Raw genomic sequence first — 57,671 nt, forward strand, 5'->3', positions numbered from 1 at the left:
GCTACGGTGGCTCCTGCTTCCCGAAAGACGTCAAGGCCCTGGCGCGAACTGCCGACGATGCAGGGACTTCAGCGACACTGCTCCACGCTGTGGAAGAGGTCAACGAAGCCCAGAAATCACGCCTGTTCGACAAGCTCAAGCGCGCCATGCATGGCAATCTCAAGGGCCGCACCATCGCCATATGGGGACTGGCGTTCAAGCCCAACACGGATGACATGCGCGAAGCTCCCAGCCGCAGTCTGATGGAACGACTGTGGGCCGAGGGTGCTCGGGTTCAGGCCTATGATCCAGAGGCCACGGCGGAGTGCCATCGCATCTATGGAGAACGACCTGATCTATTCCTGTCTCGTCAGCGCGACGCCGCGCTGGAAGGTGCCGATGCGCTGGTCATCTGCACCGAGTGGAAGGCCTTCCGCAGCGTCGACTTCGATTACATTGCGCGAACCCTCAACCACCCTGTCATCATCGATGGTCGCAATCTCTACTCTCCGGAAGACGTAAAACGTGCCGGCCTCGATTACTACGCTATCGGCCGCGGCGACTCTCTGCTTCCGGTCGGGCTCTGAGGTCGCGCCATGTCGAATCTGCCGAAACATATCTCCGTGGCCAGCAAGGCCACGGAACTGACCGTACTACTTCTGATGCTGACCATACTGACGGTATTGATCAGTGAGCTGCCGCGGGAAGTCTTTTCGACGGAGTCGAAGAGTTTCTTCCTGGCTGTCGGCGTGGTCGGCAGTTGGCGCTACAGCTGGTGGTTCGTCCAGGCGCTACGCTCGGTGTGGTACAACCGACGCATCTTTCCACGTATGCGTGCAGAAGCCGATGCGCTCGGCGAGCAGGGCAAGCCTGCCGAGCTGTACGTGTTATGCACGTCATTTCGTATCGACCCACCGGTGTGCTACCGCGTCTATGACGCTCTGATCAGGGAAGTGGCGGCCTACGGTGTACCGAGTACGATCTTTGCCTCCGTCTCTGATCAGACCGATGTCGATATCATCGGCCATGTGCTGCAAGACCATGGCTGGCCGAGCAATATCGAGCTGCGTTACATGTTCCAGAAAGGTGATGGCAAGCGCTCAGCCATGGCCGAGGTGCTTCGCGCCATCTCCCGCCGCACCCCTGCACCAGGTGCTCTGTTGATCTCCATGGATGGCGATATTCTGCTCGAGCCCAACACTCTGGAGCGTTCGCTGTCATTTTTCGCGCTGCGCGATGACCTCGGTGCCCTGACGACCAACAACAGCGCCATCGTCACCGGCAGTGATGCGACCGCTGAATGGTATGACCTGCGCTATGCTCAGCGTCATCTGGTGATGAGCTCGATGTCGGTCTCCGAACGGTTGCTGGTACTGACCGGTCGTTACAGCGTGTTTCGTGCCGACCTGGCGACGCACCCGACCTTTATCGGCATGGTCGAGAGCGATCACGTCAATCACTGGCGCTTCGGCGACTTCAAGTTCCTTTCCGGCGACGACAAGTCAACCTGGTACTGGCTGCTGAAGAACGGTTGGAAGATGCTCTACATCCCCGACGTCTTTGTCACCGGGTTCGAGGAACTTCCCGACCGTAAGCGCTTCTTCGCCTCGACCACCGATCTGATGCGTCGCTGGTACGGCAACATGTTGCGCACCAGTGGCCGCGCCATCGCACTGGGTCCAAGACCCATGGGATTGTTCACCTGGTGGAGCCTGGTCGACCAACGCCTGTCGATGTGGACAACCCTGATCGGGCCTACAGTGGCGGTGTTGGTGACGCTGTTCATCCGGCCGTCCTTCATCTTCGTCTATGTACTGTGGATCCTGATGACCCGCAGCATTTCCACGCTGATTCTGGCCTGGCAGCGTGGGCGCTACAGCCTGCTGTGGATACCACTGATCTACTACAACCAGGTCTATGGCGCTCTGCTCAAGACCTGGGTGAGCTTCCGCTTCAATCGCCAGAAATGGTCACGTCAGGGTATTTCTGCCGGCGAACCCGACTCCCTTTCCGCTGCACGGCGCCAACGCCGTATGGGGCATCTTCTGCATGGTTTCCACGTCTGCCTGATGGTCTTCGTGCTGCTGCTGGCCACCGGAGTGCTCAGAGCCCCGGATCGCGTGTCACTGCAGATCCTCGACCTTGGCGGCCTGACACCTGCCAGCGCGCCAGCTCCCGAAAAGAGCTCCTGACCGGACACAAGGAATCAACCATGAGCGATTACTTTGCCAACGAGAACGGCCGTGCCAACGAGAACGACCATCCTCGTAACGACCATCCTCGTAACGACTATCCTCGCAACGAACTGCACAATGGTGCTGCCCAGGGCAGGGACCTCCAGAACAGTGCCCATGACCGCCAATCAGCGCAGTTACCGCCACACAACGGTGGTGGCCGGCGGGAGCCACGCCTGTCGGAGGAGCCCTACCTGCCGGAAGAGTCGCCCTCCGTGCACTCGAGAAGCCAACAGACAACCAGCGAGGCACGTGGATCAATGTCTCACGAGCGTCGTGATGAACGTCGCTTTATCCGCGTACATGCCCACTTCGAGGTGCGTTTCGAAGATGGTAACCACTTTCGCGGCGTCGACCTGTCCCAGGGGGGCTTTGCACTCAAGAGTTCACGCCCGATGCGCGAACAGGCCAGAGTGCGTGGAGAACTGGCGATCCAGACTTCCGGTACCGAGCTGTTGGTCCCGGTAACCGCCGAATGCCGTCATTGCCAGACATTGCCGGGTCGCAATAGCGGCCATATCGCCGGCTTCGAGATCCTCGACATCAGTCCTGCGCATCTCGAACTGCTGCGTCAGGTGGTACGCGCTCATCTGTCGGGTCGCCCGCTGGATGTGCAGAACCTGTTGCAGGGAGAGGATCCACAGACACCGCGTAAACGACGTGGAGCCGCAGACGCACCGCAGCCCATACAGCGCCCACCCAAGCCGTTGGGACGCTATGTGGCACTGTTCATGGCATTCGGCGTACTGGCGGTGGTCGCCGCTGCGACCGCCTACCGCAACTTCATGCTGATCGAACCCAGCTTTGCTGCAGTGACCGCTCCACGCATCGACATCCGAGCTCCCAGCCCCGGCATTCTCATGGCTCACGACCTACAGGCCGGCGACAGCGTGGGCCGTGATGAGCGACTGACCAATGTCAAGGATGTCGACCTGGAATCGGACCTGATCCTTGCCGAGGCTGCCCAACGCTACAACACCCAATTGATATCGAATCTCCAGGAGAGCATCGACAACGCCAATGGTCAGGATGTCAGCCTTGCCAATTCCGCAGAACCTGCCAACGGCGAGTCGCTGAGCTTCGAGAATGTTTCTCCGGATGTGGCACGGGCGCGCATCGAGCAATTCGAGACCGCACGCGACTTCCAGAGCTCTCGTTTGACGGCATTGCAGGCCCGACAGTCGCAGAACGAGATATACAGCCCTTGTGATTGCCTGGTCGCCTGGGCGCTGAGTAGCTCAGACGGCACCTACATCAATGAAAGCGAGAAGATCATGACCCTGATTCGCCCCGGTGAAGACGAGGTCATGGTCGAGGCTCTGGTGCATATGGATGACATCGCGCGCATCGAACCGGATCAACTGGCCTATATCTCACTGCCGAATACTGCCGGGCCAATCAGCGCCCGCGTGCGCAGCGTAGCACTGGATATCGAGCGCCAGCCGCGTGCGGGCTTCCCCAGCTGGGTCCGACAGCAGCAGAACGTGGCCAGCGTACTGCTGGTGCCTGAAGACCCCATTCCTGTCGAATCTGTCGGTACTCCTGTTGATGTGCGCTTCACCGAACAACCGATGCTTGGTGCCGCTGCCGAATGGATCTGGCAGGGCGGACGCGCCGTCTTTCAAGGCGCCAGCGAAATGCTCGGCATGACCGATGCCGAGGATCAGCAAGATCGCCAACAGGCGGCGCTCTGATCCCCATTCATACCGCGTGCGCTGGCAGGACGCCAACGCACGCCAATCGGGAAATTCTGCATGACTTCAAGATTCCTTCTGGTAAAGACAACCGCTTGCATGAGCCTGATGACCCTACCGCTAATGGCAGGTCTGTCGTTCTCTGTACAAGCGGATGATGAGCAGCCCCAGCTAAGTAGGCCCACCGTGGCGGCCTGCTCCGCCCGCCTTCCACTACTGGCCGCACCCTCTCCGCTGCCGGGCGGTGGCGATGCACATCAAGCCATCCGCGATGGCTTCTCCACCGACCGCACCTGGGGGACCGAGGAAAATGTTGACCTTGTTGACGACGGCACCGCTACCGCACTGCGTGTGACCTATCCCGAAGACACCTCCTCCCCAGGTGACACCGAGGTCGGTGGCGCAGGTTTCTACGCTGCGCCTCCCGCGCTTCAGGGACGCGATCACGTCTGCCTCACCTACCGGGTTCGCTTCGAGCCCGGCTTCGATTTCGTCAAGGGTGGCAAGCTGCCCGGTCTGTATGGTGGCGAGGCGCCCAGTGGTGGTGACGAAGTCACCGGTGAGAACGGTTTTTCCATGCGCTACATGTGGCGCGAGCATGGTGCCGGCGAATTGTATGAGTACGTTGTCAATCAGAGCGGCGAGGACGAGGACTACGGCGAGTCCGTAGGGCGTGGCCAGTGGCACTTCCCCAGCGGTCAGTGGGTGCAGTTGGAACAGGAAGTCATCCTCAACGACCCGGGCAGCAGTAACGGCGTGGTACGCGTGTGGGTGGATGGCCAGCCGGTACTGGAACAACAGGGTCTGGTCTATCGCACCAGCGACAGCGTGCACATCGACGGCCTGATGTTCTCGACCTTCTTCGGCGGGCATGGCGAGGACTGGCGCACGCCGCGTGACCAGTACGCCGATTTCGCCGATTTCCGCTTCCATGCTCCGGCCTCCTGAGCAAGTGAACTGTCGAGGAGACCGATTCATGCTCACCAGAGCCATCCACCTCGCAGCGCCGCCACACAGGGGGCGGCGCTGCCAACATCCACTACGCAAAGTGCTGAGTCTGGTTCTCACAACCCTGCTGGCCGGACCGGCCAGCGCCCTGACGCTGGAGGAGCGCGCCGAGCTGGATCTCAGCGACTATCGTGTCACGGCTCCGGATGCGTCCTATTTCGATGTCGAGGAACGCGTCAAGACGTTGCACGATAGCGAGAATTCCATCCTGCTTCAGGAACGCGACCAGTTGACCAATGGTCCCAGCTGTCAGCAACTGCTGTCGCTGGAGCCCATCACCACGCGTCTAAGGATTCCCGGTTACTACCCCAGCCCGGAAGCATGGGAGCTGGCATCCGAACCGCTGTTCCAGTTCGAGGACAGCGTATCGATGCTGGCAGGCTCCTATATCGCCAGCGGCGACCACTATTACGCGCAATGCCTGGTCAAGTTCCTCGATAAGTGGGCCGAGCAGGATGCGCTGATGAATTTCCACTATGACCCTATCGAGCCTCAAGCCTGGTTCGCCACCGAATCGATGATCTTCGCCGCCGGCATGGCCTATTCGCTGGTTCGTCCGCAGATCAAGGGATATGACAAGGAACGCGAGCACATCGAACAGTGGCTCAACGCCCTGGCACACCGCCACGTCAAGATTCCCGGGCAGGAAGGCAATAGCTGCTGCAATAACCACTTCTATCGTCGCGCGCTCTACGCCAGCGTGATCGGCGTGCTCACCGAAGACGATGAGCTGTTTCGCTTCGGCGTCAGCGCCATCTACTCGGCACTCAGCGACATGACCGAGGACGGCGCCTTCCCCCTCGAAGTCGCCCGTGGTCGGCGTGCCACCCACTATCAGAACTATGCACTGCTGTATCTGATCACCAACATGCAGGTGATCTCCCGACAGGGGTATCCAATCTTCGAGCTGGCGATCGATGGCAAGGATATCCATGATGCCGTGGATTTCGCCCTACGTATCTTCAAGGATCCAGCCGTCTTCGGCGACATGGCTCCGCTCGAGCAGTACACCGGATTCCTCAAGGACAACCAGTACTTCTCCTGGATGGAAATCTATCGGAGTCATTTCGAGGATTCCCGCATCGAGGAATTCCTTCATGAAGTGCGTCCCATCTACAACCGCAGCGCTGGCGGCTACATGACCCTGTATTTCATGGACGAAGATGCTCAGCAACACATCGTGGTCAACGAGGAAAAGCGCGAAACCCAGGCCTTCAAGGGGTTGGAAAGCTCTGTGGACGCTCCCGAACAGGACACCAGTGCATCCGATGAATCCAGTTGACAAGCGAGGCTGACGTGAACACCAGATTACGACCTTCAACAAGACACTTGATACTGCGCCACTGCCACCGTCCCCTGACTACCTCAGCGGCCGTGATACTGCTTCTCAGTGGCTGTGCAGCGCCGTCTTCCCAACTCGCCGGACCGGGGGTGGCACCATTGCCTCCCCAATACGAGGATTGGTTCGATTTCGAGCAACCACGCAATCCCGAGTGGACTCAAAAGAACGATATCGAGGAAGCGAAGCTACTGGTCGAACAGAACCAGACTCGCCAGGCCATTGCCAAGCTGGAAGGCGTCGCCAACCAGGGCATTCCTCAGGCGTACTACGAACTGGGCAAGATCTACGACCAGGGCAAGGGCATCGAACCCGACAAGCTCAAGGCCGAAGAGAATTATCGCCAGGCGCTACGCCTGCCCTCGTGGATTCATGGCCAGGCCGCACTGAACCTGGCTCGGCTGTATATCGAGGAGGACAGCGTACCCAACCAGCCACTGGTTGCCTGGTACCTGTTGCGCGACGCTCAGAAGAACGAGATCGGACGCAACGAGGAAGTCCTGATGGCCCAGCTCCTGTCGCATGGAGCAGAGGGCATTACCGCTGACCCGGAACGGGCCCGGGATCTCTATCAGAAGGCCGCCGAGGCCGGGAACACCGACGCCATGCAGGCATTGGCCGAGGCCTGGCATGAGGGAGACTGGTTGCCGAGCGACTCATCATTGTCACGCCAGTACGCTGAGCAATATGCTGGAGAGCTGCGCAAGCTGGCCGCGACCGGTGACGTCGGGGCGATGAAGAAGCTGGCTCGACTCTATGCGGCAGACGGCCTGATCGACGACCCTCAGCAGAACGTCCACTGGATGACTCAGGCCGCACAAGCTGGTGATACCTCAGCACTCTCCCAGGTTGGACGAGATATGCTTGAGGGACGCAGCCCGGAACGCGGTATCGAACTGCTGTCCAAAGCCGCTGAAAACGGTGATATCAACGCCATGGAACGTCTCGGCAAGGTACTGCTTGAAGGCGATGGTGTCGCCCCGCGTCCTCGGGAAGGCCAGCAGTGGCTTGAAGCAGCGATCAACGAAGGGTCCATCAACGCCACGACGACATTGGGCCGCGCGCTGCTCTCCGGCGAGCAGTTGCCTCCCCAGCCTCAACGCGGCATCAATCTACTGGAAAGTGCCGCCCGCGAGAACGACCCTCTGGCAATGACCGAGCTTGCCAAGGCATATCTCGAGGATGAGGTCGTCCCCAGTCAGCCGCTTATCGCTGCCGACTATCTGGAGCGGGCTCATGAGCTGGGACATCCCTACGCCACAGAGCTGCTGGGACAGATCACCCTCGAAGGGCGTGGTGTCGCCGCCAACCCTGGTCGCGGCGAAGCGTTGCTGCGCGAAGCCATCGCTGCCGGCCAGACCGGCGCGCTGCGCACCCTTGGCGAAGCCTATCTTCAGGAAAACGGCCCACTGCCATACCACCCCAGTGAAGCTGAAAAGCTGCTGACCGAAGCCGCCAATGCCGGAGACACGACTGCTCAAACCAGCCTCGGCGAAGCCATGCTCAGCGGGCAGTTCGGCACCGCACAGCCCGAACGCGGTCTACAAATGCTGGAAGACGCCGCCAACGCGGGTGACGCCTACGCCATGGTGGTACTGGGACGTGCCTATCGTGAAGGCACGGGCGTGCCTCGCAATCTCACAACGGCGACGGACTGGCTGCAACGCGCTGAACAGGCAGGCCATGAATCGGCTGCCGCCGAGCTGGCACGTACGCAGCAGGACCGCGGACAGGCCGGCGACATCAATGCCTTGATCGCCTCAGCACAGAGCGGTCACACGGGCTCGATGGCTGACCTCGGTCGCGCCTATCTCGATGGCCAGGGTGTACAACGCAATCCTGCCGAGGCAAGCCGCTGGCTCGAACGTGCAGCACGTCAGGGCCACCCTGGCGCCGCCGCCAGCCTGGGGCGTATGTACATCGATGGTGATGGTGTCAGTCGTGACACCGCCCGTGGCGCGGAATTCCTGCGTATTGCCGTGGCTGGTGGTCATGCCGGTGCTCGCGCCGACCTCGGCCAACTACTGTTGACCGGCAACGGTGTCGAGGCTGACCCTGAACGCGGCAAGCAGCTGCTCGAAGAAGCTGCCGCCAATGGTAACGAGTTCGCCGCTCAGCGACTCGGGGAAGCCTATCTCAAGGGCCAGGGAGTGCCAGCTGATCCTGAACAGGCACGGCGTTGGCTGCAACAAGCCAGCGACGCCGGTAGCCTGGCGGCGCAGGCACAACTGGGCACAGCCCTGATCCGTGGCGACGAAGGCCTCGCTCAGGACGTTGCCGAGGGCCAGCGCCTATTGACTGCCGCCGCAGATAAAGGGAATGCCGGGGCCCAGGCAGCTCTGGGTCGGGAGTATCTCCGTGGTGAGAACCTCGACCAGGATGTCCGCGAAGGCGCCGACTACCTGCTCGCAGCCGCTCGCCAGGGCCACTCTTCTGCACGTCTGGCACTGGCCAAGGCATGGTTGACTGCCAATGGCCTGGAGAATGCCAACCGCGAGCAGGCGCTACTGTGGCTGGACGATGTCATGGACGGCGGCTCACAGATGGCCTCGCAGACACTCCACGACCTGCTCTCCGATGAGGAGATCCTGTCAGCGATTCCGCAAGCCATGGAAGATAGCTGACGGCGTGACTGGAAAACCAGGACAAACTGGTCAACCAATGAGTGGCGAGCTTTGAGCTGTCGAGCTTTGAGCTGGATAGTGCCCCCATGGAGAGCAGACAAGACTCCCTGGGGGCACTCGAGTGAAATAGGCTCGTTGATCGTCACTGCACCTTCCCACAGACAAACAACCAGCAACTCACTAAACTGGCCTTTCCCGAGTTTCTTCCATCAAGGCCCACCATGTTTCCCACTATCAAAGGTATCGCGCTTCCGCTGGCATCCACTGTCGCTGGGCTCGCTCTGACCACAACCACCGCGCTTGCTGATGACGGTATTACCCCGGTACCCGTCAAGGTCTTCGTCGGTAGTATGTTCGAGATCGGTGACAATAGTGGCGACCGTGCGGGTGAATTTCAGCACTGGTACGAAAGCTACTGGCAGGATGCCGAGCCGGTCGAGGTGCATGGCGCCAGCCACGATCTCTACTGCAACGATGCAGGTGTGTGTGGCTCGGTGCTGGGTATGGGCAAGGTGGCGTCTTCATCCTCGATGCAGGCGATTCTGCTCGACCCTCGCTACGACTTCTCCGACACCTGGTTCATTCTCAGTGGCGTTGCCGGGACCCCGCCATCCCAGGGCACCATCGGCATGGTCAGTTGGGGTAGTTGGCTGGTCGACTATGACCTTGGCCATCGCTGGGCACCGCAAGAAGGCGAACCTGGTGAGCCGGTCTTCCAGCCTCGTAAGGGCTACGAGGATATTCGCGTCTATCAACTCAACCCACAGTTGGTCGAGCGCGCCATGGCTCTGAGCAAGGACACACCACTTGAGGACTCAGACTCCGCTCAGCAATACCGCCAACGCTATCCTGACGAGATGGCCCGCCGCGCCCCCTTTGTGCGCACCGGCACACATATGACCGGCGATACCTTCTTCCATGGCCCTGGCCTGTCTGCCGAAGCTCAATACATGACGGAGCTCTATGGTGCTGACGACTATGTCATCACCGAAATGGAAGCCGCGGCCATCACTCAAGTGATCGATCGCCTGCATGGCACCGACCGCATCATGAGCCTACGTGGGGCCGTCAACTTCGATCAGGGTAATCCCGACGAGACCACCCAGCAGCATCTGGATCCGGCCCCCGGCAATACCGCGGGAGGCTTCGCCGAGACCGTCGCCAATATCGAGCTGGTTGGCTCGCATGTCGTCGATGACATTGTCGAGCACTGGGATCAATGGCAGGACGGAGTTCCGACTCAAGAATAACGTCTACATCACTGATCGAGTGCGGTTCAGACCTCACCGCGCTCGATCAGCTGTATGAACATGTCCTCCATCGACTCCTGCAACGGACGATAATGAATCCCCAGCTCACGTTTTCCACGCGAGTTATCGGCATGCCATGGATGCCCAACATTACGCGAGAGATAACGCCGCGAGACGTTGGCCATCATCGGCCCAACCAGTAGCACTATCCAACGCGGCAGTGCGAAGGACGGCAATGTAAAACTCTCGCCAAAGCGCTCGCGTAGCGTCCGACTCAATTCGTAGAGATCTGTATCGTGACCACTGACGATATAGCGTCCCTGAACATCGGGCAGCATCGCCGCGGAAATATGCGCCAGCGCAGCGTCTCGAACATCGACCACGCCAAGGGCAAAGCGTGGAACCCCAAACCTCGCGGTTCTACCCACCAACTGGCGAACAATGGAAAAGCTCTCTGAGGTGGGGTTGGCATTCAGCGATGGTCCAATCACCAGTGACGGGTTGATAACGACCAACTGCCATCGAGACTGGCGGTCGGCAACTTTCCACGCTTCACGCTCGGCAAGTACCTTGGACCAGCAATAGGGCTGATACTCCAGTGATGCAGTAGTGTTCCAGATACTTTCATTGAGCCTACCATTCGGCGCTTCCCGACATTCGATGGCATCGGTATAGATGGCCGCACAGGAACTGGTCAGGACCACACGCTGAACCTCGGGCGTAAGTGTTGCTTGCTCAAGAACATTACGAGTGCCCAGCAACGCAGGGTCAACCAGTTCACGTTGTGGGTCCGCCACGCTGTTGATGAATGGTGATGCGGTATGGATCACAATCTCGCAACCCGCCATGGCTTCGGCATAGGCACCAGGATCCAGCAGGTCGGCCTGAAACAGCTTCAACTGGCCGGCACTGTTGGTGGCCATATCGAGGAGGTGCCCTACTCGGCGACTGTCTTGCGGGTCACGCACCGCAGCATGAACAGTACGACCAGCATCCAGCAACTCCTTGACGATCCAGCCAGCAACATAGCCGGTCGCCCCCGTTACCAATACCGGTCCCGTAACATCACCGCTGATTGACATCGCCATGACTCCATTGAGAAAAGTTTGAGCGCCAGGACCCTGTTCCGGCTGGGCAGCACCACTCAACGACTAGCCAATCAACAGGGCACTGGGCTCGACCATTTTCGAACAAGAGTAGTCCATCTTTCGAACTGAAATTTGACTCTCAGCCATGGCGCTGCATAAGCTCTCCTCCGCTTGCCTGTGGGGTGTTTTCCCGTATTCCAGAGGCATCATTCTTGAGTCATGCCTGCTTGTGATACACCACACAATAATCATGGCATTCCCTGTTTCGCTCTTTGGAGACCCCCTATGGTCATCACTTGCGTTGAAGACCTGCAGCGTCTGGCCCGTCGACGCGTGCCTCGCATGTTCTATGACTACGCCGACTCAGGCTCGTGGACAGAAAGCACCTACCGTGCCAACAGCCAGGATCTGGCCAGCATTGGCCTGCGCCAGCGTGTCATGGTGGATATGGATAATCGCAGTCTGGAATCGACCATGCTCGGCCAGAAGGTCAGCATGCCAGTGGCGCTGGCCCCCACCGGTCTGACCGGCATGCAACACGCCGATGGTGAGATTCTTGCCGCCCGTGCAGCGGCGAAGTTCGGCGTGCCCTTCACGCTCTCGACCATGAGCATCTGCTCGATTGAGGACATTGCCGAAAATAGCCCGGATCCTTTCTGGTTCCAGCTCTATGTGATGCGCGACCACGATTTCATCGAACGTCTGATTGACCGCGCCAAGGCAGCCGAATGCTCGGCACTGGTGTTGACCGCCGACCTACAGATCATCGGACAACGCCACAAGGATGTGATCAATGGTCTGACGGTCCCTCCCAACCCGAATGTACGCACGGTGCTGGACCTCGCGACCAAATGGCGCTGGTGCTACAACATGCTCAAGACCAGGCGCCGCACCTTCGGCAATATCGCTGGACACGTCAAGGGAGTCGATGACCTGACATCGCTTTCGAACTGGACCATGACACAGTTCGACCCACACCTGAGCTGGGATGACGTCAAATGGATCAAGGATCGCTGGGGCGGCAAGCTGGTGATCAAGGGCATCATGGAGCCCGAAGACGCAGAAAGCGCGGTCGATGCTGGTGCTGATGCGATTATTGTTTCCAACCATGGTGGTCGACAGTTGGATGGCGCCGCCTCGTCCATTCAGGCCTTGCCGGATATCGTCTCGGCGGTTGGCAGCCGTACTGAAGTGCACATGGATGGCGGCATTCGCTCCGGACAGGACGTGCTCAAGGCAGTGGCTCTCGGCGCTCAGGGCGTCTATATCGGTCGCGCCTTCCTGTATGGCCTGGGGGCGATGGGCGAAGAAGGTGTGACGGAGTGTCTGAACATCATCCAGAAGGAAATGGACACCACTCTGGCACTTTGTGGATTGCGCGATATCCAGCAGGTGGACAGCAATATCCTGCGCCCGGGCAGCTACCCAACGCCTTCACGCTGAGCATCAACTGCGGGCTATCGACGCCACCCTACGGGTGGCGTTATTCCTGGCGATGCCATCCCATGAGCATTAGTTCCATAAGTATTAGGGAAGCGCTGAATAAATCGGCGAGCATGCTCAAGCGCAAGGCGCCCGGAGCACAGGAACCGGAGCCTATAAGTGATAGGTGAGGATTCCGAGCACCACGTAACGCAACGATTGAGCCGCACAGACATTTAATCAGTGTTTCCTTAGGTCCGTGAGCCTATCGATGGGTCGGCATCGCCTGGCGCACCGCGCCAATGAAGGCCTTCAGCTTTCCGGACTCCCTAAGACGTGGCGGGTAGATCATATAGATGACGCGCCAGTCACTCTCCTCGTCCTGCAATAATCGCACGAGTCGACCATCGGCCAGCTCACGATCAACCAGGTATTCCGCTACCCGCACAATGCCACGCCCTTCCATCGCCAACTGCTTGAGCAGGCGATGATCATTGACCGCCATCCCGCCTGTCACCGCTACTTCTCCATTCTTGAATGACCATCGATCATGTCCGGCAAACAGCAGGCAATCATGCTCCGCCAGCTGCTGCAGTCCTGTCGGCTGCCCGTAGCTGGCGAGGTATTCCGGTGCGGCGCAGCATATGGCCGGATATTTCCAGAGTGACCGCGCCACCATGTTGTGTGGCGGCGCCTGTGTCGAGCGGAAGGCCAGGTCGAAACGATCACGCCCCAGGTCATGGCTGGTATAGCTGACATCGAGATGCACCCGGAGCTGTGGGTGCTCACGCTGAAATTCGTGGCACACATCAAGCAGAAAGCGTTCAGCAAACAGTACTGGTGCCGTGATCCGCAATTCTCCACTGAAGCCCTCCGGGGAATGCGCCAGCTCACGCTCGAGATCCACCAGACTACCTCGTACCTTCGACATATGCCGGTAGACGCTCAACCCTTCCTCGGAGAGCCGCACACTGCGCGTGGAGCGAATCAGCAGTGTCGCTCCCAGTTCCATTTCAAGACGCCGGATCTGCTCGGATAGATAGCCTCTAGATACGCCCAGCGCTTCCGCCGCACGCGAGAAACTCAGCGACTCAGCCACCTCGACAAAGAGCATCAGACGCTCGACCTTCTTGTGTTCACGCACCACGCCAGAACCACCGATTGTTGGGAGCAGGCAGCATTGTGAAGAAGATTGTTTTCTATACCAAACAGTCTTTTCGTTGGCAGCGGCTTCCTTCTTCCTGAGATCCCTTCTAGTGTGGAGTCATCCGAGCCGACATCCGCCCAGCGCATGACAATGCGTTGCGCCAGTCAGGCTCCGCCAGTATTCATTCCGCCCCTCAAGGAGATGCTCATGAGCTACCAGCCTGCCGCAGACCGTTACGAACATATGCGCTATCAACGCTGCGGGCACAGTGGCCTGAAGCTTCCTGCGCTATCGCTGGGCCTATGGCACAACTTCGGCCACAACGCGAACGAAGACACTGCCCGGGCCATCTGCCGCACGGCCCTCGACCACGGCATTACCCATTTCGACCTCGCCAACAACTATGGTCCTCCGCCCGGTTCCGCAGAGCAGATGTTCGGCCGCATCCTGCATAGTGACTTCGCCGCGCATCGCGACGAGTTGGTCATCTCGACCAAGGCCGGCTATCACATGTGGCCGGGGCCGTATGGCGAATGGGGCAGTCGCAAGTACCTGCAGTCGAGCCTCGACCAGAGCCTCAAGCGCATGAACATCGACTATGTGGATATCTTCTATTCGCATCGCTTCGACCCGGAAACTCCGCTGGAAGAAACCATGGGCGCACTCGATCATGCTGTGCGCTCAGGGAAGGCACTCTATGCAGGTATCTCGTCATACAGCGCCGAACGAACTCGAGAGGCAGCGCGTATCCTGCGTGAAATGGGGACTCCGTGCCTGATTCACCAGCCGAGTTACTCGATGATCAATCGCTGGATCGAGGATGACCACCTGCTCGATACCCTCGACGCAGAAGGCATGGGATCCATTGTCTTCTCACCGCTGGCCCAGGGTCTGTTGACCAACAAGTATCTGGGCGGTGTACCCGATGACAGCCGTCTGGCCAAGGGCGGCGCGATCCGCCCGGCCCATGTCAACGATGACAATCTCGCGCGCGTCAGGGCGCTCAATGACATCGCCGAACAGCGCGGCCAGAGTCTGGCGCAAATGGCTCTGGCCTGGGTGCTGCGCGGCGGACGTGTGACCTCAGCGCTGATTGGCGCCAGCCGCCCTGAACAGGTCGTTGACTGCGTCAAGGCGCTCGACAACCTGGATTTCACCAGTGACGAGCTCGATGCCATCAACCGTCATGCGACCGACGGCGGCGTCAATATCTGGGCACAGTCATCCACGTCCTGACCACCACCTGCCTGCTCTGAGAAGGCTTTTGCTCTACATGGCGCCAGCCTTCTGGACTGGCGTCATGTCGATGGTTCAGGCAGGAGATATAACACCATGTCAAAAAAACATTTCTCATCCATCTTCTAATCTGACACATTGATCCGCTTTTTCCGCCAGCTGATAGTGTTCAATGGTCAAGACGTATCTCTACAAGATGAAGGGCAATAGTCCCGCTCGCTCCCGCCCCTGCTGGCGTGACGCACTCTGGTCCTGGTTTGGCGCGTTCATCGGCATGACCGGTGTCGGTTGGCTGAGCAGCGCGTGGCTGAGCACCCATGCGCTGCTGATGATTGGCTCCTTCGGCGCGACTTCGGTGCTGTTGTATGCCGCTCCAGAGAGCCCACTGGCACAGCCACGCAATGTGCTGGGCGGCAATATGCTGTCGGCCATGGTCGGTGTACTCAGTTGGCATTGGTTGGGAGATACCTGGCTGGCGGCGGCAGTCGCGGTATCGACCGCCGTGCTGGTGATGCAGTTGACCCATACCCTGCACCCGCCCGGCGGTGCCACCGCCCTGATCGCGGTAATCGGCTCCGGTGAAGTACACGCACTCGGCTGGACCTACGCGCTGGTACCGGTCGGCGCAGGCTGCCTGCTGATGCTGGTCGTTGCCGTACTGGTGAACAACCTCGCCCGCCATCGCCGCTACCCGCTGCACTGGTGGTAGCCAGTGATGGCACTACAGACGAATCATGCCTTCCAGAACCATGACGCCAGGCATCCAACCGGTAAACACCGCACAGAATAAGGTGTATATCGCGACCAGACGCTTGATGTCGCGCCCCAGCGCCAGCAACAGAAAGAAGCCAAACCACAGCAGCGCCCATGCCAACCAGTTGAGACTGCTCCATAGCGACAGCGATGATTCGTTGAGTAGCGAGTTGATACCGACGACCGCTGCCGTGATGCTGACAAACAGGCTAAACCACCCCAGTCCCCGACCATCCGAGTCGAGAAACTGATTGGCCCCGACCCACAGGTAGGTAAAGGCAAACAGGAAAGAGAAGGCCCCTGCATTGATCGAACGCTCGTTGCCGGGGTCATGGAAGACCAGCCAGCTGGCGACAAGAAAGCTCAAGCTCCCCACCAGGATATTGATGACAGAGACCTCCCTGTCGCCAATCCTGCCCAACATCCAGACGCCATTCACGAAAAGCACTGCTCCCACATACAGCAACATCAGTCCCGATATCATCTCCGCATGCTCCTCCGTCATTATCGTTCTTCTTCTGCTCCTGGTCGGTAGCCACTGGATCAATATCTTCGTGAACAACGGCCAGGCCGGCACATGAATACAATTATTTCACTTTATCGTATACAAAAATATAGAACTGTATGCTGAAGTCGTCGCCGATCAGAGGATGGCTCGGGGCTATGGGATCCAAGGACTATCCACTCAGAAGAAATAATGTTTTGAAATCACCTTGATTGAAAACCCCAAGGAAACAAATAACACTCCTTGCCGAGCGTCCGTTTTTCGAACCAGGGGGTCAGGCCATGTTCCAGCATTTCACTTTCCACGACATCGACACCGCTGATGGCACGCGCATTCATGTTCGCGTCGGCGGCGACGGGCCTGCCCTACTGCTGCTCCACGGCCATCCTCAAAGTCATGTGATGTGGCATCGAGTCGCGGAGCAACTGGCGCCACACTTCCGCCTGGTGCTGGCGGATCTGCGCGGCTATGGCGATTCATCACGCCCACCAGCCACAGAGGACCTATCCAACTACTCAAAGCGACGGATGGCACAGGACATGGTCGAGGTGATGTCTTCGCTTGGCCATGAGCGCTTCCTTATCGGCGCCCATGATCGCGGCGCACGAGTCGCTCATCGTCTGGCACTGGACCACGCGGAACGAGTGGAGCGCATGCTGCTATTGGATATTGCCCCTACCCTGGCAATGTACGAGAACACTACCGACGCCTTTGCGCGCAGCTATTGGCACTGGTTTTTCCTGATCCAGCCAGCCCCGCTCCCCGAGCGACTGATCGAGGCCGACCCGGTCGCATATCTGCACAATGTATCCGGCCGACGCCATGCCGGATTAAGTGCCTTCAGTCCAGAGGCGCTGGCCGAATACGAGCGTTGCCTACATATCCCGGGCACCGCTGCCGGCATCTGCAATGACTATCGCGCAGCAGCAACTATCGATCTCGAGCACGACCGCGCCGACCTGGCAGCCGGTAAACGCCTCGCGGTTCCCTTGCATGTGCTGTGGGCCAAACATGGCGCCGTCGGTCGCCATTTCGATGTGCTGCGACTGTGGCAGGATGTCTCGCACAGTAGCGTCAGCGGTCATGCACTGGACTGCGGACATTACCTTGCCGAGGAGAAACCTAGCGACGTCGCTCGAGAGATGCTCGATTTTCTGATGCCCTGAACCCTCTTCACTACTGCCCTCCCTACAAGCCCCACCCTGACATCACATCGTCAGCGACTTCGTGCTTACCCACCGGGTAGCGAAGTCGCACGCCGTGGCACAACGCACTATGCTCATCCAAGGCTTCCAATATGCCTTGAGCGTGCTCTGCCATGTCTTGAACGTGCGCTGCTCGTTGCAGATCCTCAACGTCCAATATCTTCCAACGGCCACAAGGACGACATCATGCTCAAGTTTCTCAGATCGCTGCTGGGCAATCGTGCCGGTGATCACGCGCCAGAGGACGATGAGAACAGTCGGATGAATCACGAGGGCATTGCACGTGAGATCCACCTGCTGGTCTGGGGCGGCTTCGAGACACCGGCCAGTATTATCGAGATCATTACCGAGCAGTCTCTCACTCGCGATCAACTCACCGCGTCTGACCGTCGCTGGATCACTACCGAGATACAGCGCAGGCTGGCCGACAAGCGGATTCATCAGCAACACTGGCCGCGCAACACCGATTGGGATCGACTCGATTGTGCCTTTCACGACCTGGAGAACGACGGCATCATCGCCCTGCATTGTGCAGGTACCACACAGTCCGATGGACTATCGGACACCATGGAAGTCTTCGATGCTCGACAGCAGCGTGGTGAGGCTGCCAGAGGGTATGTGTTCTATCACGGTCAGGACATCAATACCGCGCTCGAATCGGGCAGAATTCATCTCGCCTTCGGCGCCTTCGACAACAGTGAAGAAACAGCCGCTGACGTTGCCCGGCAGATTGTTTCCACCATCAATCGCCAGGGCCTGCATGTCAGTTGGGAAGGCAGCCTTGATCAGCGTATCCTGATCCAACCAATCGAATGGAGAAAACGCAGTCCCGAATAACCGGACAGCCCACCACACATCGTTGCAGAGATCGCTCCTCTACTCGCTGCTCTCCTTGAGCAACGCTTCACGAAAATACTCACCAACCCGCTCGTAGGTACTTGCGTACCATTCGTCATCGAGGCTGACTGCCCGCTCTGCGTTGAGCGGATGAGTAGGAATATGCAGACGCATGTCCACACCATGCTCCGGTTGAGTACTGACTTGCAGAGTCGCCGAATGACGCGACGGGCCATAGGGAATCAGATTGGCCAAAGCCACCTGACGATCCGTCGCTGTTGCAAAGCGGATGAATTCCATCGCAGCATCAGGGTTCGGAGCATGACGAGGCACGGCCCAGACTTCATGTTGCTGAATCTGCCCGTCCCAGAGAATCTCGATAGGCAGGTTCTGATCGGTCATGGCACTGAAGAAGCGACCATTGTACCCGGAAGCCATCACCACCTCTTTCTCGGCCAACATACGCACAGGCGTTTCACCATCCTCCCACCAGTGCAGGTCGTCGATAGACCCGATGCGCTCCAGCGCCAAAGACAGCCCTCGCCGGGTACTGAGCAGGCGATAGAGCTCTTCTCGCGGCACCCCATAGGACAACAACGCCCACTCCATGTTGGCAGCGGGCCGACGTTGCAGGGCACGGGGTCCTGGAAAACGCTGTTGGTCAAAGAGATCGGCAATCTCGGTAGGACGGTGGCCGGGAAAGGCATCGCGGCGATACGCCACCACCGTGGCAAATATCGAGTGGGTGAACCAACAGCGACCCAGTGAGCCCGCTACGAAGTCGCGCTGGGCCGAGGTGCCATCCGGCGCGGGAGCCAGCAACTCCGGTGTCAGGGGTTCCAGCAGCGCGTCATCGCAGGCCGCCCTGGCCTGACTACGCGTCATATCGATCAGGTCCCAACCCACATCACCACTGGCCACCGCTTCGCGAAGTTCACTGATGCCGCCATCGTACTGCATGACGCTTACCGCGATCCCGGTTGCCTCAGTGAAAGGCGCAAACAGGGCACGCTGCTGAGCACGCTCATAGGCTCCTCCCCAACTCAGCACCACCAGTTCTTCAGGTTGCTGACCTACTGCCACCGGCGGCATGGCAAGCCACACCAGCAACCATGCCCCCACCTGCCACACACCACGTCCGAGAATCTCAGCCAACACCATGCTCCTCCCGGCGTAGTTCCTCGCTGTAGTTGAGATAGGCGCGCGCAATACTGGTTTCGTGAACCACCCCGAGAAAGATATCTCCGCGCTTTTCATCCACTACGGCCAACGCCTCTCCAGACACCTCCTGCATGTACTGCATGGCCGACCACACCGAACCATCAGGGCTGAGCACCGGACGCGGCGTGCGCGGACAACGCTCCAGTGGTTTGCTCCCCTTGCCACTACCACGCATGGCCTCCAGTTGAGCCAGGCTCACCATGCCATGGTAACGCTGCCGAGTATCTACCAGGTGGGCCTCACCATGGCCGCTACGACTCAGCGCCTCGACCGCCTCATCCACCCGCAGCCCCGGATCGAGAGTGACGCAGTCCTGACTGAGTAAAGGTTCGAGACGCGCACTCTTCATCACCGCTTCACTGCGCCCCGAGGAAAGGTCCAGGCCGCGCCCGGCCAGTTGAATATCGAAAAGAGAACGACCAAACAACTGCGCCGCAATCGGGCTGGCCAGGGTCACACTGGCCAATGCCGCAGTGGTCAGCACATAGCTGCCGGTCAGCTCGAAGATGATCAACAGAGTCGTCAAGGGGGCGCCGATCACCGGCGCAGTCACAGCGACCATGCCGCAGACGGCGTAGAAGATGAAGGTATCGTCAGCAACGCCGACACTACCTACCAGGGTTCCGCACAACGCACCGAATAGCGTTCCGATCACCAATGCCGGACTGAAGACGCCACCCCCGAAGCCCATTCCCAGACACAGCGCCGTGGCGGCGATTTTCAACACCATCACCACCAGCAGCTCCATACCACCAAAAGCGCCTGAGATGGTGGCAAAGCGCAGGGTTTCCCGGCCCATGCCGAGAATATCCGGCACCCACAGGGCCACCAGCCCGAGCCCCAGCCCCGCTACTGCAGGTCGCAGTGATTGCGTGAGCGGCAAACGCGCGGACCAGCGCCCTACCGCGAGAATCGCATGCATATAGGCTCCCGCCACCAGCGCTCCCAACCCACCGATGACGACAAAGATCACGAACTCCCAGGAATGTGGGATAGCCGGCTCAGCTATATGAAACAACGCTCCCTGAGCGAGCACATTGGTGGCAATGACATGCCCTACGATCGCTGCCGCCGCCACGGGGGCAAAGGCACGCAGCGCGTAGTGACGCAATACCACCTCATGGGCAAAGACGATACCCGCCAGCGGCGCATGAAAGGCTGTGGCAATGACGGCCGCAACACCGCAAGCAATGGTGACATTGTCATCCGAGCGGCCCAGGCGCAGCAGTCGAGCACCAAGAGAGCCAACGCTGGCCCCCATATGGACGAGAGGGCCGTACTGCCCGACAGACGCCCCGGCCCCCAGAGACACCAGGCCACTCAACGCCGACAGCACCCCAGCGCGAAATGGCAAGCGACCGCGACGAGTTTGCACTGCGGCTATGACATCGGCGGGACCATGAGGACGCCGCTCCCGAATGAGACGATGCAACTGACCGACGACCAATCCACCCACGGTCGGTACCAGCAACATTGCCAGCACCAACATCGAGGGGTCGGAAAACATCATTCGGCCACGAGGCGAGATCAACAATATATCGTTGAGCCACAGCACCAGCCCGACAAAACCAGCGGCCAATGACGCGGCCAGGCCACCGATGACGCCTCCCAACACCACCAGGCCGAGGAATCGCAGCATCGCTGGCACTCCACGGTGTGAGTCCTGAGTGGTATCACCTGAGTCCATGTATCCTCATCCAGCAGTGGTGGTTGTCAGCGTGCCCTCCTTCAGGTTTAGGAGCAATCGATGCGCGGGGCAAACTCGCGAGGGCCAAGGTAACCGCAATCCATCGCAGAAGCGGCACAGCGTCACTGAATCGCGCTCGCTATCACGCCAGAAACCTCCCAATCTGCCGCAATGGGCAATGGCTCCCTTCCGCCACTGCGGATAACCGGCAATACTGGTGGATCAGGAGTCGCCCGCGAGATGGCGGGCCACGTTACTGCTGAACTAGAGTTGCTGCTGAACTAGTGTTGCTGCTGATCCCTACTTCTACTGAACCCTGCTTCTACTGAGCCCTGCTTCTCTGGAACAGGGCTGCTCCCGAGCAAGCAAGCTCACGCACACAACCGACCGGTAATGGAATGCCTTCAATCTACCAACTCAAGCCCGCCTTCCAGGCTCGACTTCGCCCCCTCGTCAAGCGCATCGCCGACGCTGGAATCAGCGCCAACCAGATAACGCTGGCGGCCATGTTGTTGTCACTGGTAGCGGGACTGCTGCTGGTGATCTGGCCGAACGACCAGTGGCCGTTGTGGCTGGTGCCGGTGGTGCTGTTTGTGCGCATGGCGCTGAATGCCATCGACGGCATGCTGGCTCGCGAACATGATATGCAGAGCCGACTGGGCGCGATCCTCAATGAACTCGGCGATGTGTTCTCCGACGCGGCACTCTACCTACCCTTCGCACTGCTGGCTCCGCTGTCTCCCATGGCGGTAGTGCTGGTGGTACTGCTCGCCACCATCAGCGAGATGACCGGCGTGCTCAGTCAGGCGCTGGGTGGCACGCGCCGCTACGATGGCCCGATGGGCAAGAGCGATCGCGCGGTGCTGTTCGGCGCGCTGGCGTTGTGGGTAGCGCTGGGAGGGCAGCCAACCTGGTTGATGAATGCTGCACTGGCCGTTGCCTGCGTGCTGCTGGCATGGACGATCATCAACCGCGCCATAGGCGCGCTCAGGGAGGAAGCCGAATGAGGCCGCAGCAACAGCAACACTTCACTACCTTTGATGGCGTCGAGCTGTTCTACCGTTACTGGCCAGCGGTAACGGAAACTCCACGCGGTGCCGTGGTAATGTTCCATCGCGGCCATGAGCACTCGGAGCGAATGGCGCATCTGGTCGATGAGCTGGAGCTGACAGATTTCGCCTTCTTCGCCTGGGATGCGCGCGGACACGGCAACTCACCCGGTGAGCGAGGCTACAGCCCGGGGCTGGATGCCTCGGTACGCGATGTCGATGATTTCATCCGCCATATCCAGACCATCCACGGTATTGCCGTCACCGATATCGCCGTGCTCGCACAGAGTGTCGGTGCGGTATTGGTCAGCACCTGGCTGCATGACTACGCTCCTACCATTCGTTGTCAGGTGCTCGCCTCGCCCGCCTTCAAGGTCAAGCTGTATGTGCCCTTCGCCATTCCCGGCCTGAAGCTGCTGCAACGATTGCGTGGCCACTTCTACGTCAACAGCTACGTCAAGGCGAAGCTGCTGACCCACGACCCAGAGCGTGTCGCTTCCTTCGATAACGATCCGCTGGTCTCGCGCGCCATCTCGGTCAAGATCCTCATTCAGCTGTTCGAGGCAGGCAAGCGCGTGGTCACCGATGCCGGGGCGATCACCACACCGACTCAGCTGCTGATCTCCGGCAGTGACTGGGTAGTCCATCACCCACCCCAGCACCGCTTCTACGAGAATCTGTCCAGCCCAATCAAGGAGCGCCACGTACTGGATGGTTTCTTTCACGACACCTTGGGTGAACGGGACCGCGCTCAGGCAACCAGCAGAATCCGTGACTTCATCGAGCGCTGTTTCGCCGTTCCTCAGCAATCACCCAGCCTGCTGAATGCCGATCAGGTCGGATATACCCGTGCCGAAGTCGACCGCCTTGAAACACCTCTACCTGCGCTATCCCTGCGCCGCGCCTGGTGGTCCCTGACCCGTGCAGGTCTGCGTCTGGGTGGCAGGCTATCCGAAGGCGTTCGCCTCGGACACCAGACCGGCTTCGATTCCGGCACCACTCTCGATTACGTGTATCGCAACCAACCACAGGGCCGCGGTGCCATCGGCCGCTGGGTCGACCGCGGCTACCTCGAGTCGATCGGTTGGCAAGGCATCCGTCAGCGCAAGAAGCACATCGAAGAGCTGCTCAACCAGGCGATGACGCGACTCAATGAACAGCATGTGCCGATCCACCTGGTCGATATTGCTGCTGGTCATGGGCGGTATGTCATTGATGCGCTGCAAGCCGCCGAACCGCGACCTCAGTCGGCGCTACTGCGTGATTATGATGTCGAGAACGTCACCGCAGGTCAGGCCATGATTCAGGCCGCGGGACTCGACGATATCGCCCGCTTCGAACAGGGGGATGCCTTCGACCGCGATTCGCTGTCCAGCATCACTCCCGCGCCCAGCCTTGCCATCGTCTCGGGACTCTATGAGCTGTTCACCGACAATGCCTGCGTACGGCGATCTCTGGCGGGGCTTGGCGATGCCGTCGAACCCGGTGGCTATCTGGTCTACACCGGCCAACCCTGGCATCCGCAACTCGAATTCATTGCTCGGGCCCTGACCAGCCATCGCGGTGGCCAGGCATGGGTCATGCGACGCCGCAGCCAGGCGGAACTGGATCAACTGGTGGCTGAGGCCGGGTTCGAAAAGATCGAGCAACGTATCGATGAGTGGGGCATCTTCACGGTCAGCCTGGCACGCAAGGTAGGCCACTGATCATGACCGCTACACATCTCCGGCATGAGCCTCGTCCCTGGCGACGCGCGACGGCATGGCTGGTGGGGTTGGGCATCTTCTTCTATGCCTCCTACGGACTCGCCAACTGGCTGGCGACGCAACGCGCCGATGTGCCGAGTATCGTGTTCGGCTGGGAGCAGCATATTCCCTTTATCGCCTGGACGATTCTGCCCTACTGGTCAGTCAACCTGTTCTACTGCGCTTCACTGTTTGTCTGTGCAACACGCCATGAATTGGCTGTCCACGCCAGACGGTTGCTGACCGCTCAACTGATCGCAGTAAGCTTCTTTATCGTCATGCCGCTGGCATTCAGCTTTGGCCAGCCGCAAGCCTCCGGTTTACCGGGTGTGCTGTTCGATGCCTTGCGCAGCTTTGATCGTCCCTACAACCAGGCCCCATCACTGCATATCGCCTTGCTGGTGATTCTCTGGGCACTCTACAGTGAACACCTTGGCGGTATATGGCGCTGGCTTCTGCATGGCTGGTTTGTATTGGTCGGTCTCTCGGTGCTCACCACCTGGCAACACCATTTCTTCGATATCCCCACCGGCGCCCTACTCGGCCTGCTGTGTTTATGGCTGTGGCCCATGGAAGGCGTTGCTCCGCTCAGCTCATTGCGTATGACCAATGATCGTCGCCGGCTGACGCTATGCGCCTACTACGCGATCGGCGCACTGTTGCTGGTCGTCGTTGCCGGTATTGGCGGCGGAACCTGGCTATGGTTGCTGTATCCGGCATGTTCTCTGGGACTCGTTGCTGCCAACTACCTGGTAATTGGCGCCGTCGGCTTCCAGAAGTACCCTCACGGATATATGTCGGTGGCTGCCAGACTACTACTGTTGCCATACCTGGTGGGTGCCTGGATCAATTCGCGCCTGTGGACGCGCGGTCAGCCCGATGCCAGTGAGATCGTCGATGGCGTGTGGCTGGGACGTTTTCCGACGTCTGCCAGCCTCAACGGCCGCTTCACCCGAGTGATTGATGTGACCGCCGAGCTCCCTGCTCCCGAAACGACAGTCCGCTGGTTCTGCCAACCCATGCTGGACCTGGTCGATGCACCACCAGCGGATGTTGCCGCCGCCGCGGCACAGCTTGATGTGGATAGTCGAGAGGGCCCTGTGCTGGTGGCCTGCGCTCTGGGTTACTCGCGCAGCGCGGGGGTTATTGCGTTGTGGTTATTGCGCTCAGGACGGGCCACTGATATTGACGAAGCGATTGCCATGATCGCAACAAAGCGCCCAGGCATTCGTCTTCACGAACGTCATCGGCGACTCATCGCAGCCGCCATGCACGAAGGTTGCACGGAGGTCGCATGAACGAACTGCAACACACCCAGGCCGGGATCGCCGCGGACTTGCTGGGCCAGGGACGCCTGGTGCGCCATTGCTCTCTACTCGTCAGTGGTGTCGCGTTACTGGGATTGATCATCAGCCCCTTCACTACCGAGACACTGCCTTTCCTGCTGGTCGCCGTCACCATACTGGGTCTGATGCAACTCTATCTGGCCATACGCGTCGACTTCGACCGCGCGCTGTTTGAGCGCCTGGCGCGCGGCCTGCAACCGGAAACCATGGACAGTATCCTCGTTGCGCTGCATTTGATCCCCGGAACCACTGCGCCCCGCAGCCTGACCGGGCGCATTGCCGGCAGCCTGCGACTGTTGAAACTCCAGTGTGTGGTAACCGTGATCCAGTATCTACTGATCATCGTCGCCGTTAGTGTATAGATTCAGCTTCGGCGCGTAGCTCAGCATTACACCTTCTCGACTCTTACCGCGGTACCGGTCGCGACCAGAAACAGCATCGACTTGCCGCCACCGGAGATTTCGCTGTAATCCATATCCACAGCAATCACAGCATTGGCCCCCATCTCGCCCGCCTCACGGCGAAGTTCTTCAAGACAGGAAACCCGCGCATCGCGCAGCGCATTCTGCGATGACTTGTTACGGCCACCGAAGATGTCGCGAATCCCGGCAAACATGTCCTTGAGAATGTTCATACCGAATACGCACTCCGCCGAGACAATATCGATGTGCTCGACAACGCGATAGCCTTCAAGGTGCGACGAGGTGGTGAGAATAAGTGGTGCGGACATCGAGGTGCTCCCGAGTGAATGGCGTGGACACTATCCTTTACTCTGGAAACCCAGCACCATGCAAGCCTTCATGAGCGAGCCCCCATGAGCGAGCCCTGCTGAGCGCCCCCTAATGAATACCAGCCCCCTCGCAGGAGGGACCTTGCATCGCCGCATTCACTGCCCCTCGAATGCCTCTCTACGACACTTATCGCCACGAACCATCGCAAAGTCGTCACAAACCATGGCACACAATGCAAATCCCGGTTAGCATGCGCCCGCTGGAAAAGACGCAGGCTGCGCTAGCGTCTACCCTGAACTACCAGACACAGTGCCATCGGGACCAACTCCCGAGGCCTTTCAGGTCACCGGGATTGCGTATCCACGACTACCGGACTGAAACATCTTGACGGGCATCTCCTGCCCAAGCCAAGACACGGGGGGACTCTTCATGTCGAAAGTGATCATCATTGGTGCCGGCGGTGTCGGCGCGGTCGTAGCTCACAAGTGCGCACAACTGGAGTCGGTGTTTACCGATATTCTGCTGGCCAGCCGCACCGAGTCCAAATGCAAGGCCATCGCTGCCCAGCTGCCGCGGCCTGTTCGCACCGCCCAGGTAGATGCGGACAATGTCGCCGAATTGACCGCGCTGCTGGAGGCTGAACGCCCCGAGCTGGTGATCAACGTTGCCCTGCCGTACCAGGATCTGAGCATCATGGATGCTTGCCTGGCCGCCGGCGTGAACTACCTCGATACCGCCAACTACGAGCCGCTGGATACCGCCAAATTCGAGTACAAGTGGCAGTGGGCCTATCAGGACAGGTTCAAGGAAGCGGGTCTGACTGCGCTGCTGGGCAGTGGCTTCGATCCCGGCGCAACCAACATGTTCACCGCCTATCTCGCCAAGCACTATTTTGACGAGATCGATGAACTCGACATCATTGATGTCAATGGTGGCGATCATGGCTACCCCTTCGCCACCAACTTCAACCCGGAAATCAACATCCGCGAAGTGACGGCCGAGTGCCGCCACTGGGAAGGTGGCGAATTCGTCACTACACCGCCGATGTCGATGATGGCACGCTTCGAGTGCCCGGAAAATGTCGGTAGCTACAACATCTATCGCATGTATCACGAGGAACTGGAGTCGCTGTCCACGCACTTCCCGAGCCTCAAACGTGCGCAGTTCTGGATGAGCTTCGGCGACAGCTACCTCAAGCACCTCGAAGTGCTGGGCAACGTCGGCATGACCGGCATCGAGCCAGTGGAATACAACGGCCAGCAGATCGTGCCGATCCAATTCCTCGCCAAACTGCTACCTGATCCGTCGACCCTCGGCCCGCGCACCAAGGGCAAGACCTGCATCGGCAGCCTCGTTCGCGGCAAGAAGGACGGCAAGGAAAAGCTGATGTATCTGTACAACATCTGCGACCACGAGGCCTGCTACGCCGAGGTTCAGTCTCAGGCCATCTCCTACACCACCGGTGTCCCGGCGATGATCGGCGCCAAAATGATCCTCGAGGGTCACTGGAAGCGTCCAGGGGTGTGGAACATGGAGCAGTGCGACCCGGATCCGTTCATGGCCGACATGAACGAGTATGGACTGCCGTGGAAAGCCGTCGAGCTGGATCCGTCGTTCCGCCTGGATGTCCAGAAAGGCCAGGACCTCTAGGTCGTGGAAACCCATGCTGTAGAAACCCAAGCTGTGGGAACCCAAGCCGTGGAAATCCATCAGTTCAGTGACTTCTCGCGCCTGGATACCAGGCGCGTACCGTCACCCTGTTTCGTGGTCGACGAGGTCGCCGTGGAACGCAATCTGCGTATCCTCGCCGACGTCGCCGAGGCCAGTGGTGCCAAGGTGTTGTCGGCCCTCAAGGCCTTCAGCATGTGGCATTTCGCGCCGCTGGTGACACGTTACCTGAGTGGCACCTGCGCCAGCGGCCTGCACGAGGCGCTGCTGGGCCACCAGTACTATCGTCAAGACGAGCACGGCCAAGCAGGCGGAGAAGTGCACGTCTTCGGTGCCGCCTATAGCGAGGCGGATCTCGCCGAGATTCTGCGCATCGCCGATCATGTGGTGTTCAATAGCTGTGGCCAGTGGCAGCGTGCTCAGCCACTGGTGCGTGCAGCCTTGGCTGAACGTCCGGGATTACGCTTTGGTCTGCGCATCAACCCCGAGCACTCGGAAGGCGACGTGCCGATCTACGATCCCTGTGCGCCAGGCTCTCGGTTGGGCATTCCGCTATCGCAGCTCGATGAAGCCAGCCTCGAGGGCATCTCCGGGCTGCATTTCCATACCCTGTGCGAACAGGACTTCCCTCCCCTTCAGCGCACACTAGCCGCTGTGGAGAAGCGTTTCGGTCATCTGCTCGAGCGTATGGAATGGGTCAACTTCGGCGGTGGCCACCATATCACCCGTCCGGACTATCAGCGCGATGAGTTGGTGGCCTGCATCCGAGATTTCGCAGAGCGCCATCAAGTGCAGGTGTATCTGGAGCCCGGTGAGGCCGTGGCCATCGGCACCGGCGTGCTGGTCTCCTCAGTGCTGGATACCAGCTGGAATGCCATCGACCAGGCGATTCTCGACACCTCGGCGACCTGCCATATGCCGGATATTCTCGAGATGCCATATCGGCCGGGTATCCTCGGTGCCGGTGAGCCGGGGGAGCGGGCGTATACCTATCGCCTCGGCGGCTTGACCTGTCTAGCCGGTGATGTAATCGGCGACTACAGCTTCGATGCACCGCTGCTGTCGGGACAACGCCTGGTGTTTCAGGACATGAGCCACTACACCATGGTCAAGACCACCACCTTCAATGGCACTCGACTGCCCGCAATTGCAGTGTGGAACTCCGAGACAGATGAGTTGAAGGTCATCCGCGAGTTCGGCTACGAGGATTTCCGTCAGCGGCTGTCCTGACCTCAGTTCATCCTGCCCCAGACGGATTGCCCCCTCTTTCCTTTGCGCTCTCCCGGTGCTCACCGGGAGAGCGCGCTTTTTCCTCCTCTCCGTATCTACCATTATCTCCCCCCGCACCTGGGTGGCCTGGACTTTAGTCCAGCCTGCGAGTCATCACTTATTCCCCGTCACTGTCGTCATGCCCTGCCGTAGCGCGTCAGTTGCGCTGTTCCAGCATTGCGTCGCCCATCACGCCTTGTCGATACCGTTCGATGGTGGCTTCACAAAACACTTTGAAGATTGTATAAAATATAAAACTGCTCAAGCAACACCGAAACCCTCTACTGCTGACAACGACAAGATCAACACAGGTGCCTCATGAAACACGTGCATGTCATCGACTCCCATACAGCAGGTGAACCCACTCGAGTGGTCATGGACGGCTTCCCTTCCTTACCGGGGGCGACCATTGCGGAAAAGCGTGATGCACTTCGCGACCAGCACGATAAATGGCGTCGTGCCAGCATGCTGGAACCACGGGGGCACGATGTACTTGTCGGCGCCCTGTATTGCGAGCCGGAAACAGCAGATGCGACCTGTGGTGTCATCTTCTTCAACAACACCGGTTATCTCGGTATGTGTGGCCACGGCACCATCGGTCTCGTCGCGTCCCTGCATCACCTCGGCTTGATGGCGCCCGGCTTACACAAGATCGACACACCTGTAGGTCCTGTCGAAGCGACGCTCCTCGATGACGGTTCAGTCATCGTGCGCAACGTTCTCTCATGGCGTCACCGCAAACAGGTCCCCGTCGAAGTCCCCGGACACGGTGTGGTGTACGGAGACATCGCCTGGGGAGGCAACTGGTTCTTCCTCGTCAGTGAGCATGGTTACTCGCTTGAGCTGGACAACGTCGAAGCGCTGACCGCGTTCACCTGGGCCATTCGCCAGGCACTCGAAGCTCAGTCCATCACCGGCGCTGATGGAGGGCTGATCGACCATATCGAATTGTTTACCGATGACTCGGTGGTAGATAGCCGCAATTTCGTGCTCTGCCCCGGCAAGGCATATGACCGCTCACCGTGCGGCACAGGCACCAGTGCCAAGCTGGCCTGCCTCGCCGCTGATGGGAAGCTGGAGCCCGGCACGTCCTGGACACAGGCCAGCATCACCGGCAGCCAGTTCGAGGGTTACTACGAATGGGAAGGTGATCGCGTGCGCCCTTATATCAAGGGTCGAGCCTTCCTGAGCGCCGAAGCCACGCTGCTGATCGATGAACAGGATCCCTTTGCATGGGGGATCAGCGCATCGTGATACATACCCGGCCATAGCCGCTATGGCGGACAGGCTGAACGACAACGAAGCCACTGACCAACAACGAAACCATTGATCGAAAAGGACCAGATAGATGAACGACTCCATCTTTACAGGTTGTATTCCCGCACTCATGACTCCCTGCACCGCTGACCGCCAACCGGACTTTGACGCTCTGGTCGCCAAGGGGCAGGAGCTCATCGACATCGGCATGAGCGGAGTTGTCTATTGTGGCTCGATGGGAGACTGGCCGCTGCTGACTGAAGCGCAGCGTCAGCAGGGTGTCTCACGACTGGTTGAAGCAGGAATCCCCACCATTGTCGGTACCGGTGCCGTCAATTCCAGAGAAGCGGTATCGCACGCTGCACATGCCGCTGAGGTAGGTGCACATGGATTGATGGTCATTCCCCGCGTGCTGTCACGCGGTACCTCCGTTGCCGCACAGAGAGCTCACTTCTCTGCAATCCTCGATGCTGCCCCCCAGCTCCCTGCGGTGATCTACAACAGTCCCTATTATGGGTTTGCCACTCGTGCAGACCTGTTCTTTGAACTGCGTCGTCAGCATCCCAATCTGATCGGTTTCAAGGAGTTCGGAGGAGCCAGTGACCTGCGATATGCGGCAGAGAACATCACCTCACAGGATGATGACGTCACCTTGATGGTCGGTGTCGATACCACGGTCTTCCACGGCTTCGTCAACTGCGGAGCAACAGGCGCCATTACCGGCATCGGCAACGCTCTGCCGCGTGAAGTTCTGCAGCTGGTTGCCCTCTGCAAGCAAGCAGCACAGGGTAACGTCGAAGCGCGCCGCCTGGCCCTGGAGCTCGAATCTGCTCTGGGAGTACTGTCCTCCTTCGACGAAGGTGCGGACCTGGTTCTCTACTACAAGCACCTCATGGTGCTCAATGGTGATACCGAATACTCGCTGCACTTCAACGAGACTGATGCACTGAGTGACGCACAACGCCGGTACGCCGAAACGCAGTATGAGTTGTTCCGCAATTGGTATGCCCAGTGGTCAGCGGCTCTGAAATGACAACGCAGAATAATGACGGGTAGATCGGCCTGAAATGGTGGTCCATGGGGCCACCATTGACTTCCTCATGCCATTACCGAGACAGGCATGACAATGGAAGGCAAGCTGCGACGCAATCGGATTCTTCATCTCTCATGGTGTTCCCCGATGGAATGAGAGACATGCAAACCAGCAAAGTCAGCATTCCCTGGAGGCCCTGGAAACAAGGCGACATGGACTTTCATGGCAGTTTGTATACAATGTGCAAAAATACTTGCCTGAAGGAATCCGGGTCATGGCCACCTACAAGACACGGGCACAATTTGTCGCCGACGACTTGCGTAGACGTATTCTTGGCGGCGAGTTTCAGGGCGGCACGCAGCTTCGCCAGGATGCCCTGGCCAATGACTATGATGTCAGCCGGATCCCTGTTCGCGAAGCCCTACTGACCCTTGAGTCCGAAGGGCTGGTGGAATTTCACCCGCACCGCGGTGCGTTCACTACTGAACTTTCCGTGCTCAAGATTCGCGAGCTGTTCGAGCTACGTATTCTGCTCGAGACTCACATCCTCCGGCATTCCATCCCCCGCCTGACCGATACGGATCTGAAAAAGGCCGAAGACATTCTCAAGAAGTACGATGAAGCTCTGGACTCCGGAGGTGAAATCGACAACTGGAGTGAGTACAACTTCGCCTTTCATCATGCGCTCTATGCTCCTGCCGAGCTGCCCGAGACGCTTGCCATCATCAGTCAGTTGAACACCAAGTCCGACCGCTATATCCGTATGCAGCTGCTCTATACCCAGGAAATAGAGAAAGCGGAAAAGGAACACCACGGACTTCTCGAACTCGCTCGCAAAGGCGATGTCGACCAAGCCTGTGCATTGCTGAAGACTCACGTTCAGGAAGCCTGCGAAGGTATCGTTGCGGTTCTGGATGAACGCGCGACGATGACAGAGTAGCGCCCGCTGGAGCAAGGCTCTCCCCTTCTCCAGCCTCATCTCTTCGAGGCATGACCAGCCCATCTCGACAGCGGATCTCTTCGTTCTCCCCTCTTCCTTCTACCCTCGGTCTGTACCCCACCTACCTCCAACTTTGGTTGATTTCCATTTGGTTGATATTCATATTGATCCCATCATTGGTGTATCTTATATTTTATACAATCGACAAAACGACACCAAGGAATCAACATGCAAGTGCCTTCCTCGTCAGCCAGCGACGCTGGTACTGATGCCGATATCGCCATCATTGGCGCTGGTGTGGTGGGTGTTGCATGCGCCCTGATGCTCAGCCGACAGGGCTGGCGAGTGTTGGTTCTCGACCGCGAAGCTCCCGGCATGGGCGCGTCCTGGGGCAATGCCGGCCACATGGCGACGGAACAGGTCTTCCCGATTGCCGATGCGTCGATACTCAAGCGCCTTCCCGGGATGCTGATGGACCCAATGGGTCCTCTGCGCCTGGACTGGCGCTACTTTCCCAAGGCTCTCCCCTGGCTTTCACGCCTGCTCTGGAATCTGCGCAAGAACCCATGGCAGAACACCGTCGCAGGCATCCGCGCGCTCAATCAAGCAAGCCTGAGCGCCTGGCAGGAGCTTCTGGCATCCATAGGGCATTCTCATCTTCTCAAGAAGGAAGGTTCCCTGCTGGTCCACGAACGCTCCGATACCCGCCACGACCTTGATGTGCTCCGGGCACGAATGCTCGAGCAGCAGGTCAGTGTGGAACGGTGGCAAGGCGATGCCATTCGTCATACCGCTCCCCAGCTCTCTGAACGTATCAAGGGCGGGCTGTTCTTCCCGGAAACGGCACATGTGGTGAACCCCTGGCAAGTCGTCAACGCAATGGTCGACGCCGCCCGCCACAACGGAGTCCAGTTCACAACAAGTGAAGTGCTGACAGGACAGGTCGACGATCAGGGTGTTTGCCTTCAGACCTCTGAGTCAGGACAGATCCGAGCGCGGAAGGTGTTGGTAGCCTGTGGCGCCCACTCTGCACCTCTCACCACCGCATTGGCCGGTATTCGCGTTCCTCTGGACACGGAGCGCGGCTATCACCTGATGCTCCCGGGTGAACAGCACCGCTTGCCGATAGCCGTTACCTCTCTGGAACGGCGCTTCATCATGACGCCCATGGATGAAGGTCTGCGCCTGGCAGGGACCGTCGAGTTCGCAGGCCTAAAACAGCCTCCCAATATGCAACGCGCATGGCAGTTACATCGCCTCAGTCAGGGGCTGTTCAAGACAGATCTGGACGCCAGTTCAGCGACTGTCTGGATGGGCTTTCGTCCATCGCTGCCTGACTCGCTGCCGATCATCGATTCGGTCAAGAACGGCAAGGTACTGCTGGCATTCGGTCACCACCACCTTGGTCTGACACAGGCAGCGGTGACCGCCGAGATCATTACCCACCTGGCAACCTACGGAGATAGTCCAGCAGCTTCATCGCTCCCCGACCTGCAGCCCTACAAGGCAAGCCGCTTTTCCTGACCCCGAACCCTATTCGGACAACAATTCCAAAGGAGAGATCATGTCACCATCCACCGGTTCCCCAAGACTACCGACCATGGCAGAAGTTGTGGCGATAATGATTGGCTTCATCGCCATCATGTTTGTCAGCATCAATGTCCTTCAACTTCCCATCCAACTGGCACTCTTCGCCTCATGGTTCCTTGTGATGGCGCTAGGCCTGCGTCTGAAGATGTCCTACGAGAGCATGCAGAAAGGGCTGATCGATGGAATCCACAATGGCATGGAAGCGGTACTCGTCCTGACCACGGTCGGTGCGCTGATCGGAACCTGGATTGCCGGCGGGGTCGTTCCCAGCATCATCTACTATGGCCTGACGGTCATGAATCCACAGATATTCCTGTTTGCCGCCTTTGTGATCTGTGCCCTCACTTCTCTTTCAACAGGCACCTCCTTTGGTACTGCGGGAACCGCGGGGGTTGCCATGATGGGAATTGGTCATAGTTTCGGCATCCCACTCCCCCTTGTTGCAGGCGCAGTGATTTCCGGCGCCTATGTCGGCGACAAGATGTCTCCCCTGTCGGATACCACCGTGATGACCGCCTCGCTCTGCAAGGTCAATCTGGTAGACCATATACGTTCAATGATGTGGGTCAGTGCCCCGGCAATTCTCATCGCCTCGATTCTCTTTCTCGTGGCCGGCTTCTTCTACATCAGCGACAGTGTTGATACCTCCCGCACCGTTATCGCCATGGAGGCGCTGCAGAGTCACTTCACCATCACTCCGTGGCTGCTTCTCCCCGCGGTGGTTGTCATCTTCCTGCTGACTCGGCGTTACCCCGCGATACCGGTGATCACCTTTGGCGCCCTGCTGGGAAGTCTCTGTGCATGGTGGGTTCAGGGCGTTGATGCGATCGAATCCATCAATATTGCCTATGTCGGCAATGCCATGCAGTCCGATGTCGAGTTTCTCAATACGCTACTCAACCGTGGCGGCATCGAATCCATGCTGGGTGTAGTGGCCCTGATTCTCTTTGCTCTTGGCCTTGGCGGTTTGATGAAACAGGTGGGAATTCTGCAAGCGATCAGTAACGGCTTTCTGCGTTGGGCCAACAACCCCGGGCGTCTGACAGTGTCCACCATGCTGGGGGGCTTCTTCGGCAATTTCTTCGGTGGCGCCGCTTACGTTTCACTGATCACCGCCAGCACCATTACAGAAAAGAACTATGACGATCAGGGCGTCGACCGTCGAGTTCTGTCCCGCAACGCCGAAGCCGGAGGCACGATTACAACGCCCATGGTGCCGTGGACGGATGGCGGCGTGTTCATGGCCACGACTCTTGGTGTATCAACTCTCACCTACCTGCCCTTTCTCTGGTACCACATGCTGGTAATCGCCATATCCATCTTCTATGGATACGCCAATATCGCCATCTGGAGAGTGAAGTCGCAGGCAGATAACACTCAGAACACCTCAGTCCAGAGTCACGTTCAAGCCTCGTGATGGCCAACCTTGCGTACTGATGAACGATGCCCCGCCATATGCGGGGCATCGTTCATCCATCAGCGTCCAACCAACGACAGCTCTCCTTGCAACAACACCTATCCTTGCGACAAAAACCATCCTTGCAACAACACCTATCCTCCCAACACCGCCTCTCTTCAATACAGCTTGGCTTTTACCAGCGGCTTCAGTAGATAGCTGAGCAGAGTGCGCTTTCCTGTTTGAATATCCACCTGAGCCACCATACCCGGGCGAATATCCAGTCGGTTACCGTGTCTTTCCAGGTGCGCTTCTTCAGTGCGTATCAAGACTTCGTAGTATGACTTCTTGCCCTGCGGGGTTTCCTCTTCAATGGTATCGGCACTGATCTGTTCAACAGTGCCGGCCAAATCCCCATATATGGTGTAGTCATAGGCGGTGATCTTGACACTGGCCGGCATACCGGGAGCGATAAAAGCGACGTCTTCAGGACGAATCCGCGTCTCTATCAACAGTTGGTCCTCCAGCGGCGTGATTTCCATGATCGGCTCACCAGGCTGGATGACACCTCCCCTGGTATTGATCATCACCTCATTGACGCGTCCATTGACGGGAGAGTGAATCTCGGTGCGCTGTAGCTGATCGCTCCTCTGCAGCAACGTCTGCTCCAGAGTGGAAAGTTCAGCCTGTTTGGCAGCCAGCTCGGAGTAGGCATCCTGCACATAGGTATTGCGCATTTCCGCCAGCTTGCCGACCAGAGAGGCCACACTCTGCTGAAGCTTGAGCAGCTCCATCTCACTGACGGAGCGCCTCTGCACCAATGGCTCGAGAATATTGATCTGGCGTTGAGTGACCGCAATTTCATTCTGGATCGAATCCTCGGCCTCGAGCAGACGATTGCGGCGCGCTGCAAACAATGAGCGTCCAGAGCGTGCCAATTCCCCCTCAGGATCAACACTTTCCGGGAACTCGACCTTCTCCTTCTCGAGCACTTCCGCTTCCAGCCTCGCGATTGCTGCCCGCAATACCAGAATCTGGCTAAGCGTCTCACTCCAGGCACTGCGGAAACGCGTATCGTCGAGACGCAACAACGGCTGCCCGGCAATCACTTCCTCGCCGCGCTTTACCAACAGTTGCTGGAGAATCCCACCCTCGAGACTCTGAATGGTCTGCATGCGAGACAATGGCACGACTTTGCCATCCCCCCGTGTCACCTCATCAATCGTGGCCCAGGAAGACCATGCAATGAAGCCGAGAATAATGAGTACGCACAACCACAGCACCGGATGGGACAAGCGATGTGGCCGCGCTGTTGATCGCAACTGCTCAAGGGCCTGCTTTTCAGTTGCCAGGCGTTGCGGTATGGCCTGCATCGACATCGGAGACTCCTTCCTGCTGGTGATGTGCGGAATGACGATGATTCCTCGAACCGCTTGAAGCCGGAACTTCTACACGATTCCCACTGACAACGGAGTTCAATGGGCCATCCATGACACATTTTCCGTCCTGTAGCACAACGGCTCTTGTCACCAGCGACAACAACGATTTCTTGTGGGTGGATACCACCAGTGTGCGTCCCTTCAACCAGGACTCGAGAAAGCCAATGACATGCTGTTCATTGGTCTGATCGTAGGCAGACGTAGGTTCATCCATCAGTACGATACGCGGGTCCTGAAGGATGACTCGTGCAAGCCCTACCGCCTGACGCTGCCCTCCGGAGAGACTGCCGTTACCGGCAATCGGCATATCCAGTCCCAGCGGATGACGGCGCACAAACCTGGCAAGACCAACGCCTTTCAAGGCTTCGAGCAAAGCCTCATCATCATGCGCTCCACCATCCAGTGTGAGGTTGTCTCTCAACGTGCCGTGAAACAGCGCGATATCTTGAGGCAGGTAGCCGATAGCACGACGCCGGTCGACAGGATCTATCTGCCCCAGACGCACGTCATCGAGCATCAGGTCACCGGCATCAGGGTCCACCAGCCCCGCCATCAAGCGCAGCAACGATGACTTGCCTGAACCATTGCCCCCCAACAACGCAACCCGTTCGCCGGCTTCTACCTTCAGGTAGGCCAACGCCAGGGCAGCAGGAGCATCCTCCTGATAGGTCAGCGCGACATTCTCCAGCAGATAGTCGCCCTTGAGGCGTGACTTGCGGACAAACTGGCGACCCGGTGGCCGCTCCACCGGAGCCTCCATCATGCTGTCCAGCCCTTCCATCGCCACCTTGACGTGTTGCCAGCGAGCCAGCAGATTGGCCACCTGCGTCATCGGCGCAACGGTGCGCGAAGTGAGAATGGTACAGGCGATCAATGCCCCCACGGTCAACTCACCGGCAGAGATAAGGTAAACACCAACGATCACCACGCCGACATAGGCCAGTTGCTGTACTGCCGCTGCCGCAAAAGAGAGGCGCGCCGATAGACTGCGCTGCTTCATGCCAGCATCTGCCAGATCTCCGGATAGATCCTCCCAGAGCTTGAGATGACGGCCTTCGGCGTGAGTCGCCTTGACGGTTTCCAGATGCTCGATGGTTTCCAGCAGTACGCCCTGACGAACCGCGCCTTCACGCAGGTTCTGCCGAGATAATCGGGCCAGCCGACCCTGGGCCAACAGGCCCGGCACCACCATCAACACGATGGCGGCGATCGGAACCCAGACCATGGAGCCGCCAATCATGAAGATGACGCCGAGGAACAGCAGTACAAAGGGAATATCGCTGATCGCCCCCACAGTGGCAGACGTCAGGAACTCACGCACCGACTCGAACTCGCGAATCTGACTGCTGAAGGCCCCGGTCGAGCCTGGTTTTGCCGTCAACCGCAGTTGCATCAGCTGAGAGAACAGTCGCGATGACAGCTCGAGGTCAAGTGCCTTCCCCGTGGCGTCCAATAGGTGCGCTCGCAAACTACGCAACAGGAACTCCATCAGTACCGCCAGCGCCACACCACTGGCCAGAATCCACAACGTGGAAAAGGCCTCGTTGGGCACCACACGGTCATAGACCTGCATGGCAAATATTGCCGTGGTGATGGCCAGCATATTGGCCATCAATGCCGCCACCCCAACTTCCGCATAAACCCCGCGGCGCTCCTTGAGAGGTGTCTTGAGCCAGTGGCCCTTCACTTCCCGAGCAAAACTGCCGGCACGCTCATCGGGTTTGAATTGTGGTCGAGCGACGATTACCGCCCCGGTGTGCATCCGCTCGATGTCGGCCAGGGACCAGTTTTCACAGCCGCCAGCGCTTTCCGGCGTCAGTACTGTAAACTGGTCGTCCTCTCGCGAGGCAACAACGACCCAGCGATCATCATTGAACTCTATCAGCACCGGAAACAGTGCCTCGCTCAAGGTTGCCAGTCGACTATCGAGTACACGCGCCTTCATCCCGACGCGTGCCATCGCCCTTGAAGCATGCGACAGAGGCAGGCGCCCCTGCTCTAGCGGCAGGCCATCACCGAGCTCTGCCACGCTACTGCTGTGTTCCTGATGCTCACACAGCAGCACCAACCCCTCACGCAGAGGGTCCTTGTCCGCCATATCTGGCTTATCCATTGACGCCTCCTGCCACCATCCGTGTTATTCCCGGCATCACGGCATCAAGCATGCCCAGCTGCGAAGCAGCACGATATTGCAGTCGATACTGTTGAATCTTCAGATCCACCAACTGACGAGCCGCTTCGAAATGCTCACGTTCGATGCTGAGCAGATCAGCAATATCACGTAACCCAGCATTGAACTGCTCGTGGTAGGTAGAGATCACATTCTCGGCGCTCAGCACCTGTTGCCGCAGACCCTGCTGACGCATGGCTGTCACCTCGCGCTGGTCCAGTAAGCCCGACAAGCTGCGCTCGATATCCATCAAGGTTGCTCGATGCGAATACCGGGAAGCCTCCATGCGCTGTCCGGCAGCCTCGGTCCGACGCCAGTTGGAAAGCCCCTGAATAGGCTCCATGCTGATGCGCAGGGCAATGACCTGGTCATCTTCGACTCGTCCACCGATTTCGCGGCGCAACAACGAGCCTTCCAGATTCAACTGTGGCTTCAGCGCGGCACGTGATTCATCCAGGCGCGCCTGTGCTGCCTCTATACCCGCCTCGGTCTTGTCGAGTGCCGGCGCATCAGCAATGGCATCACTCATTGCCTGTGGGGATTCCAGTGTCGCCAGCAGGTCGCTTCCCGGAACGGGTTCCTGAGTCGTCAATAATTCCTGCTCCAACAACACCGACAACTGACGCTGCGCCTCACGCAAGCTGCCTCGCTCGACCGACAGTTGCTCCCGGGCCCGTGCCAGATCGAGGTTGGCCCGTTCGCTTTCACTACGATCGCTATACCCCCCCATATCTCGATCGCGGGTCATGGTGGCCAATTCATTCAGGCGTTGCAGGTAATCCTCAACCACTGCGACACGCTGTTGCGCAGCGATAACGTCCAGATACAGTTCGATGATATCGAGCGCAACTTCGTCACTGGTCACCTTGAGCGTGGCCAGGCTTTGTTGATGTTCGGCCGATGCGGTACTCACCTGAGAGGCAATACGCCCCCAGTCGTACAACACCTGGGTGGCGGTAACGTCATAACCGATTTCACCGAATATCTGGTTCTCGGGGCCTGCCGACATACTGACCGATGGCCAGTAGCTATCCTTGGCAATATCCACCTCGGTTTCCACGCTACGAGCGTCTGCCTCTGCCGCCATTATCTCGGGGTTGACGGCCAGCCCCTGGCTGACCGCCTCCAACAATGTCATGGCTTGCAAGCTACCGGGCAGCAGTCCCAGCGCGACCACCAATGCGCTGGTCAACCCGCGGGGCCTATTGCTCCTGTATAATTCAGAGTTCCGGAAGCGGAACGAGGGCACGCGTCCTTGCGTGCCCAGAAATCCCCACTTCCGGTTCCCCGGAATCAGGACACCTCCACGTTGACAGTGTCCTCGACCAGCAACGTCGTGCTGCCCAGGTCATATTCGGCGTAATTCGCGCCATCAATGTCCTGCGTGTTACCCGTCGCAGTCGCACCGGATACATTCAAGGTATCCGCCGAATCACCGGCGATCTGTAGGGTGTTGGCATCATCGGTCAGTTCGAGCACGGTCGACTCATCCAGTGTCAGGTTCGAGCCCGCATCGCCATCCACCAGCTCGATCCGCTCCAGATTCTCCAAACGGCCGTCAATCTGAGTCACATCCAGATCGATTCCACCGTCCAGCTCCAGGATGTCGAAGCCATCTCCACCGTCGACCATCACAAAGCTGTCATCGCTGACCTGCAACGTGTCATCGCCTTCACCGCCGCGCAGGATATCGTTGCCTCCTCCGCCGATCAGGGTGTCGTTGCCTGCATAGCCATACAGATAGTCGCTGTCATCTGTGCCCTGCAGGGTGTCAGCATCGCCAGTGCCTTCCGTGATAAAGCTGCTATCCGGGTTCAAAAGGCTAAGATCAGCCAGCTCCGTTGCACTATCCGTTCCCGTCTGCCCATCTGCAGCAGTACCCGTGATCGTAAAGCTTGGCAACACATTAAGGTCGGTTCCGAGCAGTCCTCCTCCCATACTTACCGTTGCCAGAAACTCGTTGATGGCCAGATTATCGATGGTGCCGCCATCCGCAGCAGTCACTGTCAGCGTCGCAGGGTTACCTATGCCCAACAGCATAAACATCTCTTCGAACTCGACGTTCAAACCCAGTTCGTTAGCCAACTCCTGCGAGTAGTTCAACGAGTCTTCACCAAGCCCCAGCAAGCCCAATATCTGAGTAATCGAAAGGGCGGTACTCATCTCGATCGTGACGGACTCGAGATTGTTATTCGGATCGTAGGCCGAAAACGCCTGGTTGCTGAGGTCGAGAAGCCCCAGGGCATCCACACCGACCAGTCCCAACAACCCGCTGCTGCTGACGTTGACAAACGGCGCTGTAGCATCGACGTCAAAGCTTACGGCGCCGGAAACAGCCGAGGCATTACCTGCTGCATCAGAAGCCCTCGCCGTGACGCTATAACTGCCGTTATCCAGCCAGACAGGGATGGTTACGCTGGAGACGCCATCTGCCACGTCATCTTCGGTCACGGTGTAATCGACAGTGGTGACGGAATTTCCTGTGTCGTCTTCCACTGTCAGGGTCAGTGTATCCCCTACCTCGGTATCCGCTCCCAGCGTCACCTCGGTCTGAATACCATCAGCCATCTCCCCTGTCTCGATTAGACCGTCATCCGCCTCGGCAATCGCCAGAGTTGGCTGTCCGGGTCCGGTCGCATCGACCACTATTGCGCCAAGTGAGGCAGCAGCACTGGTATTACCGGCCGTATTACTCTGGCGCACCTGGACAGCACCGTCAGCGTAGTCGCCTTCCGGCAACGCAAAGCTATCGCCAGAACCGTCCTCCCAGGTCAAGCCACCGTCGGTCGAGTATTCCCAGGAGCCATCGGCTACAAGGTCTGTGACGTTAACGGTGCCGTCGCTGGTAATGCCATCGTCATCGGCTACGCCTGTGTCGTTAGCCAAAGCGATGGTGGGAGCGCTGGGTCCCGTGGCATCCAGACTGGTGGTGTCGGTAATGGTGCCGCTGTTGCCGGCGGCGTCCGTAACCTCCGCCGTCACCGTGATCTCGCCATCGGCAAGGCCTGACAGGTCCTGACCGGCGACCGTCACGACGCCAGTGTCATCCACCGTGATATCGGCGGCCGCGACGGTGATCTCAGTAGTACCATCGCTGATGATCAGACTGGTGATGCTACTGCCCGCTTCCAGTTGACCGCTCAGCGTGACGCTGCCCACCTCATCGGCGCTCAGCAGCTCATCACCACCGTCGTCGAAGGCAATGCTGTTGCTGCCATCGCCATCGGACGGAACGGTGGTGTCCACGCTCACTGTCGCGTCCACGGCTGTTTCATTACCGGCCGCATCGGTGGCCGTCACGGTAATGGTGTTATCTCCTTCCGGCAGTGCCGCCAGGGTATCGTCGGCCAGACTCCAGCTGCCGTCACCGTTGTTGGTGGCGTCGTAGTCGGTGCCATCCACGGTCACCGTAATGGTGGCCGCGGGATCGTCCACCGTGCCGCTCAGGGCCGGCGTGGTATCGTTGGTGGTGAGCGGATCCAGTGCCACCGTCGGTGCCGTGGCATCCAGACTGGTGGTGTCGGTAATGGTGCCGCTGTTGCCGGCCGCATCGCTGACGGTCGCGGTGACGGTCAACTCGCCATCCGCCAGACTACTGAGATCCTGGCCAATAACACTGACCACACCGTCTGCATCGACACTGATATCCGCGGCATCCACCGTGATGGTGTCGGTGCCATCGCTGATCACCAGAGCGGTAATGCTGCTGCCCGCTTCCAGTTGACCGCTCAGCGTGACGCTGCCCACCTCATCGGCGCTCAGCAGCTCATCACCACCGTCGTCGAAGGCAATGCTGTTGCTGCCATCGCCATCGGACGGACCGGTGGTGTCCACGCTCACTGTCGCGTCCACTGCTGTTTCATTACCGGCCGCATCGGTGGCCGTCACGGTAATGGTGTTATCCCCTTCCGGCAGTGCCGCCAGGGTGTCGTCGGCCAGACTCCAGCTGCCGTCACCGTTGTTGATGGCGTCGTAGTCGGTGCCATCCACGGTCACTGTAATGGTGGCCGCGGGATCGTCCACCGTGCCGCTTAGTGCCGGCGTGGTATCGTTGGTGGTGAGCGGATCCAGTGCCACCGTCGGTGCCGTGGCATCCAGACTGGTGGTGTCGGTAATGGTGCCGCTGTTGCCGGCGGCATCGCTGACGGTCGCGGTGACGGTCAACTCGCCGTCCGCCAGGCTACTGAGATCCTGGCCAACAACACTGACCACACCGTCTGCATCGACACTGATATCCGCGGCATCCACCGTGATGGTGTCGGTGCCATCGCTGATCGCCAGAGCGGTAATGCTGCTGCCCGCCTCCAGTTGACCACTCAGCGTGACGCTGCCCACCTCATCGGCGCTCAGCAGCTCGTCGCCACCGTCGTCGAAGGCAATGCTGTTGAGACCATCGCCATCGGACGGACCGCTGGTGTCCACGCTCACTGTCGCGTCCACTGCTGTTTCATTACCGGCCGCATCGGTGGCCGTCACGGTAATGGTGTTATCCCCTTCCGGCAGTGCCGCCAGGGTATCGTCGGCCAGACTCCAGCTGCCGTCACCGTTGTTGGTGGCGTCGTAGTCGGTGCCATCCACGGTCACCGTAATGGTGGCCGCGGGATCGTCCACCGTGCCGCTCAGGGCCGGCGTGGTGTCGTTGGTGGTAAGCGGATCCAGCGCCACCGTCGGTGCCGTGGCATCCAGACTGGTGGTGTCGGTAATGGTGCCGCTGTTGCCGGCCGCATCGCTGACGGTCGCGGTGACGGTCAACTCGCCATCCGCCAGACTACTGAGATCCTGGCCAATAACACTGACCACACCGTCTGCATCGACACTGATATCCGCGGCATCCACCGTGATGGTGTCGGTGCCATCGCTGATCACCAGAGCGGTAATGCTGCTGCCCGCCTCCAGTTGACCGCTCAGCGTGACGCTGCCCACCTCATCGGCGCTCAGCAGCTCATCACCACCGTCGTCGAAGGCAATGCTGTTGCTGCCATCGCCATCGGACGGAACGGTGGTGTCCACGCTCACTGTCGCGTCCACGGCTGTTTCATTACCGGCCGCATCGGTGGCCGTCACGGTAATGGTGTTATCTCCTTCCGGCAGTGCCGCCAGGGTATCGTCGGCCAGACTCCAGCTACCGTCACCGTTGTTGGTGGCGTCGTAGTCGGTGCCATCCACGGTCACCGTAATGGTGGCCGCGGGATCGTCCACCGTGCCGCTCAGGGCCGGCGTGGTGTCGTTGGTGGTAAGCGGATCCAATGCCACCGTCGGTGCCGTGGCATCCAGACTGGTGGTGTCGGTAATGGTGCCGCTGTTGCCGGCGGCGTCCGTAACCTCCGCCGTCACCGTGATCTCGCCATCGGCAAGGCCTGACAGGTCCTGACCGGCGACCGTCACCGCACCCGCGCCATCCACCGTGATATCGGCGGCCGCGACGGTGATCTCAGTAGTACCATCGCTGATGATCAGGCTGGTAATGCTGCTGCCCGCCTCCAGTTGACCACTCAGCGTGACGCTGCCCACCTCATCGGCGCTCAGCAGCTCATCGCCACCGTCGTCGAAGGCAATGCTGTTGCTGCCATCGCCATCGGACGGACCGGTGGTGTCCACGCTCACTGTCGCGTCCACGGCTGTTTCATTACCGGCCGCATCGGTAGCCGTCACGGTAATGGTGTTATCCCCTTCCGGCAGTGCCGCCAGGGTATCGTCGGCCAGACTCCAGCTACCGTCACCGTTGTTGGTGGCGTCGTAGTCGGTGCCATCCACGGTCACCGTAATGGTGGCCGCGGGATCGTCCACCGTGCCGCTCAGGGCCGGCGTGGTGTCGTTGGTGGTAAGCGGATCCAATGCCACCGTCGGTGCCGTGGCATCCAGACTGGTGGTGTCGGTAATGGTGCCGCTGTTGCCGGCGGCGTCCGTAACCTCCGCCGTCACCGTGATCTCGCCATCGGCAAGGCCGGACAGGTCCTGACCGGCGACCGTCACCGCACCCGCGCCATCCACCGTGATATCGGCGGCCGCGACGGTGATCTCAGTCGTACCATCGCTGATGATCAGGCTGGTAATGCTGCTGCCCGCCTCCAGTTGACCACTCAGCGTGACGCTGCCCACCTCATCGGCGCTCAGCAGCTCGTCGCCACCGTCGTCGAAGGCAATGCTGTTGCTGCCATCGCCATCGGACGGACCGGTGGTGTCCACGCTCACTGTCGCGTCCACGGCTGTTTCATTACCGGCCGCATCGGTGGCCGTCACGGTAATGGTGTTATCCCCTTCCGACAGTGCCGCCAGGGTATCGTCGGCCAGACTCCAGCTGCCGTCACCGTTGTTGGTGGCGTCGTAGTCGGTGCCATCCACGGTCACTGTAATGGTGGCATCGGCATCATCCACCGTGCCGCTCAGGGCCGGCGTGGTGTCGTTGGTGGTAAGCGGATCCAGTGCCACCGTCGGTGCCGTGGCATCCAGGCTGGTGGTGTCGGTAATGGTGCCGCTGTTGCCGGCCGCATCGCTGACGGTCGCGGTGACGGTCAACTCGCCGTCCGCCAGGCTACTGAGATCCTGGCCAACAACACTGACCACACCGTCTGCATCGACACTGATATCCGCGGCATCCACCGTGATGGTGTCGGTGCCATCGCTGATCACCAGAGCGGTAATGCTGCTGCCCGCCTCCAGTTGACCGCTCAGCGTGACGCTGCCCACCTCATCGGCACTCAGCAGCTCATCGCCACCGTCGTCGAAGGCAATGCTGTTGCTGCCATCGCCATCGGACGGACCGGTGGTGTCCACGCTCACTGTCGCGTCCACGGCTGTTTCATTACCGGCCGCATCGGTGGCCGTCACGGTAATGGTGTTATCCCCTTCCGACAGTGCCGCCAGGGTATCGTCGGCCAGACTCCAGCTGCCGTCACCGTTGTTGGTGGCGTCGTAGTCGGTGCCATCCACGGTCACTGTAATGGTGGCCGCGGGATCGTCCACCGTGCCGCTCAGGGCCGGCGTGGTGTCGTTGGTGGTAAGCGGATCCAGTGCCACCGTCGGTGCCGTGGCATCCAGACTGGTGGTGTCGGTAATGGTGCCGCTGTTGCCGGCCGCATCGCTGACGGTCGCGGTGACGGTCAACTCGCCATCCGCCAGACTACTGAGATCCTGGCCAATAACACTGACCACACCGTCTGCATCGACACTGATATCCGCGGCATCCACCGTGATGGTGTCGGTGCCATCGCTGATCACCAGAGCGGTAATGCTGCTGCCCGCCTCCAGTTGACCACTCAGCGTGACGCTGCCCACCTCATCGGCGCTCAGCAGCTCGTCGCCACCGTCGTCGAAGGCAATGCTGTTGCTGCCATCGCCATCGGACGGACCGGTGGTGTCGACAGTGATCGCTTCCGTGACCACGGTCTCATTCCCCGCGGCATCGGTAGCGGTCACCGTGATCTCGGTATCGCCCTCCGGCAGTGCCGCCAGAGTGTCGTCGGCCAGACTCCAGCTGCCGTCACCGTTGTTGGTGGCGTCGTAGTCGATGCCATCCACGGTCACCGTAATGGTGGCCGCGGGGTCGTCCACCGTGCCGCTCAGGGCCGGCGTGGTGTCGTTGGTGGTGAGCGGATCCAGTGCCACCGTCGGTGCCGTGGCATCCAGACTGGTGGTGTCGGTAATGGTGCCGCTGTTGCCGGCCGCATCCGTAACCTCCGCCGTCACCGTGATCTCGCCATCGGCAAGGCCTGACAGGTCCTGACCGGCGACCGTTACGACGCCAGTGTCACTAACCGTGATATCCGCGGCATCCACCGTGATGGTGTCGGTGCCATCGCTGATCGCCAGAGCGGTAATGCTGCTGCCCGCCTCCAGTTGACCACTCAGCGTGACGCTGCCCACCTCATCGGCGCTCAGCAGCTCGTCGCCACCGTCGTCGAAGGCAATGCTGTTGCTGCCATCGCCATCGGACGGACCGGTGGTGTCCACGCTCACTGTCGCGTCCACGGCTGTTTCATTACCGGCCGCATCGGTGGCCGTCACGGTAATGGTGTTATCCCCTTCCGGCAGTGCCGCCAGGGTATCGTCGGCCAGACTCCAGCTGCCGTCACCGTTGTTGATGGCGTCGTAGTCGGTGCCATCCACGGTCACCGTGATGGTGGCCTCGGCATCATCCACCGTGCCGCTCAGGGCCGGCGTGGTGTCGTTGGTGGTGAGCGGATCCAGTGCCACCGTCGGTGCCGTGGCATCCAGACTGGTGGTATCGGTGAGGGTGCCGCTGTTGCCGGCGGCGTCCGTAACCTCCGCCGTCACCGTGATCTCGCCATCCGCCAGACTACTGAGATCCTGGCCAACAACACTGACCACACCGTCTGCATCGACACTGATATCCGCGGCATCCACCGTGATGGTGTCGGTGCCATCGCTGATCACCAGAGCGGTAATGCTGCTGCCCGCCTCCAGTTGACCACTCAGCGTGACGCTGCCCACCTCATCGGCACTCAGCAGCTCATCGCCACCGTCGTCGAAGGCAATGCTGTTGCTGCCATCGCCATCGGACGGACCGGTGGTGTCCACGCTCACTGTCGCGTCCACGGCTGTTTCATTACCGGCCGCATCGGTGGCCGTCACGGTAATGGTGTTATCCCCTTCCGGCAGTGCCGCCAGGGTATCGTCGGCCAGACTCCAGCTGCCGTCACCGTTGTTGGTGGCGTCGTAGTCGGTGCCATCCACGGTCACCGTAATGGTGGCCGCGGGGTCGTCCACCGTGCCGCTCAGGGCCGGCGTGGTATCGTTGGTGGTGAGCGGATCCAGTGCCACCGTCGGTGCCGTGGCATCCAGACTGGTGGTGTCGGTAATGGTGCCGCTGTTGCCGGCCGCATCGCTGACGGTCGCGGTGACGGTCAACTCGCCATCCGCCAGACTACTGAGATCCTGGCCAATAACACTGACCACACCGTCTGCATCGACACTGATATCCGCGGCATCCACCGTGATGGTGTCGGTGCCATCGCTGATCACCAGAGCGGTAATGCTGCTGCCCGCTTCCAGTTGACCGCTCAGCGTGACGCTGCCCACCTCATCGGCGCTCAGCAGCTCATCACCACCGTCGTCGAAGGCAATGCTGTTGCTGCCATCGCCATCGGACGGACCGGTGGTGTCCACGCTCACTGTCGCGTCCACGGCTGTTTCATTACCGGCCGCATCGGTGGCCGTCACGGTAATGGTGTTATCCCCTTCCGGCAGCGCCGCCAGGGTGTCGTCGGCCAGACTCCAGCTGCCGTCACCGTTGTTGGTGGCGTCGTAGTCGGTGCCATCCACGGTCACCGTGATGGTGGCCTCGGCATCATCCACCGTGCCGCTCAGGGCCGGCGTGGTGTCGTTGGTGGTAAGCGGATCCAGTGCCACCGTCGGTGCCGTGGCATCCAGGCTGGTGGTGTCGGTGAGGGTGCCGCTGTTGCCGGCGGCGTCCGTAACCTCCGCCGTCACCGTGATCTCGCCATCGGCAAGGCCGGACAGGTCCTGACCGGCGACCGTCACCGCACCCGCGCCATCCACCGTGATATCGGCGGCCGCGACGGTGATCTCAGTCGTACCATCGCTGATGATCAGGCTGGTAATGCTGCTGCCCGCCTCCAGTTGACCACTCAGCGTGACGCTGCCCACCTCATCGGCGCTCAGCAGCTCGTCGCCACCGTCGTCGAAGGCAATGCTGTTGCTGCCATCGCCATCGGACGGACCGGTGGTGTCGACAGTGATCGCTTCCGTGACCACGGTCTCATTCCCCGCGGCATCGGTAGCGGTCACCGTGATCTCGGTATCACCCTCCGGCAGTGCCGCCAGGGTGTCGTCGGCCAGACTCCAGCTACCGTCACCGTTGTTGGTGGCGTCGTAGTCGGTGCCACCCACGCTCACCGTGATGGTGGCCGCGGGGTCGTCCACCGTGCCGCTCAGGGCCGGCGTGGTGTCGTTGGTGGTGAGCGGATCCAGTGCCACCGTCGGTGCCGTGGCATCGAGGCTGGTGGTGTCGGTGATGGTGCCGCTGTTGCCGGCGGCGTCCGTAACCTCCGCCGTCACCGTGATCTCGCCATCGGCAAGGCCACTCAGGTCCTGACCGGCGACCGTCACCGCACCCGCGCCACCCACCGTGATATCGGCGGCCGCGACGGTGATCTCAGTCGTACCATCGCTGATGATCAGGCTGGTAATGCTGCTGCCCGCCTCCAGTTGACCGCTCAGCGTGACGCTGCCCACCTCATCGGCACTCAGCAGCTCGTCGCCACCGTCGTTGAAGGCAATGCTGTTGCTGCCATCGCCATCGGACGGACCGGTGGTGTCGACAGTGATCGCTTCCGTGACCACGGTCTCATTCCCCGCGGCATCGGTAGCGGTCACCGTGATCTCGGTATCACCCTCCGGCAGTGCCGCCAGGGTGTCGTCGGCCAGACTCCAGCTACCGTCACCGTTGTTGGTGGCGTCGTAGTCGGTGCCACCCACGCTCACCGTGATGGTGGCCTCGGCATCGTCCACCGTGCCGCTCAGGGCTGGCGTGGTGTCGTTGGTGGTGAGCGGATCCAGTGCCACCGTCGGTGCCGTGGCATCCAGGCTGGTGGTGTCGGTGATGGTGCCGCTGTTGCCGGCCGCATCGCTGACGGTCGCGGTGACGGTCAACTCGCCGTCCGCCAGGCTACTGAGATCCTGGCCAACAACACTGACCACACCGTCTGCATCGACACTGATATCTGCGGCATCCACCGTGATGGTGTCGGTGCCATCGCTGATCGCCAGAGCGGTAATGCTGCTGCCCGCCTCCAGTTGACCGCTCAGCGTGACGCTGCCCACCTCATCGGCGCTCAGCAGCTCGTCGCCACCGTCGTCGAAGGCAATGCTGTTGCTGCCATCGCCATCGGACGGACCGCTGGTGTCCACGCTCACTGTCGCGTCCACTGCTGTTTCATTACCGGCCGCATCGGTGGCCGTCACGGTAATGGTGTTATCCCCTTCCGACAGTGCCGCCAGGATATCGTCGGCCAGACTCCAGCTACCGTCACCGTTGTTGGTGGCGTCGTAGTCGGTGCCATCCACGGTCACCGTAATGGTGGCCGCGGGATCATCCACCGTGCCGCTCAGGGCCGGCGTGGTGTCGTTGGTGGTGAGCGGATCCAGTGCCACCGTCGGTGCCGTGGCATCCAGGCTGGTGGTGTCGGTGATGGTGCCGCTGTTGCCGGCGGCATCGCTGACGGTCGCGGTGACGGTCAACTCGCCGTCCGCCAGACTACTGAGATCCTGGCCAACAACACTGACCACACCGTCTGCATCGACACTGATATCCGCGGCATCCACCGTGATGGTGTCGGTGCCATCGCTGATCGCCAGAGCGGTAATGCTGCTGCCCGCCTCCAGTTGACCACTCAGCGTGACGCTGCCCACCTCATCGGCGCTCAGCAGCTCGTCGCCACCGTCGTCGAAGGCAATGCTGTTGCTGCCATCGCCATCGGACGGACCGGTGGTGTCCACGCTCACTGTCGCGTCCACGGCTGTTTCATTACCGGCCGCATCGGTGGCCGTCACGGTAATGGTGTTATCCCCTTCCGACAGTGCCGCCAGGGTATCGTCGGCCAGACTCCAGCTGCCGTCACCGTTGTTGGTGGCGTCGTAGTCGGTGCCATCCACGGTCACTGTAATGGTGGCCGCGGGATCGTCCACCGTGCCGCTCAGGGCCGGCGTGGTGTCGTTGGTGGTAAGCGGATCCAGTGCCACCGTCGGTGCCGTGGCATCGAGGCTGGTGGTATCGGTGAGGGTGCCGCTGTTGCCGGCGGCGTCCGTAACCTCCGCCGTCACCGTGATCTCGCCATCGGCAAGGCCGGACAGGTCCTGACCGGTGACCGTTACGACGCCAGCGTCACTAACCGTGATATCCGCGGCATCCACCGTGATGGTGTCGGTGCCATCGCTGATCACCAGAGCGGTAATGCTGCTGCCCGCCTCCAGTTGACCACTCAGCGTGACGCTGCCCACCTCATCGGCGCTCAGCAGCTCATCACCACCGTCGTCGAAGGCAATGCTGTTGCTGCCATCGCCATCGGACGGACCGGTGGTGTCCACGCTCACTGTCGCGTCCACGGCTGTTTCATTACCGGCCGCATCGGTGGCCGTCACGGTAATGGTGTTATCCCCTTCCGGCAGTGCCGCCAGGGTATCGTCGGCCAGACTCCAGCTACCGTCACCGTTGTTGGTGGCGTCGTAGTCGGTGCCATCCACGGTCACCGTAATGGTGGCCGCGGGATCGTCCACCGTGCCGCTCAGGGCCGGCGTGGTGTCGTTGGTGGTAAGCGGATCCAGTGCCACCGTCGGTGCCGTGGCATCCAGACTGGTGGTGTCGGTAATGGTGCCGCTGTTGCCGGCCGCATCGCTGACGGTCGCGGTGACGGTCAACTCGCCGTCCGCCAGGCTACTGAGATCCTGGCCAACAACACTGACCACACCGTCTGCATCGACACTGATATCTGCGGCATCCACCGTGATGGTGTCGGTGCCATCGCTGATCGCCAGAGCGGTAATGCTGCTGCCCGCCTCCAGTTGACCGCTCAGCGTGACGCTGCCCACCTCATCGGCACTCAGCAGCTCATCGCCACCGTCGTCGAAGGCAATGCTGTTGCTGCCATCGCCATCGGACGGACCGGTGGTGTCCACGCTCACTGTCGCGTCCACGGCTGTTTCATTACCGGCCGCATCGGTGGCCGTCACGGTAATGGTGTTATCCCCTTCCGACAGTGCCGCCAGGGTATCGTCGGCCAGACTCCAGCTGCCGTCACCGTTGTTGGTGGCGTCGTAGTCGGTGCCATCCACGGTCACTGTAATGGTGGCCGCGGGATCGTCCACCGTGCCGCTCAGGGCCGGCGTGGTGTCGTTGGTGGTAAGCGGATCCAGTGCCACCGTCGGTGCCGTGGCATCCAGACTGGTGGTGTCGGTAATGGTGCCGCTGTTGCCGGCCGCATCGCTGACGGTCGCGGTGACGGTCAACTCGCCGTCCGCCAGACTACTGAGATCCTGGCCAACAACACTGACCACACCGTCTGCATCGACACTGATATCCGCGGCATCCACCGTGATGGTGTCGGTGCCATCGCTGATCGCCAGAGCGGTAATGCTGCTGCCCGCCTCCAGTTGACCACTCAGCGTGACGCTGCCCACCTCATCGGCGCTCAGCAGCTCGTCGCCACCGTCGTCGAAGGCAATGCTGTTGCTGCCATCGCCATCGGACGGACCGGTGGTGTCGACAGTGATCGCGCCGAGGGAAGCTGTATCACTGGTGTTACCCGCTACATCGACCTGACGCACCTGCACAACACCATCCGCGTAGACGTCTTCCGGCAACGCAAAGCTATCGCCTGCCCCTGTCTCCCAGGTCGTACCACCGTCGGTGGTATATTCCCAAGTAGCGTCCGGCTCGAGACCCGACACCGTTACCACGCCCTCACTGGTGATGCCATCGCCATCCACGCCGGTGTCGTTGCTCAAGGCAATGGTCGGCGCAGCTGGCAGCGTCGCATCGACCTCAACGGCACCGAGCGACGCAGTGTCACCTACGTTACCCGCAGCATCGGTCTGGCGCACCTGCACAGCACCATCAGCGTAGACACCTTCCGGTAACGCAAAGCTGTCGCCTGATCCAGCCGCCCAGGTCGTACCACCGTCGGTGGTGTATTCCCAAGTGGTGTCCGACTCAAGGCCCGACACCGCTACCGCACCCTCACTGGTGATGCCATCGCCATCCACGCCGGTGTCGCTGATCAAGGCAATAGTAGGAGCATCGGGAGACACAGTATCAACGTTCAACTCGAATGCGGCGCTGGTATCACTGACATTACCCGCACTATCTGTTGCAGTGGCAGTAAAGCTGTAGTCGCCATCCGCCAGCGCAGCATCGGGTGTATAACTCCAGTTGCCGCTGGCATCAGCAATCACAGTGCCCAACGACACGCCGTTCTGGAAAATCTCCACAGTACTGCCGGCTTCCCCGCTTCCCTGCAGCTCTGGCTGGTTATCGTTGGTGCTGTCTCCACTTGCCAGGTCGCCCTGTACCGGATCAACGTCGTCAACAGCAGAAATGACCGGTACGGCAGGAGGCGTGGTATCCACAAGATCCGCGTCGGTGACGATGGTGGTCGGATCACTGATGTTGCCTGCTTCATCCGTAGCCGTGACCGATACCTCGGTTTCATCCGCCAGCGCCGGATCCAGTGCCACACTCCAGTTCCCTTCCGGATCAGCGCTAGTGGTGTAATCCGGCGTGCCGTCTCCATCGACGTCGATGTCAACCGTGCTGCCCGCTTCCGCAGTCCCCGTCAGCAGCGTACCGTCGCTCTCATTAACCACCGGCGCATCAGGGGCCGTGGTATCTGGCGCCGTGGCCGCAGTCGGGTCAGACTCGTTGCCTGCACCGTCGGTCTGCACCACCTCCAGTGCTTCGCCATTGGTCTGCGCCGGATCCACATCCACCGCGAACTGGCCGTCATCACCCACGGTGCCACTGCCGATCGCCGCACCATCAGGATCGGTCACCGTGACGGTTGCACCAGGCTCACCTTCGCCGGTCACAACGGTACCGTCGTCATTAACCGCTACATTAGCGGGCGCATCGGGGGCCGTGGTGTCAGGTGCAGCGACATTAGTCGGGTCGGACTCATTGCCGGCGCCGTCTGTCTGCACCGCCTCCAGTGCTTCGCCATTGGTCTGCGCCGGATCCACATCCACCGCGAACTGGCCGTCATCACCCACGGTGCCACTGCCGATCGCCGCACCATCAGGATCGGTCACCGTGACGGTTGCACCAGGCTCACCTTCGCCGGTCACAACGGTACCGTCGTCATTAACCGCTACATTAGCGGGCGCATCGGGGGCCGTGGTGTCAGGTGCAGCGACATTAGTCGGGTCGGACTCATTGCCGGCGCCGTCTGTCTGCACCACCTCCAGTGCTTCGCCATTGGTCTGCGCCGGATCCACATCCACCGCGAACTGGCCGTCATCACCCACGGTGCCACTGCCGATCGCCGCACCATCAGGATCGGTCACTGTGACGGTTGCACCAGGCTCACCTTCGCCGGTCACAACGGTACCGTCGTCATTAACCGCTACATTAGCGGGCGCATCGGGGGCCGTGGTGTCAGGTGCGGTGACATTGGTCGGATCGGACTCGTTGCCTGCCGGGTCAGCCTGCACCACTTCCAGTGCTTCGCCGTTGGTCTGCGCCGGATCCACGTCCACCGCGAACTGACCATCATCACCCGCCGTGCCTTCCCCAACCACATTGCCATCAGCGTCAGTCACGGTGACCGTGGCGCCGGGCTCACCCTCGCCAGTCACAACGGTACCGTCGTCATTGACCGCCACATTGGCGGGTGCATCGGGCGCCGTGGTGTCAGGTGCGGTGACATTGGTCGGATCGGACTCGTTGCCCGCCGGGTCAGCCTGCACCACTTCCAGTGCTTCGCCGTTGGTCTGCGCCGGATCCACGTCCACCGCGAACTGACCATCATCACCCGCCGTGCCTTCCCCAATCACATTGCCATCAGCGTCAGTCACGGTGACCGTGGCGCCGGGCTCACCCTCGCCAGTCACAACGGTACCGTCGTCATTGACCGCCACATTGGCGGGTGCATCGGGGGCAGTGGTGTCCGGAGCGGTGACATTGGTCGGATCGGACTCGTTGCCTGCCGGGTCAGCCTGCACCACCTCCAGTGCTTCGCCGTTGGTCTGCGCCGGGTCCACATCCACCGCAAACTGACCATCATCACCCGCCGTGCCTTCCCCAATCACATTGCCATCAGCGTCAGTCACGGTGACCGTGGCGCCGGGCTCACCCTCGCCAGTCACAACGGTACCGTCGTCATTGACCGCCACATTGGCGGGTGCATCGGGGGCAGTGGTGTCCGGAGCGGTGGCTGTTGCCGGGTCAGATATGTTTCCTGCCGCATCGGCCTGCACGACCTCCAGTGCTTCGCCGTTGGTCTGCGACGGATCCACGTCCACCGCGAACTGACCGTCATCGCCCACAGTGCCGCTACCGATCACCGCACCATCAGAGTCGGTCACTGTGACCGTGGCACCTGGCTCACCTTCGCCAGTCACAACGGTGCCGTCGTCATTGACCGCGACTTCAGTTGGAGTACTCGGTGCAGCCGTGTCGATCGTCAGTTCAAATGCAGCACTGGTATCACTGACGTTGCCTGCGTCATCTGTTGCCGTAGCGGTAAAGCTGTAGTCGCCATCCGCCAGTTCCGTAGCCGGTGTATAACTCCAGTTACCGCTGGCATCAGCGGTAACAGTGCCCAGCGATGTACCGTTCTGGAAGATCTCCACGGTACTGTCGGCTTCGGCCGTGCCCATCAAGGTCGGTAGGGTATCGTTAGTGCTGTCCCCAGTTGCCAGGTCGCCCTGTACCGGATCAACGTCGTCAACAGCAGAAATGACCGGTACGGCAGGAGGCGTGGTATCCACAAGATCCGCGTCGGTGACGATGGTGGTCGGATCACTGATGTTGCCTGCTTCATCCGTAGCCGTGACCGATACCTCGGTTTCATCCGCCAGCGCCGGATCCAGTGCCACACTCCAGTTCCCTTCCGGATCAGCGCTAGTGCTGTAATCCGGCGTGCCGTCTCCATCGACGTCGATGTCAACCGTGCTGCCCGCTTCCGCAGTCCCCGTCAGCAGCGTACCGTCGCTCTCATTAACCACCGGCGCATCAGGGGCCGTGGTATCTGGCGCCGTGGCCGCAGTCGGGTCAGACTCGTTGCCTGCACCGTCGGTCTGCACCACCTCCAGTGCTTCGCCATTGGTCTGCGCCGGATCCACATCCACCGCGAACTGGCCGTCATCACCCACGGTGCCACTGCCGATCGCCGCACCATCAGGATCGGTCACCGTGACGGTTGCACCAGGCTCACCTTCGCCGGTCACAACGGTACCGTCGTCATTAACCGCTACATTAGCGGGCGCATCGGGGGCCGTGGTGTCAGGTGCAGCGACATTAGTCGGGTCGGACTCATTACCAGCGCCGTCTGTCTGCACCACCTCCAGTGCTTCGCCATTGGTCTGCGCCGGATCCACATCCACCGCGAACTGACCATCATCACCCGCCGCGCCTTCCCCAATCACATTGCCATCAGGGTCGGTCACCGTGACCGTGGCACCAGGCTCACCTTCGCCGGTCACAACGGTGCCGTCGTCATTGACCGCTACATTGGTGGGTGCATCGGGGGCGGTGGTATCCGGGGTCGGGGCCGTGGCCGTCGCCGGGTCGGATGTATTGCCTGCCGCATCAGCCTGCACCACCTCCAGTGCTTCGCCGTTGGTTTGCGGAGGGGCCACGTCCACAGTGAACTGACCATCATCGCCCACGGTGCCGCTACCGATCACCGTACCATCCGGGTTGGTCACGCTGACCGTGGCACCAGGCTCACCCTCGCCAGTCACGGCGGTGCCATCGTCATTGACCGCGACTTCAGCTGGAGTCCCCGGCGCAGCCGTGTCAATCGTCAGTTCAAATGTATCACTGGGATCACTGACGTTACCTGCGACATCCGTTGCGGTGGCAGTAAAGCTGTATGTGTTATCAGTCAACCCAGCTACCGGTGTGTAATTCCAGTTGCCGCTGGCATCAGCGATTGCAGTGCCTATTGAAGTGCCGTCCTGGAAAATCTCCACCGTGCTGCCAGCTTCAGCCGAGCCGGTCAAGGTCGGCTGGGTATCGTTGGTGCTGTCACCACTCTCCAGATTGCCCTGTACCGGATCTACATCGTCAACGGCAGAAATGATCGGTGCAGTAGGAGGCGTGGTATCCGCAAGATCGGCATCGGTAGTGATGGTTGCAGGACCACTGGTGTTGCCCGCCTCATCGGAGGCCGTGACCGATACTTCAGTACCATCCGGCAGTGCCGGATCCAGTGCCACACTCCAGCTACCATCCACATCAGCAATCACCGTGTTATCCGGCGTGCCGTCTCCATTGACATCAATATCGATCGTGCTGCCGGCTTCTGCGGTACCCGTCAGCAACGCACCATCGCTGTCATTAACCACCGGCGCGTCGGGCGCTGTGGCATCCAGAGTAGTGGTATCAGTAACCGAAATGGGATCGCCAGCCGAATTTGTCCCTTCCGCCGTGACGGTGATCTCTCCATCGGCCAGGCTGCTCAAGTCCTGCCCCGCGATGGTAACAACACCATCCGCATCGATATTGATATCTGCCACCGCCACAACGATGTCAGTGGTGCCGTCACTGATGGTGATCGAGTCAAAGACACTCCCCGAGTCCAATTGACCACTGAGAGTCACGCTGGTTGCTTCCTCTGCATTCAGCAGAGAGTCATCAAAACCAATACTACTGTCACCCGGAGGCGTGGTTGGGTCGACCTCGATGATGAGATCAACGGTTCCTGCATTCCCGGCAGGATCGGTAGCCGTCACGGTGATGATGACAGCCTCATCGCCCGGCAGGACAGCACTTAGGCTATCGTCCGGCTGAGTCCAGGTGCCATCACCGTTGTTGATTGCGGTATATTCCGTACCATTGACCGTGACCGTGATCACCGCTTCAGGATCATCCACAGTACCGGTCAGGCCATCGACCCCATCGCTGACGCTACCTGAGTCCAGGTCCACAACAGGTGCAGTAGTGTCGATCGCCAGCTCAAAGGCTGTACTGATGTCACTGACGTTGCCTGCGCCATCCGTTGCCGTAGCAGTAAAGCTGTAAGAGCCATCCACCAGTTCCGTAGCCGGTGTATAACTCCAGTTGCCGCTGGCATCAGCGGTAACAGTGCCCAGCGATGTACCGTTCTGGAAGA

General features: G+C 60.0%; 33 protein-coding genes (2 of these 33 running past the window's edge). 23 read left to right on the forward strand and 10 right to left on the reverse strand.

Annotated features, from left to right (window positions below; genetic code table 11):
- The 7 genes from AR456_RS14295 to AR456_RS14325 form a co-directional block, all read left to right on the forward strand.
- A protein-coding gene (locus AR456_RS14295) for a UDP-glucose dehydrogenase family protein (RefSeq protein ID WP_021818681.1) crosses the window boundary here: on the forward strand, positions 1-566 show its 3' end. The gene continues 781 nt to the left of window position 1, outside the view; only the last 566 of its 1,347 coding nucleotides appear in the window; its start codon lies off the left edge, out of view; it ends in the stop codon at positions 564-566.
- 9 nt (positions 567-575) lie between these two features.
- Entirely contained in the window at positions 576-2,171 is a 1,596-nt protein-coding gene (locus AR456_RS14300) for a glycosyltransferase (protein ID WP_021818680.1), read from the forward strand.
- Between the two features lie 20 nt (positions 2,172-2,191).
- Positions 2,192-3,907: a PilZ domain-containing protein gene (locus AR456_RS14305; protein ID WP_021818679.1), complete on the forward strand. Its 1,716-nt coding sequence runs from the start codon at positions 2,192-2,194 to the stop codon at positions 3,905-3,907.
- A 60-nt stretch (positions 3,908-3,967) separates the two neighbouring features.
- Positions 3,968-4,855 (forward strand): polysaccharide lyase, encoded by an 888-nt coding sequence (locus AR456_RS14310; RefSeq protein ID WP_031207598.1) that lies wholly within the window; start codon positions 3,968-3,970, stop codon positions 4,853-4,855.
- A 28-nt stretch (positions 4,856-4,883) separates the two neighbouring features.
- Complete coding sequence (locus AR456_RS14315) at positions 4,884-6,197, forward strand: alginate lyase family protein (RefSeq protein WP_021818677.1); 1,314 nt, start codon at positions 4,884-4,886, stop codon at positions 6,195-6,197.
- Positions 6,198-6,346: 149 nt separating this feature from the next.
- Positions 6,347-8,878 carry a tetratricopeptide repeat protein gene (locus AR456_RS14320; RefSeq protein ID WP_021818676.1) on the forward strand — a complete coding sequence of 844 codons (2,532 nt, stop codon included), beginning with the start codon at positions 6,347-6,349 and terminating at the stop codon, positions 8,876-8,878.
- A gap of 221 nt (positions 8,879-9,099) precedes the next feature.
- Positions 9,100-10,128 carry a purine-nucleoside phosphorylase gene (locus tag AR456_RS14325; protein ID WP_021818675.1) on the forward strand — a complete coding sequence of 343 codons (1,029 nt, stop codon included), beginning with the start codon at positions 9,100-9,102 and terminating at the stop codon, positions 10,126-10,128.
- Positions 10,129-10,154: 26 nt separating this feature from the next.
- Here AR456_RS14325 and AR456_RS14330 read toward each other — a convergent pair whose 3' ends face one another.
- Complete coding sequence (locus AR456_RS14330; protein WP_216635834.1) at positions 10,155-11,216, reverse strand: NAD-dependent epimerase/dehydratase family protein; 1,062 nt, start codon at positions 11,214-11,216, stop codon at positions 10,155-10,157.
- Between the two features lie 285 nt (positions 11,217-11,501).
- On the opposite strand from AR456_RS14330, the gene AR456_RS14335 reads away from it, so the two are divergent.
- Positions 11,502-12,659: an alpha-hydroxy acid oxidase gene (locus AR456_RS14335; protein WP_021818672.1), complete on the forward strand. Its 1,158-nt coding sequence runs from the start codon at positions 11,502-11,504 to the stop codon at positions 12,657-12,659.
- A gap of 244 nt (positions 12,660-12,903) precedes the next feature.
- Here the strand turns inward: AR456_RS14335 and AR456_RS14340 are convergent, their stop codons facing one another.
- Positions 12,904-13,782, reverse strand: coding sequence for a LysR family transcriptional regulator (locus AR456_RS14340; protein ID WP_202903939.1), 879 nt, complete (start codon positions 13,780-13,782; stop codon positions 12,904-12,906).
- 210 nt (positions 13,783-13,992) lie between these two features.
- Here AR456_RS14340 and mgrA point away from each other — a divergent pair, with 210 nt between their 5' ends.
- Both mgrA and AR456_RS14350 read left to right on the forward strand, forming a co-directional pair.
- Entirely contained in the window at positions 13,993-15,021 is a 1,029-nt protein-coding gene (mgrA, locus tag AR456_RS14345; RefSeq protein WP_021818670.1) for an L-glyceraldehyde 3-phosphate reductase, read from the forward strand.
- 172 nt (positions 15,022-15,193) lie between these two features.
- Positions 15,194-15,730, forward strand: a complete 537-nt coding sequence (locus AR456_RS14350; protein ID WP_021818669.1) for an HPP family protein — start codon at positions 15,194-15,196, stop codon at positions 15,728-15,730.
- A gap of 12 nt (positions 15,731-15,742) precedes the next feature.
- Here AR456_RS14350 and AR456_RS14355 read toward each other — a convergent pair whose 3' ends face one another.
- Positions 15,743-16,258, reverse strand: a complete 516-nt coding sequence (locus AR456_RS14355; RefSeq protein ID WP_031207593.1) for an AmiS/UreI family transporter — start codon at positions 16,256-16,258, stop codon at positions 15,743-15,745.
- Between the two features lie 302 nt (positions 16,259-16,560).
- Here AR456_RS14355 and AR456_RS14360 point away from each other — a divergent pair, with 302 nt between their 5' ends.
- Both AR456_RS14360 and AR456_RS14365 read left to right on the forward strand, forming a co-directional pair.
- Positions 16,561-17,445 carry an alpha/beta fold hydrolase gene (locus AR456_RS14360; RefSeq protein ID WP_021818667.1) on the forward strand — a complete coding sequence of 295 codons (885 nt, stop codon included), beginning with the start codon at positions 16,561-16,563 and terminating at the stop codon, positions 17,443-17,445.
- Between the two features lie 225 nt (positions 17,446-17,670).
- Entirely contained in the window at positions 17,671-18,321 is a 651-nt protein-coding gene (locus AR456_RS14365; protein WP_021818666.1) for a DUF6891 domain-containing protein, read from the forward strand.
- Positions 18,322-18,360: 39 nt separating this feature from the next.
- Here AR456_RS14365 and AR456_RS14370 read toward each other — a convergent pair whose 3' ends face one another.
- Positions 18,361-19,476 carry an extracellular solute-binding protein gene (locus AR456_RS14370; RefSeq protein ID WP_236995511.1) on the reverse strand — a complete coding sequence of 372 codons (1,116 nt, stop codon included), beginning with the start codon at positions 19,474-19,476 and terminating at the stop codon, positions 18,361-18,363.
- Positions 19,469-21,229, reverse strand: coding sequence for a chloride channel protein (locus AR456_RS14375; RefSeq protein WP_021818664.1), 1,761 nt, complete (start codon positions 21,227-21,229; stop codon positions 19,469-19,471). The genes AR456_RS14370 and AR456_RS14375 overlap by 8 nt, the downstream gene beginning before the upstream one ends.
- Before the next feature lie 398 nt (positions 21,230-21,627).
- Between AR456_RS14375 and AR456_RS14380 the strand changes: the two genes are divergently transcribed.
- The 4 genes from AR456_RS14380 to AR456_RS14395 are packed head-to-tail and all read left to right on the forward strand — an operon-like array spanning position 21,628 to position 25,731.
- Positions 21,628-22,236: a CDP-alcohol phosphatidyltransferase family protein gene (locus AR456_RS14380; protein WP_021818663.1), complete on the forward strand. Its 609-nt coding sequence runs from the start codon at positions 21,628-21,630 to the stop codon at positions 22,234-22,236.
- Complete coding sequence (locus AR456_RS14385) at positions 22,233-23,984, forward strand: bifunctional alpha/beta hydrolase/class I SAM-dependent methyltransferase (RefSeq protein ID WP_021818662.1); 1,752 nt, start codon at positions 22,233-22,235, stop codon at positions 23,982-23,984. The genes AR456_RS14380 and AR456_RS14385 overlap by 4 nt, the downstream gene beginning before the upstream one ends.
- Positions 23,985-23,986: 2 nt before the next feature.
- Positions 23,987-25,321 (forward strand): dual specificity protein phosphatase family protein, encoded by a 1,335-nt coding sequence (locus AR456_RS14390; protein WP_021818661.1) that lies wholly within the window; start codon positions 23,987-23,989, stop codon positions 25,319-25,321.
- Entirely contained in the window at positions 25,318-25,731 is a 414-nt protein-coding gene (locus tag AR456_RS14395) for a hypothetical protein (RefSeq protein ID WP_021818660.1), read from the forward strand. Before AR456_RS14390 ends, AR456_RS14395 begins: the two co-directional genes overlap by 4 nt.
- Positions 25,732-25,757: 26 nt before the next feature.
- Here the strand turns inward: AR456_RS14395 and AR456_RS14400 are convergent, their stop codons facing one another.
- Positions 25,758-26,099 carry a YbjQ family protein gene (locus tag AR456_RS14400; RefSeq protein WP_021818659.1) on the reverse strand — a complete coding sequence of 114 codons (342 nt, stop codon included), beginning with the start codon at positions 26,097-26,099 and terminating at the stop codon, positions 25,758-25,760.
- 430 nt (positions 26,100-26,529) lie between these two features.
- Here AR456_RS14400 and AR456_RS14405 point away from each other — a divergent pair, with 430 nt between their 5' ends.
- From AR456_RS14405 to nhaC, 7 genes are all read left to right on the forward strand, one after another.
- Positions 26,530-27,750, forward strand: a complete 1,221-nt coding sequence (locus tag AR456_RS14405) for a saccharopine dehydrogenase family protein (RefSeq protein ID WP_021818658.1) — start codon at positions 26,530-26,532, stop codon at positions 27,748-27,750.
- Positions 27,751-27,798: 48 nt separating this feature from the next.
- Positions 27,799-28,998 carry a carboxynorspermidine decarboxylase gene (nspC, locus tag AR456_RS14410; RefSeq protein WP_031207589.1) on the forward strand — a complete coding sequence of 400 codons (1,200 nt, stop codon included), beginning with the start codon at positions 27,799-27,801 and terminating at the stop codon, positions 28,996-28,998.
- A 357-nt stretch (positions 28,999-29,355) separates the two neighbouring features.
- The gene (locus AR456_RS14415; RefSeq protein ID WP_021818656.1) at positions 29,356-30,291 is read left to right on the forward strand and encodes a 4-hydroxyproline epimerase; all 936 of its coding nucleotides are present in this window, start codon (positions 29,356-29,358) and stop codon (positions 30,289-30,291) included.
- Between the two features lie 94 nt (positions 30,292-30,385).
- Entirely contained in the window at positions 30,386-31,327 is a 942-nt protein-coding gene (locus tag AR456_RS14420) for a dihydrodipicolinate synthase family protein (protein WP_021818655.1), read from the forward strand.
- Positions 31,328-31,601: 274 nt separating this feature from the next.
- Positions 31,602-32,267 (forward strand): GntR family transcriptional regulator, encoded by a 666-nt coding sequence (locus AR456_RS14425; RefSeq protein WP_021818654.1) that lies wholly within the window; start codon positions 31,602-31,604, stop codon positions 32,265-32,267.
- 228 nt (positions 32,268-32,495) lie between these two features.
- The gene (locus AR456_RS14430; protein ID WP_021818653.1) at positions 32,496-33,791 is read left to right on the forward strand and encodes an NAD(P)/FAD-dependent oxidoreductase; all 1,296 of its coding nucleotides are present in this window, start codon (positions 32,496-32,498) and stop codon (positions 33,789-33,791) included.
- 40 nt (positions 33,792-33,831) lie between these two features.
- Positions 33,832-35,274: a Na+/H+ antiporter NhaC gene (gene nhaC / locus AR456_RS14435; RefSeq protein WP_021818652.1), complete on the forward strand. Its 1,443-nt coding sequence runs from the start codon at positions 33,832-33,834 to the stop codon at positions 35,272-35,274.
- Between the two features lie 158 nt (positions 35,275-35,432).
- Here the strand turns inward: nhaC and AR456_RS14440 are convergent, their stop codons facing one another.
- The 4 genes from AR456_RS14440 to AR456_RS14455 form a co-directional block, all read right to left on the reverse strand.
- Positions 35,433-36,632: an HlyD family type I secretion periplasmic adaptor subunit gene (locus AR456_RS14440; protein WP_021818651.1), complete on the reverse strand. Its 1,200-nt coding sequence runs from the start codon at positions 36,630-36,632 to the stop codon at positions 35,433-35,435.
- Entirely contained in the window at positions 36,595-38,805 is a 2,211-nt protein-coding gene (locus AR456_RS14445) for a type I secretion system permease/ATPase (RefSeq protein ID WP_021818650.1), read from the reverse strand. The genes AR456_RS14440 and AR456_RS14445 overlap by 38 nt, the downstream gene beginning before the upstream one ends.
- Complete coding sequence (locus AR456_RS14450) at positions 38,798-40,054, reverse strand: TolC family protein (RefSeq protein ID WP_021818649.1); 1,257 nt, start codon at positions 40,052-40,054, stop codon at positions 38,798-38,800. The genes AR456_RS14445 and AR456_RS14450 overlap by 8 nt, the downstream gene beginning before the upstream one ends.
- A gap of 101 nt (positions 40,055-40,155) precedes the next feature.
- Positions 40,156-57,671, reverse strand: the 3' portion of a protein-coding gene (locus tag AR456_RS14455) for an Ig-like domain-containing protein (RefSeq protein WP_056933010.1). Its footprint extends 2,197 nt past the window's final position; only the last 17,516 of its 19,713 coding nucleotides appear in the window; the start codon falls outside the window, past its right edge; the stop codon is at positions 40,156-40,158.

The sequence above is a fragment of the Halomonas huangheensis genome (assembly GCF_001431725.1).
In the GTDB taxonomy this organism is placed as follows: domain Bacteria; phylum Pseudomonadota; class Gammaproteobacteria; order Pseudomonadales; family Halomonadaceae; genus Halomonas; species Halomonas huangheensis.

Bases quoted from the DNA above. Each gene is read 5' to 3' on its own strand.
- AR456_RS14300 (WP_021818680.1), top strand. From the start codon at position 576: ATGTCGAATCTGCCGAAACATATCTCCGTGGCCAGCAAGGCCACGGAA.
- AR456_RS14305 (WP_021818679.1), top strand. From the start codon at position 2,192: ATGAGCGATTACTTTGCCAACGAGAACGGCCGTGCCAACGAGAACGAC.
- AR456_RS14310 (WP_031207598.1), top strand. From the start codon at position 3,968: ATGACTTCAAGATTCCTTCTGGTAAAGACAACCGCTTGCATGAGCCTG.
- AR456_RS14315 (WP_021818677.1), top strand. From the start codon at position 4,884: ATGCTCACCAGAGCCATCCACCTCGCAGCGCCGCCACACAGGGGGCGG.
- AR456_RS14325 (WP_021818675.1), top strand. From the start codon at position 9,100: ATGTTTCCCACTATCAAAGGTATCGCGCTTCCGCTGGCATCCACTGTC.
- AR456_RS14330 (WP_216635834.1), bottom strand. From the start codon at position 11,216: ATGGCGATGTCAATCAGCGGTGATGTTACGGGACCGGTATTGGTAACG.
- AR456_RS14335 (WP_021818672.1), top strand. From the start codon at position 11,502: ATGGTCATCACTTGCGTTGAAGACCTGCAGCGTCTGGCCCGTCGACGC.
- mgrA (WP_021818670.1), top strand. From the start codon at position 13,993: ATGAGCTACCAGCCTGCCGCAGACCGTTACGAACATATGCGCTATCAA.
- AR456_RS14350 (WP_021818669.1), top strand. From the start codon at position 15,194: ATGGTCAAGACGTATCTCTACAAGATGAAGGGCAATAGTCCCGCTCGC.
- AR456_RS14355 (WP_031207593.1), bottom strand. From the start codon at position 16,258: ATGATATCGGGACTGATGTTGCTGTATGTGGGAGCAGTGCTTTTCGTG.
- AR456_RS14360 (WP_021818667.1), top strand. From the start codon at position 16,561: ATGTTCCAGCATTTCACTTTCCACGACATCGACACCGCTGATGGCACG.
- AR456_RS14365 (WP_021818666.1), top strand. From the start codon at position 17,671: ATGCTCAAGTTTCTCAGATCGCTGCTGGGCAATCGTGCCGGTGATCAC.
- AR456_RS14375 (WP_021818664.1), bottom strand. From the start codon at position 21,229: ATGGACTCAGGTGATACCACTCAGGACTCACACCGTGGAGTGCCAGCG.
- AR456_RS14380 (WP_021818663.1), top strand. From the start codon at position 21,628: ATGCCTTCAATCTACCAACTCAAGCCCGCCTTCCAGGCTCGACTTCGC.
- AR456_RS14385 (WP_021818662.1), top strand. From the start codon at position 22,233: ATGAGGCCGCAGCAACAGCAACACTTCACTACCTTTGATGGCGTCGAG.
- AR456_RS14390 (WP_021818661.1), top strand. From the start codon at position 23,987: ATGACCGCTACACATCTCCGGCATGAGCCTCGTCCCTGGCGACGCGCG.
- AR456_RS14395 (WP_021818660.1), top strand. From the start codon at position 25,318: ATGAACGAACTGCAACACACCCAGGCCGGGATCGCCGCGGACTTGCTG.
- AR456_RS14400 (WP_021818659.1), bottom strand. From the start codon at position 26,099: ATGTCCGCACCACTTATTCTCACCACCTCGTCGCACCTTGAAGGCTAT.
- AR456_RS14405 (WP_021818658.1), top strand. From the start codon at position 26,530: ATGTCGAAAGTGATCATCATTGGTGCCGGCGGTGTCGGCGCGGTCGTA.
- AR456_RS14415 (WP_021818656.1), top strand. From the start codon at position 29,356: ATGAAACACGTGCATGTCATCGACTCCCATACAGCAGGTGAACCCACT.
- AR456_RS14420 (WP_021818655.1), top strand. From the start codon at position 30,386: ATGAACGACTCCATCTTTACAGGTTGTATTCCCGCACTCATGACTCCC.
- AR456_RS14425 (WP_021818654.1), top strand. From the start codon at position 31,602: ATGGCCACCTACAAGACACGGGCACAATTTGTCGCCGACGACTTGCGT.
- AR456_RS14430 (WP_021818653.1), top strand. From the start codon at position 32,496: ATGCAAGTGCCTTCCTCGTCAGCCAGCGACGCTGGTACTGATGCCGAT.
- nhaC (WP_021818652.1), top strand. From the start codon at position 33,832: ATGTCACCATCCACCGGTTCCCCAAGACTACCGACCATGGCAGAAGTT.
- AR456_RS14440 (WP_021818651.1), bottom strand. From the start codon at position 36,632: ATGTCGATGCAGGCCATACCGCAACGCCTGGCAACTGAAAAGCAGGCC.
- AR456_RS14445 (WP_021818650.1), bottom strand. From the start codon at position 38,805: ATGGATAAGCCAGATATGGCGGACAAGGACCCTCTGCGTGAGGGGTTG.